This is a genomic window from Streptomyces sp. TRM49041, assembly GCF_008271805.1.
Taxonomy (GTDB): domain Bacteria; phylum Actinomycetota; class Actinomycetes; order Streptomycetales; family Streptomycetaceae; genus Streptomyces.
In genome coordinates, this window is record NZ_VSRY01000138.1 from 1 (window position 1) to 57,420 (window position 57,420).

Sequence of the window (57,420 nt, forward strand, 5' to 3'; positions counted from 1 at the left end):
GGCGGTCGGCGGTGCGGGACGGGCGGCACCGCGGCGGGCGCGGCGCGGCCGGGAGACGTACGGCGCCGAGCGGCGGCCGCAGCGGTACGAAGGCGGTGCGGGCCAGCCGGCAGAACGCCGACTCGCCGCGGGCCAGCCACAGGGCGCAGACCGCCGCCGCGGCGAGGTGCGCCGCGAGCATCCCGCCCGTGGGCAGCGAGGAGGCCATGCCGCCGTGGCCGTGGTGGTGGTCCCGGACGCCCGCGAACGTCATATGCAGGACTGCCTGTACGGCGGCCAGGCCCGTACCCGTGAACAGCGTCCCTCGATGACGGCCCCCGGCGGCCCAGGCCATGGCCCCGGTCACACCGAAGGCGAACACGAGCGAGCCCAACGGCACATGGTGCCCGGACTGGAACGCGTGCCCCGTCGCGGACAGCACCACGCACACCGCGGCGAAGAGCGCGGCGCGCAGGGCGCGGATCGGCGAGCGGGAGTCGGTCATGGCCGAACATGGTGCCATCCCGGTCCGGAGGTTCCGCTTCCGGCTGTTCCTCCGGTAGCGGAAGCGCTGGGCGGTTCGGGACGCGCGCGGCAGAGTCGGGGACATGAGGCTTCTGATCCTGGGTGGTACGGAGTTCGTGGGGCGGGCCGTGGCCGAGGCGGCGCTCGCCCGTGGCGCGGAGGTGACGGTGTTCAACCGGGGGCGGCACGAACCGCCCGCCGATGCGGTGGCGCTGCGCGGCGATCGGACGGCGCCGGACGGCACAGGGCTCGCCGCGCTGCGCGAGGGCACCTGGGACGTGGTCGTCGACACCTGGTCGGGCGCGCCCTGCGCTGTGCGGGACGCGGCCCGGCTGCTCGCCGGGCGGGCGGGGCGGTACGTGTACGTGTCGAGCTGCTCCGTGTACGAGTGGCCGCTGGTGGCCGCGCTGCGCGAGGACAAGCCGGTTGTGGAGGCGTCCCCGGACGACGGGGACGACGTGCCGTACGCGCGGGCCAAGCGGGGCGGCGAGCTGGCGGCGGTAGAGGCGTTCGGGCCGGAGCGGACGCTCATGGCCCGGGCGGGGCTGATCCTCGGCCCGTGGGAGAACGTGGGCCGTCTGCCGTGGTGGCTCAACCGGATCGCGCGTGGCGGCCCGGTCCTGGCGCCCGGTCCCAGGGACCTGCCGCTCCAGTACATCGACGTGCGGGACCTGGCCGGGTGGCTGCTGGACGCGGCGGAGGCCGGGCTTGCGGGACCGTTCGACGTGGTGAGCCGGCCGGGGCACACCACCATGGGTGAACTCCTGGACGCCTGTGTGCGCGTGACGGGCTCGGACGCCGAACTCCGCTGGACCGCGCCCGAGAAAATCCTCGACGCGGGCATCGAGCCGTGGACGGGCCTGCCCGTGTGGATCCCGCCGGGCGAGGCGCACGACGCGCTGCACGGCGCCGACGTGTCCAAGGCGCTCGCCGCGGGCCTGCGCTGCCGGCCGGTCGGGGAGACGGTCGCCGATACCTGGGCGTGGCTGCGCGGCCTCGGCGGGCGGGCCCCGCAGCGGCCGGACCGGACCGCTGTGGGTATCGGCCCGGAGCTGGAGGCGAGGGTCTTGGAGGCTTAGCCGCCCGAGGTGGTGTCAGGCACACCGGCCGGCAGACGCCGGTCCGGGCCCGGTCCGGGGCCCGGCGCCGTGAACTGCGGTGCGCCGCGGACCGGTTCGTCTCCGCGGTACGGCCGTGGCGGCCTGCGGTACGGCGACGGACCCGCCGGTGATCTCCTGTGCGCCCGCCCGCCGACCGCCGGCGGGAGCTGTTTCCCGGCGGGCGTTGAACGCCTCACGCGCCCCATCCGTATGGAACGGAGCTATTCCCCTGCCGGGATTGGAGTTCCATGGGACGCACACGAAAACGCTCGACGCTGGCCAACCGCGCCATCGCCGCATCGGCCGCCCTGATCCTGGGCGGGGGCGGACTGCTCGCCGTGAATGTCTACGCATCCGCGGGCGAAGGCTGGTCCGGCTCCGGTGACCAGCGGGAGCGGCAGGAGCAGCAGCAGGTCAGAAACGCCAGTAGCGGGATGTCCACCATCGACTGCCCCGAGGTCGCCGACGGGCTGCCCGAGGACATGCCCGACCGGGCACGCGGTGAAGTGGACCTGGAGCTGGCGAGGATCGACAACCGGGTCACCGACGCGTATCAGCGGCTCGCCCAGTCGCGGGAACAGATCGCGCAGGACCCGTCCTTCGCCGAGAACGTCATCCTCGGTCCGCTGAAGGACGAGCGCCTGGCGAGTATCCAGCGGATCGCCGTCGCCATCGGCCGCATCGCCGAACGCCCCCAGGGCATGGAGAGCCTGGCGCCCTGCACCCTGCGCGGCGACGAGAACCAGAACCAGGACGGAGACCAGAACCAGGACCAGAACGGAGACCAGAACCAGGACCAGGACCAGAACGGAGACCAGGACCAAGGGCAGGGGCGTGGCCAGGGCCAGGCCGGTAACGGGCCCGTAGCCAACGACTTCGTCGACATCCGCACGGTGCAGCCCAACGTCGACAACCCGCGCAACCAGCGCGGTGCCTCCACCGGCTCCTTCACCAGCGACTGCGGCCGCAACGAGAACAAGAAGTTCAACCCGGACAACGTCATCGTGGCGCCCGGTGTGCGCAACGGCGCCCACCACATGCACGACTACGTCGGCAACCAGGCCACGGACGCCTTCTCCGACAACAGGACCCTGGCCCGGGGCGGCACGAGCTGCCGCAACCAGGGCGACCGGTCCACGTACTACTGGCCGGTGCTGCGCGTGCAGAACGGCCAGAACGACAACGACCTCAACGAGGACGGGGGCGGAAAGGACCAGAACGTAGGAAAGATCCAGACCCCGGCGCAGGTGACCATGGACTTCGTGGGCAGCCCGGTGTCCAAGGTCACCGCGATGCCCAGGTTCCTGCGCATCATCACGGGTGACGCCAAGGCGTTCACCAACGGTGACGCGAACGCCAACGCGTCGTGGAGCTGCACCGGGTTCGAGGACCGGCAGCTGAAGGACAAGTACCCGCTCTGCCCGCCGGGCAGCAAGGTGGTGCGGACCTTCAAGTTCCAGAGCTGCTGGGACGGCCGGAACACGGACAGCGCCAACCACCGGACGCATGTGGACTTCGCCGACGAGGACGGGCGGTGCAAGGACGGTTTCCGTGCGATCCCGCAGCTGGTGCAGCGGATCGTCTACAACGTGTCCCCGCAGGCCAACTTCGCCGTGGACTCCTTCCCGGAGCAGCTCCACAAGCCGATCACCGACCACGGTGACTTCATCAACGTGTTCGACAGGGGCCTGATGGACCAGATGGTGGCCTGCATCAACACCGGCCGCCGCTGCGCCTGACCCCCGCCGGACCGGATTCACCGACCCGACAACCCCCACACACCCCTACCCACCCACCCACCCCTACTCCCCCCACAACACCCCAACAACACCCCTACTCCCCCCACATCCCCCCGTCCCCCCACCCCCCCCACCCGCTGCGCGGTCAGCTCCCGTGGTGCCCCGAGGTCCCTTCCCCGCCCCCCGACTGGTGCGGAGCGGCGGTCTCGACCTCACCACCGAGCCGGCCGCGCAGCGCTGTGATCACCTCGGGTTCGGCGACCGCCACCCACTTCCGGCCGACGAGGTAGCTGCCCCCGTAGTCCTTCGCGCTGTTGATCCACTCACGCTGGCCGCGGTCGGTGGAGAAGGTGGCCAGCACATACCGGCCGTACTTCGTCGAGCAGTTGGCCTGCCGCAGCTCCTCCGCCTCCGTCTGGATGTCCGGGGTGCACTCCGCGCGCTCCGCCAGCTGTTCCAGGGTCCCGCTCGCCGCCGAGGGGACGGCGTGGCCCGGCCGGTCGTCGTGTCCTCCGCCGTCCGCCGTGCACGAGGTCAGGGCGGCGACAGCCACGAGAACCACAGCGGACCCGGTCATACGATTTCGCTCCGTACGCATCTGGCCATGGTGCCGTTTCGCACCCCTGTTCCGGGCTCGAACCGGAGTAATGGCCGATGCCGACAACGAGGTGACGGCCGGGAGGTGACCATCCTCGCCATCGCTCGTTCTGCTGAACGTGAGCACCCAGGAAGCCCAGCACACCCGTACAGCCGCGGAGTCGGGCGTCGCGGCCTCCGCCGTCACACCCATCGATGTGGAGCGGGCCGAGGCGGCGCTCGTCGAGCACTATCCCCGGCTCGTCCGCATCGCCTATCTGGTGTTGCCGCCCGCTCTCGGCCGCAACCGGCGTGTCCTCACCGCGCACTCGCTGGTCCAGCGGTCACTGCCCGGACGCCGGAAGTCGGCGGGCGACGGGTCGGCGATGCCGGTGCAGCGGCGGCGCCCGGAGGACGCCGTGGACCCCGGGTACGGGTATGTGCGCGGGCGGGTGCTGCGGCAGGCCCTGGAGGCCGGCCTGCCGCTGAGGCGCAGGGCGTGGCCGAAGCGGGCGCAGCTGCCGCCGCTGCTGCCACAGGTGTGGGGGCTGCGGCTGTTCCCGCGCTCGGGCGGTGCCGACGAACTGGCGCTGGACCAAAGGCTGTCGGCCCTGTCGGGTCCGGGCCGGGCCGCCTACGTGCTGCGCGGACTGGAGCGGCAGGGGGACGCCGAGGTGCGGCGGTTGCTGGCCGCGGCCGGCGTGGAGGACCCGAAGGCGGCGCTCGCCGAGGCCGACCAGGTGGAGTCGCCGGGCGGGGTGGGCGGCGGCTCGCTGCTGGAGTCCACGGAGTTCGACCCCTGTTCGCTGCAGGCCCGGCCGACGGACCTGATGCGGCGCCGCCAGCACACGAAGGCGGCGCTGGCGGCGGGTGCGGCGGCGGTGGTGTGCGGGGCGCTGCTCGCCCTGCCGGGTGACGGCTGGGGGCCCGACGGGGCCGCGGCGCCGCCGTACGCGCGCAATCCGGCGGCGGAGGCGGCGCTGGACCCGGCGAAGCTGCGGCGGATCGCGCCGGCCGGGTGGCAGCGTTCGTCCCGTACGGACTTCTCGGCGTGGCCCGCGCGCGGTGGTCTGGTCAAGGACGAGGCGCTGCTGCGGCGGGCGCTGGCGGTGTGGGCGCGGCCCGGTTCGAAGGTGCAGGCGTCGGCGACGCCCGGCACGCTTCCGGGGCCGCCGATGGGCCCGCCGCAGCTGCTGTTCGCGGGCGAGGTGGACGGTGCGCGCGTGGTGCTGTTCCACGACGGGCTGCGGGCGGTGCGGTACGCGGAGCCCAGGGACGGCACGGATGTGGCGGCGCTGGACTTCGCCCGTACGGACGGTGCGGACACGGCGTCGTCGGCGGCGCTGGTGGTGGGACGTACGCATGCGAACGTGCGGTATCTGACGGCGCCCTGGGTGCGCGGCGTGGCCGTGCGGGACCTGCTGGTGCCGGGCGGCGAGGCGCGGCCGCTGGCGCGGGACGCGGACGGGGTGACCGCGCCGGTGCAGAGCCCGGCGGCGGCGAGCGACTGCCGGTCGTGGGACGTGCTGGAGGTGCGGGACGGGGTGTCGACCCGGGTGCTGACCGACCTGGGCGAGCTGGCCCCTGCGCGGCTCACCTCGGGGCCGCCGTCGGCGCCGGTGGACGTGGCGGGCGCGGCCGCGCGGACCGAGTGGGCGCGTACGGCGTGTCTGCTGCCGTCGATGCGGGCGCTGGGCGTGCGGTCGGTGAACTCGTGGCGGTTCGCAGAGCAGAAGCTGCCCGGCTCCGGGAGCGGTACGGCGGCATGGCTGTGCACGCGCGCGGAGACCTGGCGGGGGCCGGGCAGCAGGGTTCTGGCGCAGTTCCAGGCGCCCGTCGCGCAGGCCGCGGCGGGGGCGCCGGTCACCCCGGGTTCGGTCGCTGCGAAGGCCGAGGACTCGCCTGCCTGCGGGACGCGCGAGCCGAACGTGCTGGCCGGGGTGTTGTGGAAGGACCCGGGCGACCAGTGGTACGTACTGGCGGCGGGCAGTCCGCAGGTCGCGTCGCTGGCCACGTCGGGCGGTGTGAAGGGCAGTGCGGACGGGCGGCTGCTGGCGGTCGAGGCGGAGAAGGGGGCGCGGGCGGAGCTGTCCGGGAAGCTGAAGGACGGCACCAAGATCGACGCGCTGCGCTGAGCACCGCTGACGGCTCCCCGACGGCGGCTCCCCGACGGCGGGTCCTCGACGGCGGGTCCTCGACGGCGGGTCCTCGACGGGGGGTTCTGGCGGCACTCCCCGGCGGCGGGTCCTGGCGGCCCGTCACGCCGTTGCTGACGTCCACGTAAATAACCGGTGCACGCCTCTGTCGCCCCGGCGTACCCATCAGTACATTGACGCCATGTCTAATACGCAGCCGGCGGAGATGTCGTCGGAGCGCATCGAGCTCAAGGCCCGGAAGGTCTCCTTCGACTGGGAGGAGACCCCGCTCCACTGGGTTCCCGGCGACCCGTTCACCAGCCACACCATCAATGTGCTCCATCTGCTCCTGCCCGCGGGCGAGCGGTGGTTCGTCCACGTCTACCGGCAGGTGCTCCCCTACATCCGGGACGACCGGCTGCGCGAGGACGTCATCGGGTTCATCGGCCAGGAGGCGGTGCACTCCCAGGCCCACGACGACGTGCTCCCGCACCTCAAGAAGCTCGGTCTGGACCCGACGCCGTACACCGCGCAGGTCGACTGGTTCTTCGAGAAGCTCCTGGCCGACCGGACGCTGCCGCCCGGCAGGGCGCGCCGGTGGTGGCTGATGGAGCGGGTCGCGCTGATCGCGGCCATCGAGCACTACACGGCGTTCCTCGGCGACTGGGTGCTCAACGCCGAGGAGCTGGACCGGCGCGGCGCCGATCCGATGATGCTGGACCTGCTGCGCTGGCACGGCGCGGAGGAGGTCGAGCACCGGTCGGTGGCGTTCGAGCTGTTCATGCATGTCGACGGGGGATACCGGCGCCGGGTGCGGACCTGGGCGACGGCGTTCTCCGCGCTCGTCTTCCTGTGGCAGCGCGGGGTGCGGTTCTTCATGGCGAACGACCCGACGCTGCTCGCGGGCAGGCCGAGCGTGTCCCAGCTCGTCCGCAAGGGGCGGGAGGGCGTGCTGCCGTCGACCCCGGACATGCTGCGGTCCGTCCCCCGGTATCTGAGCCGCGCCTACCACCCGTCGCAGGAGGGCAGTACGGCCCAGGCCGCCGCCTATCTGGCCTCGTCCCCCGGCGCACGTGGAGGTGCCTGAGCCATGCCCCGACCCCGAATCCGACCCCGAATCCGGCTCCGTACGGCCGTGCTGGGCGCCGGGGCGGCCGTCCTCGTCCGGCGGGCCGTGCGCCGCCGCATCCAGGCGGCGCCCCTGTGGCCGATGCCGACGCTGGAGGAGCCCGTGTCCGGGCAGGGCCGCCGGGCGTCCACGACACCGCGCCGCGTCCTGGTCACCGAGCGCACCACGCCCGCCGAGGGCGTCGTCCAGCTCCGCCTGGAGGGCACCGGGCTGCCGGCCTGGTCGCCGGGCGCCCACCTCGACCTGGTCCTCCCGTCGGGCCTCGTACGGCAGTACTCGCTCTGCGGCGACCCGGCCGAGACCGACACGTACACCGTCGCCGCGCGGGTCCTGGAGGACGGGCGCGGCGGCTCGCTGGAGGTGCGCGAACAGCTCCATGAGGGCACCGAGTTGGAGATCCGCGGCCCGCGCAACCGGTTCCCGCTCGTCGACGCGCCGGCGTACGCGTTCGTCGCCGGCGGCATCGGGATCACCCCGGTCCTCCCCATGGTCCGCGCGGCCCACGCGGCGGGCGCCGACTGGCGGTTGCTGTACTGCGGGCGGAGCAGGGCGGCGATGCCGTTCCTCGACGAGCTGGAGAAGCTCGGCGCCGACGGCGACCGTGTGACGGTCGTGGCGGAGGACACCGACGGGCTGCCGGGCCTCGGATTCCTGACGGGGCTTCCGGAGGGGACGGAGGTCTACTGCTGCGGCCCCGACGGGCTGATGGCCGCCGTGACCACCGCCCTGGGCGGCGAGCCGCGCCTGGAGCGCTTCACGGCGGCGCCACGCGAGGGCGGCGGCGCCTTCGAGGTCGAGCTGCGCCGCTCCGGCGTCGCTGTGCGGGTCGCGGCGGACCGGTCGGTGCTGGCCGCGGTACGGGAGGAGGTGCCGCATGTGTCGTACTCGTGCGAGCAGGGCTTCTGCGGCACCTGCCGACAGCGCGTCCTGGACGGGGAGATCGACCACCGCGACGAGCTGCTCACGGACGACGAACGGCACGACTCGATGCTGATCTGTGTCTCCCGCTGCCGCGGCGAGCGGCTGGTCCTCGATCTGTAGGCCCCTCCGGCCCCGGGCGGCGCCCGGTGGCCCCTGCGGTGGCCCCTGCGGCGGCCCCTGCGGCCTACGGCCTCTACGGCAGGAGCAGCCAGTCGGCGGCGAGGGCGGCGAGCAGTCCGCCGCCGAGGAGCCAGGTGCCCAGGCGGGTGCGTCCGTGGCGGCTGAGCTCGATGACGACACCGCAGAGGATCATGGCCAGGCCGTACACGCCGACCACGAGGACGGACGTACGGCTGGCCAGGCGGAGTGCCAGGACCACCGCGAGGGTGACCAGGAGAACGGTGGCGACGGCGACCCGGAGTCGCCGAGCCTGCCGGGGAGTGAGCCCGTCGCGGGCCTCTGCCTCGGGGGCTTCCGGGTTGATCGGGGGGGCCGGGGTGTCGTGGTCCTGGTCCGCTGTGGTCATGACCGGGAGCGTAACCGACCGCGCGGCCGCCGCCGTTCGAAGGTCGCCGGTTAGGCTGTTCGCATGACGACCGGGGTGCGCAGACGGATGGGCGTCGAGGAGCGCAAGCAGCAGTTGATCGGGGTCGCGCTGGAGTTGTTCAGCCACCGCTCCCCCGAAGAGGTGTCGATCGACGAGATCGCCGCCGCGGCGGGCATCTCCCGGCCGCTCGTCTACCACTACTTCCCCGGCAAGCAGAGCCTGTACGAGGCCGCCCTGCGGCGCGCTGCGGACGAGCTGGCGACCCGGTTCGTGGAGCCGCGCGAGGGACCGCTGGGCGCGCGGCTGCTGCGCGTGATGGGGCGGTTCTTCGACTTCGTCGAGGAGCACGGGCCCGGTTTCTCGGCGCTGATGCGCGGCGGTCCGGCCGTGGGGTCCTCGACGGCGCACGCGATGATCGACGGCGTACGGCAGGCCGCGTACGAGCAGATCATCGACCACCTCGGGGTGCGGAAGCCGCCGCCCGCCCGGCTGAACCTGGTCGTGCGGTCCTGGGTGGCGCTGGCCGAGTCCACGGCGCTGATCTGGCTGGACGGGCGCCGCATCCCGCGTGGCGAGCTGGAGTCGCAGCTCGTGCACGACTTCGCGGCGCTGGCGGCGGTGAGCGCCGCGTACGACGACGAGATGGCCGGCATCGTGGTCGGCATGCTCGCGGACGAGCCCGCCGACGGGCCGTTCGGCGACCTCGTCGGGCGGATCAGGACGCTGGTGGCGGCGGTGCCCGCCGCCGAGCCGGCTCAGGCCTTGCGGTAGGACGCGTCGAGGTCCCGTACCTCCGCGGAGATGTGCACGGTGAGCCCGTCGACGGGCTTCAGGAAGTCCCGTACGAGCGCTGCCGCCGCCTCACCGAGGCGCCCCTTGGCCTCGTCGGTGCGGCCGGCGAGCAGGGCGATCTCCACATGGACGACGGCGTCCCGGCCCGTACCGGCGCCGACCGTGAAGTCGTCGACCCGGCGGGTGCGGGTCTTGCACGCCTCGGTGGCGGCGGCGACGGTCTCGACGACCACCGGGTGCAGGGCCTTGGCGTAGCCCTGCCGGTCGAAGGCGTTGTCGAGGGTGGCGGAGTAGTCGACGGTGATCTGCGGCATGCCCCTACCTTCGCCCGGCCCGTGGCATCGCACAAGCGGCGACCGGATACCGAAACGGGACGGCACGGCGCCCCGCTCCGGACGGGGAGCGGGGCGCTGTGGTGTGTTCGGTGCGTGGTGCTCGGTGCGTGGTGCTCGGTGCGTGGTGCTCGGTGCGTGGTGCTCGGTGCGTGGTGCTCGGTGCGTGGTGCCTGGGTGCCGGCGCGGGGCGTCAGCGGGTGGTGAAGACCGCCACCGTGCGGGCCGGGACCGTGAAGGTGCCCGAGGCCGCCTCGTACGCGGACGACTTCACCGTGGTGTCCGCCCCTCCCGCCTGGACCGGGTGCAGGGCGTAGCCCTTGCCGGAGAGGGCGGGGACGGTCTGCTCCTGCCGCTCGGGGGTGGCGTTGAAGACCACGACCAGGTCACCGAGGCGCATGGTGATCACACCGGCTGTCTCGTCCTTCCCGGACAGCGGGAAGGAGAGGGCCGACTGGACCTGGTCCGCCGTGGACAGGCTGAAGGACTTCTCCGTCGTACGGATCTTCAGCAGGTCCCGGTACGCGGCGGACGCGCCGTCGATCTGCGGGCAGCCGACCGTCAGCGACGGGTTCGACAACAGCGGCTTTGCGTAGGACCACTTGTCCTGGTTGTCGGCGGCGGGCGGCAGGCCGCGCCCGAAGCCGTTGCCGAGGCGGCAGTCCCAGTGGATCGGGTTGAACCAGTCGCCGCTGTCGTAGGAGTTGCGGTCCAGGGACTTGGAGCGCAGCAGGTCCGAGCCGGCCTGCGACAGGGCGGGGCCCTGCGAGAGCGCGGCGGTCGCCATGGCGAGCACCTGCATCCTGGCCCGGTCGCCGGGGGACGTGCCGGCCGGGAGCTTGAAGGCCAGCGTGTCGTACAGGGTCTCGTTGTCGTGGGCGTCGGCGTAGGCGAGGGCCTCCCCGGGGGCCGCCGCGTACCCGGCGGGCTGGCCGTTGTAGTCGACGTCGGCGCCCTTGACCCGCTTGCCGGACGTGTCCGTGAACGTGAAGCCGGACAGGTTGCCGGAGAGGCCGACCTTGATCAGGTCCTGGTAGTGCAGCAGACGGGCCTTCTGCTCGGCCGGGGTGCCGTTGGCGGCCGAGCCGTTGGGCTCGGTGTACAGGCCGGAGGCGAAGCCCTGGACGCCGGGGTCGGTGTCGAAGGGGCCGCCGCCGCGCACCGCGTCACGGGCCCGGTCGGAGAACGTCGCGATGCCGGTGCCGGCCATGTTCTTCTGCGTGGCCTGGACGAACCGTGCGTCGTCGGCGACCTCGCCGAAGTTCCAGCCCTCCCCGTACAGGATGATCTTCTTGCCGTCGACGCCGTCCTTCTCGAGGGTGAGGGAGTCGAGCGCCTTGCGGACGGCGAGGATGTTGTCCTTGGGGTGGTGGCCCATCAGGTCGAACCGGAAGCCGTCGACCTTGTAGTCCCTGGCCCAGGTGACGATCGAGTCCACGACGAGCTTGCCCATCATGGTGTTCTCGGGCGCGGTGTTGGCGCAGCAGGTGGAGGTGGCCACGGAGCCGTCGTCGAGGAGTCGCTGGTAGTAGCCGGGCACGATCCGGTCGAGTACCGACTTGTCGTCCTGGCCGCCGGCCACGGTGTGGTTGTAGACCACGTCCATGACGGTGCGCAGTCCGGCGCCGTTGAGGGACTGGACCATCTGCCGGAACTCGACCGTGCGGCGGGTGCCTTCGGGGTCGGAGGCGTACGAGCCCTCCGGCACGGTGTAGTGCAGCGGGTCGTAGCCCCAGTTGAAGGCGTCCTTCCCGGCCGCCTCGGCGACGCACTTCTGCTGCGCGTCGGAGTCGGGGGCGTAGGACTTCAGGTCGCAGTCGGGGGCGGTCTGGTCGGACTTCTTCTCGGGGATGGTGCCGATGTCGAAGGCCGGGAGCAGGTGCACATACGAGGTGCCGTTCCGCCCGAGCGACGTGAGGTGCTTCATGCCGTCCGACTCGCGGTCGGTGAAGGCGAGGTAGCCGCCCGGGTGCTTCGAGGTCGGGTCGGCGATCGAGAAGTCGCGGACGTGCAGCTCCTGGATCTGCGCGTCGCGCAGCGGGACGGCGGCCGGCTTCTTCAGTGTGGACCAGCCCTTGGGGGCGAGCTTCGGGTCGGTGAGGTCGACGACGAGGCTGCGGGCCGAGTCGGTGGTGAGGGCGGTGGAGTACGGGTCGGTGACCTTGTTGGTGACGACCTTCCCGACCGTGGGGGCCCAGACCTTCACGATGTAACGGTAGGGCTTGCCGGTCCACTTCTTGCTGCCCTTGACCGACCATACGCCGGTGGCGGCGTCGCGCTTCATACGGACGGGGCGGCCGTCGAGTTCGAGGGCCACGGACTTGGCGGTGGGCGCCCACACGGAGAGGGTGGGGGTGCCCTTGCGGAAGACCGGGCCGAGGGCCTTGGTCCTGGCCTTCTCGCCGTACAGGTCGTCGAGGACGCCCGCGATCTGCACGCCGGTCGCGGTGAGCAGGGCGCCGTTGGCGGCCCGCTGGGTGGCGACGAGCTGGCCGCGCAGGGCGGTGCGGACGCGGTCGCGGTCACGCGGGTCGACCGAGTACGCGGTGTACGCGGCCAGATGCGGGAACTTCCGCTTCTGCGCGTCGGTCAGCGCCGTCTTGTTCAGGCGGAGCCAGTGCGCGCGGTCCTCGCCGGTGAGGGCGCCGCCCTCGACGGCGAGTGACCCGGTGGGCGAGTACACGAGCTGGCTGGACGCGGCGGTGCCGGAGGCGTTCCAGGCGACCGTCGTGCCGTCGATCCAGACGGCGGTGGACTTGGCGAGGTCCAGGGCCGCGCCGCCGCCCTTGGGCTGCGGGAGCAGGTACTTCTCCTGGCCGTTCAGCAGCCACACCTCGTGGCCGAGCGCGGCCAGGTCGAGGGACTGGTCGGCGGGCAGGTCCTTCTCGTCGCCCTTGTGGAGGATGTAGCTGAGGGACGTGGCGCCCTCGGCGAGCGGCACCTCGTAGACCGCGCCGTAGGCGTCGGTACGGACCGGGGTGAGCGGCTTGGACCAGTCCGTGGGCTGTGCGGCGCCCGCCCAGACGTGCAGGCCCCAGCCGTCGTAGTTCCCGTCGGCGCGCTTGTAGTGCAGTACGGCCTTGGTGGTGTCCTGCGGCGGGTAGGCACCGTCGGGCGCCTGGTTCAGGGCCTCTTCCCTGCCCTGTTCGACCCACACCTCACCGGTCTTGGACAGGTCGATGGTGCGGTCGGCGGCGACGTCCTTGTTGCCGTCCTTGTCGATGACGAGGTAGCCGACACTGGAGGCGCCGGGCTTCAGCTTGACGTACGCGAAGGCGCCGTAGGCGTCGCGGCCGGTGAAGGCGTGCCCCTGGGGCCACTCGGTGGCCTCGCCGTCGGCGATGTCGCCCCAGGCGTAGAGACGCCAGTCGCTGTAGTCGCCGTCGGGGCGCTTGTAGTGGACGATCGCGTAGTCCCGCTGGGTCGCGGTCGGGACCTCGGGGGCCGGGGCCCGGCCCGCGGTGGTGGTGGCGAGGTCGCTCGCGGTGCGGCCCCTCGTGTCGACGGCCACGGCCTTGTAGCGGACCGGGGTGCCGGACGGGACGGTGATCTTGTGGTTCACCTTGTACGGGGCGTGGTCGGCCGAGCCGAGGACCTGCCACTTGCCGTTGCCCTGCTGGGCGGCGAAGACGACCCGGTTCAGCTGTCCGCCGTCGACGTCCGCGGTGACCTCGACGGTGCCGGTGGCGCCAGCGGCGGGGGCCTTCAGATCGATGGTGGGCGCGGCGGCGGGGGCGGCGAGCGGCCCGTCGGCCTTGAGCACGACGGAGGACAGCGCGGGGACGGTGACGTCGATCTTCCTGTCGTCGCCGCTGCCGACCGTTCCGCTGCCGCCGTAGATCGTACGGAAGGCGGTGCCGGCCGACTCCGTGGTCAGCTCGACGGTCTTCGCCTCGGTGGCGTTGTTGACGGCGACGACGTACTCGGTCCGCGCGCTCGCGTCGATGCGGGAGAACGCGTACACGCCCGCGCCGTCGGCCGCGTACCGCTCGATCTGGACGCCGTCCGCGAGACCCGGGTGTGCCTTGCGGAGCCCGGCGAGCGCGGCGATCTTCCGGTACAGCGGGTGGGTGGTGTCGTACGCGTCGTCGGCGTGGGTGCGGTCCGTGCCGAGCTGGTCGTCGTCGAGGTAGTCGGGGGTCTGCGACGCGAAGAGGGTCTGGCGCGCGTCCTTGTCGCCCCCGGGGCCGGTGAAGCCCTGCTCGTCGCCGTAGTAGACGACGGGGTTGCCGCGGCTGAGGAACATCAGCTCGTTGGCGAGGCCGTACCGCTTGACGAGTTCGGCGTCGCTCGCCTTGGCGTTGTCCTGCTTGAGGAATGTGCCGAAGCGGCCCATGTCGTGGTTGCCGAGGAAGTTGACCGATTCGTAGGCGTTGGCCTTGTCGGTCGCGTACTTGTAGTCGTCGGCGAAGAGCCCCTTCAGCCTGGCCGCCGAGCCGCCCTGGGAGGCGAAGCCGCGGGCCGCGTCCTGGAAGGGGAAGTCGAGGGTGGCGTCGAGGCGGCCCTCTCGGACGTAGTGGGAGGTGATGGACGTGTCCGCGGAGTAGACCTCGCCGAACATGAAGAAGTCGGGGCGGCCGCGCTTCTTCGCGTAGGCGTCGAGGGCCGTGGCCCACTGGGTCCAGAACTCGGTGTTGACGTGCTTGACGGTGTCGATGCGGAATCCGTCGATGCCGAAGTCGCGCACCCACCGCTGGTAGATCCTCGTCATCCCCTCGACGACCTCGGGACGCTCGGTCCACAGGTCGTCGAGGCCGACGAAGTCGCCGTGCGTGGAGGACTCGCCGGCGAAGGTGGAGTCGCCCCGGTTGTGGTACATCGACGGGTCGTTCAGCCAGGCCGGGACCTTGAGGTCCTTCTTGCCTTCGGGGACGACGGGTGTGCGCGGGAACGAGTCGAGGTCGGTCCTCGGGAAGCGGCGTGTGCCGTCGGCGTAGTCGGCGTCGTCGAAGGGCCTGCCGTCCTTGGTCAGGTAGGGGAAGGCGCCCTTGGAGAGGTAGTCGTAGGACTTCTCCTTGTAGTCGACGACGTCGGCGGTGTGGTTGGTGATGACGTCGAAGAAGACCTTCATACCCTTGGCGTGGGCCCGGTCGATGAGCTTCTTGAGGTCGTCGTTGGTGCCGAAGTGCGGGTCGACCTGGGTGAAGTCGGTGATCCAGTAGCCGTGGTAGCCGGCCGAGGCGTTGTCGCCCTCGCCCTGCACGGGCTGGTTCTTGAAGATCGGTGCGAGCCAGATGGCGGTTGTGCCGAGGCCCTTGATGTAGTCGAGCCGCTCGGTGAGGCCCTTGAGGTCCCCGCCCTGGTAGAAGCCCTTGTCGGTGGGGTCGTAGCCGTGTGCGAGGCGGGTGCCGGTCAGTCCGCCGCGGTCGTTGCCCTTGTCGCCGTTGGCGAACCGGTCGGGCAGGACGAAGTAGAACTGCTCGCGCGTCAGGTCGTGCCGGGCGGGCTCGGCGGCCAGCTGCCGGTCGGACGGGGGCGCGGGCGGCCTGGGCGCGGCGTTCGCCGCGACGACGACGGCCGGGGCGACGAGCGCGGTGGCCGTGGCCGCGGCGAGGGCGGCGGCCGATCTGCGCGTCAGGCGTCGCCGCCGGTGGCGCGGGGCGAGGCGGGGACGTATCAAGGCGGTTTCTCCTCGGTGAGGGTTCTACGAGGGTCTGAGAAGGGTCGTACGGGAAAGTGGCCCCCGCACCCGGTGGCGGGTGCGGGGCCCGGCGGGACGGGGGTCAGTTGCGCCAGGTGTCGTTGAGCGTGACCGTGCCGGAGGACGGGACGGTGGTGACGCGGTTGGCGCCGCTCTCCCAGGTGACGTTTCCGGCCTCGTCCTTGCGGATGTACTTGTATTCGAAGGTCGTGCCCGCAGGGAGTTCCGCGTCCAGCTTCCAGACGGGGTACGCGGCCGGGTCGAGCTTGAGCGCGCTGCCGGTGTTCCAGTTGCCGAGCTCGGACCGGTTGCCGGTGACGTAGATGTTCTCGCCCCAGCGGGTGGTGGCCTCGACGTTGAAGGAGGCGCCGGCGGTGCTGCTGGGCGGCGGCGGGTTGGTGGTGCCGCAGTCCTTGGCACCGACGTGCAGGGCGAGGGCGGTGTCGGCACCGAGGGCGGCGGTGAACCGCCCGGCGGAGTCGACGGTGACGGAGTCGCCGCTCTGCACGTCGCAGTAGGTACCGGCGGCCAGCGAGGTCTGGAAGGACTGGCTGATGGTCCCGCCCTCGTGGTTGATGGCGACGAAGGCCTTGTCACCGCGCCCGAAGGCGATGGCGTTGTTGCCGTTGTCCCACCAGTCCGTGACGCCCTGCCCGCGGGCCACGTTCCGCAGGGCGACCATGGACTTGATCTCGCGCCAGTCGTGCTGGCACTTCCAGCCGTCGGTGTAGCAGGCGTTCACGTGTCCGCCGTTGGGCGGCCCGGCGTCCTTGTCGGACCACTCGTAGCCGGAGTGGACGTCCGGCGACCCGTAGGGCCACGCCAGCATGAACACACTGGCGAGTGTGTACGAGGCCCCGTTCTTGTAGTTGAGGGTGTCGCCGACGCGCTCGGTGTCGTGGTTGTCGACGAAGACACCGGACCGGCCGGAGGACATGAAGCCCCAGCCCTCACCGAAGTTCTGCAGGTGGGCGAGCTTGTCGCCCCCGGCGAAGGCCTGCTTGAGCCCCCGGGCGTACCGGAACTCCTGCACGTCGCCGTTGCCGAGGTACTCGCCCGGGTCGACGGCCTCCCCGGCCCCGTGGATGGCCTCCTGCTTCCAGTAGACGTCGGGGTCGGTCAGCCTGCCCTTGATGGCGGCGAGGTCATCGGCGGGCATGTGCTTGGCCGCGTCGATGCGGAAGCCGTCGACTCCGAGCGACAGCAGGTCGTTCATGTAGGCGGCGATGCGCTGCCGGGGCCAGTCCTCCTGGGTGTCCAGGTCGGCGAGCCCGACGAGCTCGCACTGCTGGACGTTCCAGCGGTCCTGGTAGTTGTTCACCTCGGTGGTGCAGTTGTCGAAGTCGCCGGAGGAGTAGACGCCGGGGTAGTCGTGTTTGGTGTACGACGACCCACCGGTCCCGACACCGTCACCGGCGGCCATGTGGTTGATGACGGTGTCGGCGACGACCTTGACGCCTGCCGCGTGACAGGTGTCGATCATGTTCTTGAAGGCGGTGCGGTCGCCGAGACGTCCGGCGATCCGGTAGCTGACGGGCTGGTACGAGGTCCACCACTGGGAGCCCTGTATGTGCTCCTGGGGCGGCGAGACCTGCACGTAGCCGTACCCGGCGGGCCCGATCGTGTCGGTGCACGCCTTCGCCACCGAGTCGAATTTCCACTCGAACATCACGGCGGTGACGTCCTTGTCGCCGGGCGCGGCGGCCTGGGCCTGACTGGGCGCCGTGACGCCGGCTGCGGCTCCCGCCACAAGGGCGAGCGCGGCGGCCACGGTTCTTCTGGCCATGCTTCCTCCTGGGGAAGGGAGGTGCGGATGCGTGGGGGCAGCCTCGTACGGCAACGCGCCATGCCCGCAAGGCCGGTTGAATCTTCTTGCTGCAAGAAAGCAGCAACAGTTTTCGGACGTGACCGTACGAGCCCGCTCCCGCAAGGTCAACCCCTGCGACACACTCCACTCACTTCCATGTCACACCCCGGAAATCCATGACACTCAGCCAGTGCAAGCTCTTTCGCAAGAGATTGCAGTGATGCTACGTTCAACAAGACTCCGGTCCGGTCGGCCGGGGGTTCCGGCCGGGCGAACCGCCCACCGCCGTGGACTCCACGCGCCCGGACGGCCGGACCGGTCACCGGACGCCGGGCCGGGGCTCGAGGGAGCCCCCGCCGCACCGTCACTCCTCCGCCCGGACGCCCCCGTTCGCGCGCGCGCAAAGATTCCGATTCGACAACCGATGAAACAGTCGGTTGCGAACCCCTCGCCCTCGCGCGCCGCGGAGTCCTAAACTCCGCCCCTCCGGCTCCAGAATCGCCAATGCGCTTGACATATGGCTGGGTCCGGTGTCGCAGAGGAGTGATACATGATCGCGCTGACCGTCCCAGTGATGATCACCTTCGGAGTCTTCTTGATCGCAATGGTCATGATCGGGATCATGGCCCATGGGGAGACGACCACGTTCGAGGAGTTCACGATGGGCGGCCGTCGGCTCACCGCCCCGGTGGCCGCGCTCTCCGCCGGAGCCAGCGACATGTCCGGCTGGCTGTTCCTGGGTCTGCCCGGCGCCGTGTACATGGCCGGGATCGGCGCCACCTGGATCGCCGTCGGCCTGATCATCGGCACTTATCTCAACTGGCGGCTCGTCGCCCCTCGTCTGCGCACCTACACCGAACTGGCCGGCAACTCCGTGACCCTCTCCTCGTACCTGGAGGAACGCTTCGAGGACAGGAGCCGGATGCTCCGGCTCCTGTCGGCCATCGTCACGGTTGTCTTCTTCACCGTCTATGTCGCCAGCGGGCTCATCGCCGGCGGCCTTCTCCTCGACGAGATCTTCGGCGCCGGCTTCAAGTTCGGGCTCACCGTCTTCGCCGTGGTGATCGTTGTCTACACCATCCTCGGCGGCTTCCGGGCCGTGAGCATCACACACTCCATACAGGGCACCCTGATGTTCCTCGCGGCCATCACCCTTTCCGGGATCGCGCTCTGGCAGCTCGGCGGCTTCGGCGCACTGCACGACGCGCTCACCGACAAGACCCCCTCCCTGCTCGACCCGGGAGCCGAGGCGTCCTTCGCCGCCAAGACGTGGACGGCCGGCGAGCCGCTCGGTACCGTCGCGATGATCTCGCTGTTCGCCTGGGGGCTCGGCTACTTCGGCCAGCCCCACATCCTGAGCCGCTTCATGGGTGTCCGCAGCACCCGGGACATACCGGCGGCCCGCCGTCTGGGTGTGGGCTGGGCCGTCGTCGTACTGAGCGGCGCCTCGTTCATCGGACTCGCCGGGATCGCCCTGCTCGACGAGCCGCTCACGAACCCGGAGACGGTCTTCATCGCACTGTCCACACAGCTGGTCAGCCCCTGGGTCGCCGCGGTCCTGCTGCTGGCGGTGCTGGCCGCGATCAAGTCCACGGTGGACAGCCAGCTGCTGGTCTCTGCCACATCCCTCACCGAGGACCTCTACGCGGCGTTCGTCGACCGGAGGGGCTCCGACTCGTCGCTGCTGCTGGTCGGACGTCTGAGTGTGGTGGCCGTGGCACTGGTCGCCTATGTGATCGCGCTGAGCGGCGGCGCCGTTCTCGACATCGCCGCGCACGCCTGGGCGGGATTCGGCGCGGCCTTCGGCCCGGTGATCCTCCTGTCGCTGTACTGGCCGAGGATGACAGCGGCCGGGGCGAAGGCCGGCATGGTGGCCGGTGCGCTCACCGTGTTCCTGTGGGACGAGATCGACCCGCTCCTCGGGCCGCTCCAGACGGGCGTCTACGAGATGGTGCCCGGCGTACTCGTCGCCACCGCGGCGGCACTGCTCTTCGGCAGGTACGTCGGAAGTCCCCCGGAGCGCGCCTGGGTCGGCACGATGGAACACGCCACGGAGGCGTACCACCCGACGGAGCACGGAACGACGGACTACGGCCCGACTGTGGCGGGGCGGTGATCGCCGCGTCGGCGCTACGGAGGCGGGGCCGACGTCGAGCCGCGGACCACCAGCTCCGGCTGGAAGACGAACTCGGTGCGCTGTACCGGGTTTCCGTCGATCTCCTCGAGGAGCGCGTCCACCGCCGCTGTCGCCATCGCCCGGACCGGCTGGCGGACCGTGGTCAGGGGTGGGTCCGTGAAGGGGATGAGGGGAGAGTCGTCGAAGCCCACCACCGAGATGTCGGTCGGGACGTCCAGACCTCTCGCGCGGACCGCGCGGACAGCTCCGAGTGCCATCAGGTCGCTTCCGCACACGATGCCCGTGCAGCCCTGGTCCAGCAGGACGCTCGCCGCCGCGTGGCCGCCCTCCACGCCGAACAGGGTGGGCCGGACGTACTGCTGGGCCTCTTCGCGCGGCAGCCCCAGGAGTCGGTGCAGCGCCGACGCGAAGCCCTCGGCCTTGCGGCGGGCCGGCACGTACCGGGTGGGGCCGATGGCGAGGCCGACGCGCTCGTGACCCAGCTCGACCAGGTGACCGACCGCCATGCGCGCGGCCGCGCGGTCGTCGGGTGAGACGAAGTGCGCGTCGATCCGCTCGTTGAAGCCGTTGATGAGGACGAACGGGACACCGCGGGCGGCCAGTCGCTCGTAGCGGGAGGGGTCGGCGCTCGTGTCCGCGTGCAGGCCCGACAGGAACACGATGCCCGTCACGCCGCGCTCCTCCAGCTGCTCGACCAGCTCGTCCTCGGTGGCGCCGCCCGGCATCTGGGTGCACAGCACCGGCGTGTAGCCGTGGCCGGCCAGGGTCTGCTCGATGACCTGGGCGAACGCCGGGAAGATGGGGTTGGTCAGCTCCGGGATCACCAGCCCCACCAGTCCTGCGCTGCGCTGCTTCAGGCGTACGGGGCGCTCGTAGCCCAGCACGTCGAGCGCGGCCAGCACCCGATGGCGGGTCGGTCCCGCGACACCCGCCTTGCCGTTGAGCACCCGGCTGACCGTGGCCTCGCTGACGCCCGCCTGGGCCGCGATGTCCGCGAGCCGCGGAGCGGCGCCGGCGGTCAGGTCGCCGGCGCCGCCCCGCGGCGGGGGGATGGTCACACCGCCCACCAGACGGTGGTGTCGGCGGGCAGTTCCGCCGTGCCGTCCACGCTCGTCCGGACCTGCTCGTTGGCCAGCAGCATCCGGCCCGGCACCTCTATACGGACCGGCTCCCCGGTGGTGTTGGCCGTGCAGACGAAGCCTTCGCGGCGGAACATCAGCACTCCCTCCGGAGCCTCCAGCCACTCCACCGCCTCACCCGCGCCCAGCCCCGGCTCCTCGCGGCGGACGCGCAGAGCGGCGCGGTACAGCTCCAGGGTGGAGCCGGCCACTCCGGTCTGGGCCTCGACACTCAGGGCGCCCCATGTGGTGGGCTGGGGCAGCCAGCTGCCGCCGGCGCCGAAGCCGTACGACGGGCCCTCCACCGCCCAGGGGATCGGCACGCGGCAGCCGTCCCGGAAGCCGTCCTGGCCGGTGGCGCGGAAGAACGACGGGTCCTGGCGCACCTCGTCCGGCAGGTCGGTGACGTCCGGCAGGCCGAGCTCCTCGCCCTGGTAGACGTACGCGGAGCCGGGCAGGGCCAGCATCAGCAGGGTCGCGGCGCGGGCGCGGCGCAGGCCGAGTTCGCGGTCGCCGGCCTCGCGCAGCTGGGTGCCGAGCCCGGCGGGGTTGGCGAACCGGGTCGCGTGACGGGTCACGTCGTGGTTGGACAGCACCCATGTCGTCGGCGCGCCGACCGGGCGCATCGCCTCCAGCGACGCGTCGATGACCTTGCGCAGCTCCGCCGCGTCCCAGTGCGTGCCCAGGTACTGGAAGTTGAACGCCTGGTGCATCTCGTCGGGGCGGACGTAGTTCGCGGTGCGGTCGACCGTCGGGGTCCACGCCTCGGCGACGAGGACGCGCTCGCCGTCGTACTCCTCCAGGACCTGGCGCCAGCTGCGGTAGATCTCGTGGACGCCGTCCTGGTCGAAGAACGGCATCACGTCGTTGCCGAGGAGCTTCAGCTGCTCGTGGGAGCCGATGTCGGGCAGCCCGGGCGCCTTGACGAGGCCGTGGGCGACATCGACGCGGAAGCCGTCGACGCCCATGTCGAGCCAGAAGCGCAGGATGGAGCGGAACTCGTCGCGTACGGCGGGGTGTTCCCAGTTGAAGTCGGGCTGCTCGGGGGCGAACAGGTGGAGGTACCACTCACCGTCCTCGACACGTGTCCAGGCCGGGCCGCCGAAGATGGACTCCCAGTCGTTCGGAGGGAGTGCGCCGTCCGGGCCCTTGCCGGGGCGGAAGTGATAGCGCTCGCGCAGCGGCGACCCGGGGCCCTCGCGCAGGGCGCGCTGGAACCACTCGTGCTGGTCGGAGGAGTGGTTGGGGACCAGGTCGACGATGATGCGCAGGCCGAGCTCATGGGCCTCGCGGACGAGCGCGTCGGCGTCCAGCAGGTTGCCGAACATGGGGTCGATGGCCCGGTAGTCGGCGACGTCGTAGCCGGCGTCGGCCTGCGGGGAGGCGTAGAAGGGGCTGAGCCAGACGGCGTCGACGCCGAGGTCCCTGAGGTACGGGAGGCGGCTGCGGATGCCCTCGAGGTCGCCCATGCCGTCGCCGTTGCCGTCGGCGAAGCTGCGCGGATAGACCTGGTAGATCACCGCCTCTCTCCACCAGCCGGAGTCCGTGCCGGTGGTCGGGGCGGCGGGGGCGGCGAGGTGCTGGGTCATGTCTTCCCTGGGTGGAGGAGTGGAATGGGGGCGGCGCCGGGTCCGCGCCCGAACGCTGTCGGACCGGACCGGCGCCGCCGTCTTGAGCGCGTGACGCGCGGCGTGCGGGACGGGGCGGGGCGGGAGCTCAGCCCTTGGTGCCGCCCGCGGTGAGGCCGGCGACCAGGTTGCGCTGGACCAGGAGGAACACCAGGCCCGCCGGAACCGTGATGATCACCGCACAGGCGGTCAGATAGCCCCACTCGGCCTTGTGCTGGCCGATGAAGCTCTGCAGGCCGACGGAGAGGGTGAGCATCGAGTCGCTGGACAGGAAGGCGCGGGCGAAGGCGACCTCGCTCCACGCGGTGAGGAAGGAGTAGAACGCCGTGACCGCGAGGCCGGGCTTGGCCAGCGGCAGGATCAGCCGGTAGAAGGTGCCGAACGGGGTGAGCCCGTCGACCCGGCCGGCCTCGTCGATCTCGTGCGGGATGGTGTCGAAGTAGCCCTTCATCATCCACGCGCAGAACGGCACGGACACGGAGCAGTACGTGAGGATCAGGCCCATGTACGAGTCGAGCAGGCCCATGCCGCCGAGGATGTTGTAGAGGGCGACGATCAGCACCGCCACCGGGAACATCTGCGTGACGAGCAGCACCCACATCAGCGACCTGTGGCCGGGGAAGCGCATCCGGGAGATGGCGTAGCCGGTGGAGGCCGCGACGAACACCCCGATGAGCGTGGTGCCGCCCGCGACGACCACCGAGTTGGCGAACCAGCGCGGGAACTCGGTCTCCGCCAGGACGTACGTGTAGTTGCTGATCTCCAGGCCGCCCTCGGCGCTGGTCGGCTTCGTCCAGCCGTCCCGGCCGCGCAGCGAGATGAACATCATGTACACGATGGGGAAGACCGCCACCAGACTGGCGGCGACCAGTGCCGCGTGGAGTCCGGCGGAGGCGAGCGGGGAGCGCTCGTCACGGCCGCGGACCTTGCGCCGCCGGGTACCACGGGTACCACGGGCGCCGGCGGTCGCGGCGGAGTCGCCGGCGCGCGCCGGCACGGAGTTCTTCCGCGGTTCGGTCACCGTGCTCATCGGACGGTCTCCTGACGGTTGAGCAGCCGCCGGTAGAAGACGGCGAAGACGAGGAGCATGGAGAGGATGAGGATGCCGTACGTGGCGGCGCCCGCGTAGTCGCGGACGGAGCCGAACGCCAGCCGGTAGGCGTAGGTCACGAGGATCTCGCTGTGCAGGGCGTTGGCCTCACCGAGCATCAGATAGATGATCGGGAACATGTTGAACGTCCAGATGGTGCCGAGCAGGATCACCGTGGCGCTGACGGGGCGCAGCCCCGGCAGGGTGACGTGGCGGAACCGCTGCCAGGCGTTCGCGCCGTCCATCTCGGCGGCTTCGTACTGCTCGCCGGCGATGGACTGGAGGCCGCCGAGCACGGCGACCATCATGAACGGCACACCGAGCCAGACGTTGACGCCGATGACGGCGACCTTCTGCATGAAGGTGTCGCCGAGCCAGTCGACCGGGCCGAGGCCCAACTGTCCCAGGATGGCGTTGAAGACACCGGACTCGGAGTTGTACATCATGCGCCAGATGTAGGTGGCGACGAAGGCCGGTACCGCCCACGGCAGGATGAGCAGGACGCGGTACAGGGAGCGGCCCCTGACCTTGCGGTTGAGCAGCAGGGCCAGGCCGAGGCCGATCGTGTAGTGGAAGAACACGCAGGACGCGGTCCACACCACGGTCCACGCCAGCTTGGGGTAGAACTCGCCGTCGGCGCCGGACAGCACCCGCCAGTAGTTGTCGAGGCCGACGAACTGGTAGGTGGCGGGGATCTCGGTGGCGCCGAGCTGCTTGGAGACGTTGAGCTCGTTGGCGTCGGTGAACGACAGGTAGATGCCACGGCCCAGGGGGTAGGCGACGAGGACGCCGATGACCAGCACCACCGGCAGCACCATGGCCCAGGCGTACCAGTTCCGGTCGTAGGAGCGCTTCATACGGGTGAGCAGCCCGGCCCGGGCAGGCCGCGCGGCCGTGGCGGGATCTGCGCTGGCTGTCTTCATGGAAGTTCTTTTCCCTCAGTGCGTACGGGTCCGGCCCGGTCCGGCAGCCCTGTCAGGGGGGCTGCCGGACCGGGCCGCGGGGGCTCAGTCGACCGAGTACTCCTTGAGGGAGTTGATGTTGGTCTTCCACTTGTCGGCGGTGGTGTCGAGGCCCTTCTCGACGGTGGTGTTGCCCTTGAGGATCTCGATGTACTGCTTGGTCCACTCGGCGAACATGTCGCTGACGCCGGCGACGGCGGGACGCGCGGTGGAGTCGGCCAGCACGTTCTTGAAGGAGGCGCGGATCGGGTCGGCGACGACCTTGACGGTGTACGCGTCGTCACGGGTCGGCAGGACGCCGGTCTCGGTGGCGGCGAACTCCTGCGACTTGGCGGAGGTCATGAACGCCACGAACTTCTGGGCGGCTTCCTTGTGGGGGGCGTCCGAGCCGTTGTAGACGACCAGGTTGTGGCCGCCGGTGGGCGTGCCGGCCTTGCCACCGGAGCCGGCCGGGACCGGGGCGACACCGAGGTTGTCCTTGTTCTTGAACGCCTTGCCGCTCAGGTCGTCGGCCGTGGACCACGGGCCGTTGATGACCATGGCGACCCTGCCGTCCTTGAAGGCGGCCTGCATGTTGTTGTAGCCGTCGGTGTAGTCCGGCTTGACCGCGACGCCGTCCTTGATCATGTCGACGACGGTCTGGACGGCCTTCTTGCCGGCCTCGTCGTTGACGGTGATCTTCTTGGTCTCGGTGTCGACCATCAGGCCGCCCTCGCCGTACAGGAACGGCAGGGCGAAGTAGCTGTCCGGGTTGAGGTAGATGCCGTCGACGCCGGTCTTGGTCTTGATGCTCTTGGCGGCCGTGGAGAGCTCGGCCCAGGTCGTCGGCGGCTGGACGCCGGCCTTCGCGAAGATCTCCTTGTTGTAGAGGAGCGCGAGGGCGTCGGTGACCTGCGGGACGCCGTACAGCTTGCCGTCGACCTTGGCGCCGTCGACGAGGCCCTGGTTGAAGGAGTCGATCTCCTTGGTGGCGGGCGTGCCGTCGAGCGGGGCGAGGTACTGGTTCTCGGCGAGGCCGGCGGTCCAGCCGACGTCGGCACGGAGGACGTCGGGGGCGTTGCCGGCCTGGGCGGCCGTCTTGTACTTCTGCTCGGCCTCGGCGAACGGGACGTTCTGGTACTTGACCTTGATGTCCTTGTTGGCCGCTTCGAACTGCTCGATCAGCTTCTTGTAGGCCGGGGCCTCGTTCGTGGCATCCGAGGTGTCCCACCAGGTGATGGTCACCGGACCGCCGGTCGCCTTGTCCCCACTGTCGCCGCCGCAGGCCGTCGCCGCGAGGGCCAGGCTCGCGACCAGCGCGGTGGCCGCTATGCCACGCCGCATGTGAACTCCTTCGAACGATCCCGGTTGATGCAGACCGCTCTTTCGCGGGGCGCCGGGGTTGCCAGGAACGTAACAGGGATGAAAACGCGCCGAAAGAGCTTGCGGCAAATTTCTGCAAGGCCGGGGGATCGTTACATCCACGTGTCCCTACAGTTGCCGCCGCATCGCTTGACACACCAGGCACAAGGCGCCCTCGCACCCACCCGTGCGCCCCTCTGCCGGGCCTTGCGGGGCACCTGAAGGCTCTGCAAGCCTTTTCACAACGCCTTGCAGGAGGTGTTGAATCCGGACCGAGAGGCACCCGCGCACATGGCCCACGAGCTGACCTCGCCCGTACCGGCGCCGCAGGGACGACGCCCCGCCCCACCAGCCCGTCCCGGGTGGTGGCGGGACGCCGTCATCTATCAGGTGTACATCCGTTCCTTCGCCGACAGCGACGGTGACGGCATCGGCGATCTGCGCGGGGCCCGGGAACGGCTGTCGCATCTGACGCGGCTGGGCGCGGACGCGGTGTGGCTGACCCCGTTCTATGCCTCGCCGCAGGCCGACGGCGGCTACGACGTCGCCGACTACCGCGCGGTCGACCCGGTCTTCGGGGACCTGCCGGACGCGGACGACCTCGTCCGCACCGCGCACGAACTGGGCCTGCGGGTGATCATCGACATCGTCCCCAACCACACCTCCGACCGGCACCCCTGGTTCCAGGAGGCGCTCGCGGGCACCGGCCGTGACCGGTACCACTTCCGCCCCGGCAGGGGCCCGGACGGCGCGCTGCCGCCCAACGACTGGGAGTCCGTCTTCGGCGGCCCCGCCTGGACGAGGGTCGCCGACGGCCAGTGGTACCTGCACCTTTTCGCGCCCGAGCAGCCCGACCTCAACTGGGAGAACGACGCGGTGCGGGCCGAGTTCGAGTCCGTGCTGCGGTTCTGGCTGGACCTGGGCGTCGACGGGTTCCGGATCGATGTGGCGCACGGCATGGTCAAGGCCGCCGGGCTGCCCGACATCGGCCGTCCCGAGCAGGTCCGGCTGATCGGCTCCCAGCAGCTGCCGTTCTTCGACCAGGACGGCGTCCACGAGATCCACCGCGGCTGGCGGCGGCTCCTCGACACGTACTCCCCCAGGCTCTCCGAGCAGGGGGCACTCCCAAGTCAGCGCATCGCGGTCGCCGAGGCGTGGGCGCCGTCCCCGGAGCGGCTCGCCCTCTATGTACGCCCCGACGAACTGCACCAGGCGTTCAACTTCCAGTACCTCCAGTGCCCCTGGGAGGCCCGGGCACTGCACAGGGTGATCGACGAGTCGCTCAGGGCGACCACATCGGTGGGCGCGCCCACCACCTGGGTGCTCTCCAACCACGACGTCGTCCGGCACACCACGCGCTACGGCAGCCTGCGCAGGGCCAGGGCGGCGGCGCTGCTCATGCTGGCGCTGCCGGGCTCCGCCTATCTGTACCAGGGCGAGGAGCTGGGGCTGCCCGAGGTGACGGAACTCCCCGACGAGGTGCGCCAGGACCCGGCGTTCCACCGCGGCGAGGGCCAGGACGGGCTGAGGGACGGCTGCCGGGTGCCGATCCCGTGGGCCGAGGAGGGCCCCTCGTACGGGTTCGGCCCAGGCGACAGCTGGCTGCCGCAGCCCGCGGGGTGGGGCCGGCTGTCCGTCGAGGCCCAGACCGGCGACCCTGCGTCGACCCTGGAGCTCTACCGCACGGCCCTGGACCTGCGCCGTGCGCACCCGGCGCTCGGCGCGGGCGGCCTCGTCGACTGGCTGCCCGCACCGGAGGGCGTGCTGGCCTTCCGCCGCCGCGGGGAGGACGGCGCCGGCCTGGTGTGCGTCACCAACACCACGGACCGCCCGGTCGAGATCCACCGCCCCGGCGGCCGGGACGGCCGGGTGCTGCTGTCCAGCGTGGCGGGGGCGGCGGTCGGGCAGGGTGGGCCCGACAACCCGGGAGCGGCCGCCTCCGACGCTTCCGGTGGCGGCGGGGACAGCCGTCCGGGCGGCGCCCGGGAGGGCACGGCGAGCGCACCCGCGCTCGCGGTGCTCCCCGCCGACTCCTGCACGTGGTGGGCAATCTGACGTGCGCCCGGTAAGGTCGCACCACATGACCGCGCGGCTTGCCGACATCGCAGCCCAGGCGGGGGTCAGCGAAGCCACAGTCAGCCGCGTGCTCAACGGCAAGCCCGGCGTGGCCGCGGCCACCCGTCAGTCCGTCCTTGCCGCGCTGGACGTGCTCGGTTACGAGCGTCCCGTACGGCTGCGGCAGCGCAGCGCCGGTCTCGTCGGGCTCATCACCCCCGAGCTGGACAACCCCATCTTCCCGGCGCTGGCCCAGGTCATCGGCCAGGGCCTGACGCGCCAGGGCTACACGCCCGTCCTCGCCACCCAGACCCCGGGCGGATCCACCGAGGACGAGCTGACCGAGATGCTCGTCGAACGCGGCGTCTCCGGAATCATCTTCGTGTCCGGTCTGCACGCCGACACCACCGCCGACACCCAGCGCTACGACCAGCTGCGCGGCAAGGGTGTCCCGTTCGTCCTGATCAACGGCTTCTCGCCGCACATCCAGGCGCCGTTCGTCTCCCCCGACGACCGGGCCGCGATGAGGCTCGCCGTCACCCACCTCGCATCCCTCGGGCACACCCGTATCGGTCTCGCCGTCGGCCCGAAGCGGTTCGTTCCCGTCCTGCGCAAGATAGAGGGCTTCCGGATCGGTATGCGGGAGCGGCTCGGGCTCTCCCCCGAGGAGGCCGAGAAGCTGATCCAGCACTCCCTGTACACGCTCGAAGGCGGACAGGCAGCGGCGGCCGCCCTCATCCAGCGCGGCTGTACGGCGATCGTCTGCGCCAGCGACATGATGGCGCTCGGCGCCATCCGCGCGGCCCGCCAGCAGGGGCTGCACGTACCCCGGGACATCTCCGTCGTCGGCTTCGACGACTCCCCGCTCATAGCCTTCACGGACCCGCCGCTGACCACCATCCGTCAGCCTGTGCAGGCGATGGGGCAGGCGGCGGTGCGGGCACTGCTCGAGGAGATCGGCGGTACGCCCGCCCCCCACAGCGAGTTCGTCTTCATGCCGGAACTGGTCGTTCGCGGTTCAACAGCCTCGGGGCCCCAGGGGCAGAGGTCCTCCGAAAGGTGGACCGATGGCGGAGAGAATCCGTTTGAAGGATGATCGACCTGAAGGACCTTTCTGGCAGACTCATCGCTCATGGGTGACAGGACTTTGACCACGTTGGAAGGCCGTTCGGCGGCCCGGCCGACACCGCCGCCGACGCCTGCACCTCTCGTCGAAGGACGGCCGGACCGCCCGGCGGAACACCGGACCGCGTGGCAGCGGCTGCGTGCTCCCCGGCACCCCCGTATCTGGTTCGAGATCCTGCTCATCGCGGCCAGCTACGGCGTCTATTCGCTCATCCGTAACGCCGTTCCGGAACAGAAGGCTCAGGCGCTGCGCAACGCGGACTGGATCTGGCGCGCGGAGGAGAGCCTGGGTCTCGCCTTCGAGAAGACGGTCAACCACGCGGTGGACTCGGTCAGCTGGCTCATCGTGACGATGAACTACTACTACGCGACGCTGCACTTCGTGGTCACCATCGGTGTGCTGGTCTGGCTCTACCGCTGGCATCCGGGCCGTTACGCGGCGATCCGCATGGTGCTGTTCTCGACCACGGCCGTCGCCCTGCTCGGCTACTATCTGTATCCGCTCGCGCCGCCCCGGCTCATGGAGAGCCAGAACTTCATCGACACGGTGCTGGTCCACCAGACATGGGGCTCCATGGCCTCGGGCGACCTGAAGCACATGTCGAACCAGTACGCAGCGATGCCGTCCATGCACATCGGGTGGTCGCTCTGGTGCGGGCTCGCCGTCTTCGCCCTCGCCAAGGCTCCATGGGCCAGGATCCTGGGGCTGCTGTACCCGGTGGCCACGCTCGTCGTCATCGTCGCCACAGCCAACCACTTCTGGATGGACGCCCTCGGCGGCATCCTCTGCCTGGCCTTCGGCATCGGCCTGGTGTGCGCGTGGTACGGCAGCCCGCCGCACCGGCTGCCCCGGTACGTCACGGCGGCACCGCCGGCCGAGGCGGAGCGCCCGCCGCCCGAGGCGGAGCGACCGGTGGCCGCCGCGGAGCGACCGGTGGCCGCGGCGCCCGCCGCCGGAGCCGTTCAGGCGCCGTAGAACAGCTCGTCCACCACGGCCCGGGCGCGGCGCGTCGTACGGCGGTAGTCCTCGACCATCTCGCCGACGTGCCCCGGGCCGTACCCCAGGTAACGGGCCACGGCGGCCAGTTCGCGCCCGTCCGAGGGGAACGTGTCGCCGGCCCGGCCCCGCACCAGCATCACGCCGTTGCGCACCCGGGTCGCCAGCACCCACGCCTCGTCCAGGGTCCGCGCGTACCGCTCGCTGACCAGGCCCGCGTCGCGGGCCGCGGCGAGTGCCTCGCGGGTGCTGGTGGTGCGCAGGCCCGGCACCTCGTGGGCGTGCCGCATCTGCACGAGCTGGACCGTCCACTCGACGTCCGACAGGCCGCCCCGGCCGAGCTTCGTGTGGAGCGTCGGGTCCGCGCCGCGCGGCAGGCGCTCCGTCTCCATCCGGGCCTTCAGGCGCCGGATCTCCCGCGCCGCGGCGTCGTCGAGGCCCTTCACCGGGTGGCGGAGCGGGTTGACCAGTTCGATGAAGCGGCGGCCCAGGTCCGGGTCGCCCGCCATCGGCTCGGCGCGCAGCAGCGCCTGGCTCTCCCACCCCAGCGACCAGCGCCGGTAGTACGCCTCGTACGACTTGAGCGTACGGACCAGGGGGCCGCTGCGGCCCTCCGGGCGCAGATCCGCGTCGACCAGCAAGGGCGGGTCGGCGGTCGGAAGTTGCAGGAGCCGGCGCATCTCGGCGACGACCCGGTTCGCGGCGCGGGCGGCCTCCTGCTCGTCCACGCCGTCGCGCGGCTCGTGCACGAACAGCACGTCCGCGTCGGAGCCGTAGCCCAGCTCGTGGCCGCCGAAGCGGCCCATGCCGATGACGGCGAAGCGGGTGGGGAGCGTCTCGCCCCACTCCGCGCGTACGGCGGCGCGCAGGGCGCCCGCGATCGTGGCGGCGTTCAGGTCGGTGACGGCCCGGCCGACCCGGTCGACGAGCGCGCCCGCGTCCGCGTGCGCGGGGACCTCCTCGGTGCCGTACGACGCGATGATGTCGGCCGCGGCCGTACGGAACAGCTCTCTGCGGCGTACGCCACGGGCCGCCGCCACCGCCTGCTCGGCGTTGTCGGCCCGGCCCGCAGCCGCGAGGATCTCCGGCTCCAGGTGGTTGCGGCCGCGCGGTTCGAGGCCCTCCGGCGCGCCGAGGATCGCCACCGCCTCGGGGGCCCGCAGCAGCAGGTCCGGGGCGAGGCGGCCGGCCGACAGGACACGGGCCAGGTTCTCGGCCGCGGCGCCCTCGTCGCGGAGGAGCCGCAGGTACCAGGGGGTCTTGCCGAGCGCGTCCGACACCTTGCGGAAGCCGAGCAGGCCCGCGTCGGGGTCGGCCGAGTCGGCGAACCAGCCGAGGAGGACCGGGAGCAGCGTGCGCTGGATCGCCGCCTTGCGGGTCACCCCGGCGGACAGTGCCTCCAGGTGTCGCAGCGCGGCGGCGGGATCGGCGTACCCGAGCGCTTCGAGCCGTTCGCCGGCCGCCTCGGCGCTGAGGCGGGTCTCGCCGGGGGCGAGCTGGGCGACGGCGTCGAGCAGAGGCCGGTAGAACAGCTTCTCGTGGAGGCGGCGGACCACCGAGGCGTGCCGCCGCCACTCCCGGTTGAGCTCCGCGACCGGGTCCGTGCGCAGGCCGAGCGAGCGGCCCAGGCGGCGCAGGTCGGCCTCGCCTTCCGGGACGAGGTGCGTGCGGCGGAGCCGGTACAGCTGGATACGGTGCTCCATGGCGCGCAGGAACCGGTACGCGTCGTCGAGCTGCGCGGCATCGGCCCGGCCCACGTAGCCGCCGGCCGCGAGCGCCGCCAGGGCGTCCAGCGTCTTGCCGCTGCGGAGCGTGGCGTCGCTGCGGCCGTGCACGAGCTGGAGGAGCTGCACCGCGAACTCGACGTCCCGGAGGCCGCCGGGCCCGAGCTTCAGCTCGCGCTCGAGGTGCGCGGCCGGGATGTTGTCGACGACCCGGCGCCGCATCTTCTGCACGTCGGTGACGAAGTTCTCGCGCTCGGCCGCCTCCCAGACGAGCGGCGCCAGCGCCTCGATGTACTCGGTGCCCAGCTCTATGTCACCGGCCACCGGGCGGGCCTTGAGCAGCGCCTGGAACTCCCAGGTCTTCGCCCAGCGCTGGTAGTAGGCGAGGTGGGAGGAGAGCGTACGGACCAGCGGCCCGTTGCGGCCCTCGGGACGGAGGTTCGCGTCGACGGGCCAGATCGTGCCCTCGACGGTCGTCTCCGAGCAGATCCGCATGAGGTGCGAGGCGAGGCGGGTCGCCGCCTGGAGCGCCGCACGCTCGTCGGCGCCCTCGACGGCCTCCCCCACGAAGATCACGTCCACGTCGGAGACGTAGTTCAGCTCATGGCCGCCGCACTTGCCCATCGCGATGACCGCCAGGCGGCACAGCGCGGCGTCCGCGGGCGCGGCCGAGCGGGCGATCGCCAGCGCCGCGCGGAGCGTCGCCGTCGCGAGGTCGGCCAGCTCGGCGGCGGCCTCCGACACGTCCGTGGTGCCGCACACGTCGCGGGCCGCTATGGCCAGGAGGCTGCGGCGGTAGGCGACACGGAGGGAGACCGGGTCCGTGGCGGCGGCCAGGTCCTGCTCGAACTCGGCGACGCCCGGGTGCAGGTCGGTCGGCTCGTATGTGACGAGCGCCTGCCAGTCGAGGGGGTGCCGTGCCAGGTGGTCCCCGAGCGCCTCCGACGCGCCCAGCACGCCGAGCAGCCGGTCGCGGAGCGGCTTGGCGCTGACCAGCGTCGCCGTCAGCGCCTGCGGCCCCTCCCCGGGCTGCGCCTCGGCCAGCCGCACGAGGCCGCGCAGCGCGAGATCCGGATCGGCGGTGGCACCGAGCGCGTCCAGGAGAACGGGATCGGCCCGGACGGCGGCCAGCGCGGGGCTGTCCAGCAGGCGCTCGGCGGCGGCCGCGTCGATGAAGCCGTGCCGCAGCAGCCGAGTGAAGGTGCTGCTCCTACGCCCCGGCGCCGTCGTCATCCAGCCACTCCCTCCACGAACACCCGCTCCCCCGAGCCTATCGGTCCGCGTCGCACCCGGTACGCCTGGTGGACGGCCGTCGGCCGACCGCCCAGACTCGGGCCCATGAGCATGAACATGAACTGGACACTGGAAGTGGTCCCCGTCCCGGTGACGGATCTCGACCGGGCCAAGGAGTTCTACGGCGACAAGTGCGGCTTCAAGGTGGACCTCGACTCCGAGGTGGCCCCGGGGGTGCGCATCATCCAGCTCACCCCGCCCGGCTCGCGCTGCTCGATCGCCCTGGAGAACGGCCTTCCGACGGCACCCGGACAGAAGCAGATGGCCCCGGGCACCCTGCACGGGCTCCAGGTGTGCGTGCTGGACATCGCGGCTGCCCGTGACGAACTGGTGTCGCGGGGCGTGGAGGTGAGCGCCGTCCACCATGTGGGTCCCCGGGGGTGGACCGAGGGCAGGGGTGAGACCTGGAACTCGTTCATGTTCTTCCAGGACCCGGACGGCAACGGCTGGACCGTTCAGGAGGCCCCTTCGGAGCTGTCCGAGCGCTAGGTCGTGTCCGGCGGATCATGCCTGGGCCGCGGGGCCCGGCACCGAAAGGGCGCCCGGCCCCGATGCCGCCGTGCCCCGCCGGACACTCCCTGCTCAGCGCACGACGGTGTAGCGCAGATGGGTGACGGCGGGGGCGTCGACCACCCGGTCCACCTCCAGCGTGAGGTCCGGGTCGACGCCGTCGAACAGCCGGATGCCGTCCCCCAGCAGCAGCGGCGCCAGGTGGATCTCCAGCTCGTCGAGGAGCCCCGCGTTGAGGTACTGCCGTACGGTGTGCGCCCCGCCGGAGATCTGCACGTCCTTGTCCCCGGCAACGGCACGGGCCTCTTCGAGTGCGGCCTCGATGCCGTCGGTGACGTATGTGAAGACGGTGCCCTGCCGGACCCACGCGTCGCGGGCGCTGGTCGTCAGGACGAACACCGGCGCCTGGAAGGGCGGCGGATCGGGCCAGGCGCGCTCGCCCTCGTCGAACATGCGGCGCCCCATGACGTACGCCCCCGCCCGGTCGAAGTTCTCGGCGACCACCAGCCCGGAACGGCTCGTCTCCCCGCCGGTCATCCCATGCCGCTCCCGCCACGCCTCCACGCCGTACATCCACTGGTGGATGCGCGCCCCGCCGTCCCCGAGCGGATTCCCGGGGCCGGCGTGTGGTCCGGCGATGAAGCCGTCGAGGGACATGCCGAGGCTCGCGAAGACCTTGTCCATGCTCCTCATGCTGACCCGCACGCCCGCGCGGCGCACCGCGGAAGCGGTACGCCGGGGCGCGCCCGGGCGTCCGGCCCGTTACAGAACCGGGAGGTTCTTCTTCAGCTCGAAGGCCGTGACCTCGGAGCGGTACTCCTCCCACTCCTGCTTCTTGTTGCGGAGGAAGAAGTCGAAGACGTGCTCGCCGAGGGTCTCGGCGACCAGTTCGCTGCGCTCCATGAGGGAGATGGCCTCGCCCAGGTTCTGCGGGAGCGGCTCGATGCCCATGGCGCGGCGTTCCGCGTCGGAGAGGGCCCACACGTCGTCGTCGGCGCCGGCCGGGAGTTCGTAGCCCTCCTCGATGCCCTTCAGGCCGGCGGCCAGGAGGACGGCGTACGTCAGGTAGGGGTTGGCGCCAGAGTCGATGGAGCGGACCTCGACGCGGGACGAGCCGGTCTTGCCGGGCTTGTACATGGGGACGCGGATCAGCGCGGAGCGGTTGTTGTGGCCCCAGCAGATGTACGAGGGGGCCTCGCCGCCCGAGCCGGCCGTGCGGGTGGAGCCGCCCCAGATGCGCTTGTAGGAGTTGACCCACTGGTTGGTGACCGCGGAGATCTCGGCGGCGTGCTTCAGGAGGCCCGCGATGAAGGAGCGGCCCACCTTGGAGAGCTGGTACTCCGCGCCCGACTCGTAGAAGGCGTTGCGGTCGCCCTCGAAGAGGGACAGGTGGGTGTGCATGCCCGAGCCGGGGTACTCCGAGAACGGCTTGGGCATGAACGTCGCCTGTACGCCCTGCTCCAGGGCGACCTGCTTCATGACCAGGCGGAACGTCATGATGTTGTCGGCCGTCGACAGCGCGTCGGCGTAGCGGAGGTCGATCTCCTGCTGGCCCGGCGCGCCCTCGTGGTGGGAGAACTCCACCGAGATGCCCATCGACTCCAGCATCGTGATCGCCTGGCGGCGGAAGTCCATGCCGACGTTCTGCGGGGTGTGGTCGAAGTAGCCGGAGCTGTCGGCGGGGGTCGGGCGGGTGCCGTCGACCGGCTTGTCCTTCAGCAGGAAGAACTCGATCTCGGGGTGGGTGTAGAAGGTGAACCCGAGGTCGGAGGTCTTCGCCAGGATGCGCTTCAGGACGTAACGGGGGTCCGCGAAGGACGGGGAGCCGTCGGGCATGAGGATGTCGCAGAACATCCGGGCCGTGCCCGGGGCCTCGGCCCGCCACGGCAGGATCTGGAACGTCGCCGGATCCGGCTTGGCGATCATGTCGGACTCGTACACACGCGCGAAACCCTCGATCGCGGAGCCGTCGAAGCCGATGCCCTCGTCGAAGGCCTGCTCCAGTTCGGCGGGGGCCACGGCGACCGACTTGAGGAAGCCGAGCACGTCGGTGAACCACAGGCGCACGAAGCGGATGTCGCGCTCCTCCAGGGTTCGGAGCACAAATTCCTGCTGCTTGTCCATTTCCACACCCATCCTCGCTGATCAGGGCCAGCATGCCACCACACGGTTTCGTGCACGTTGCGATCCCATAGTGCCTGGCAAGGTGTGGTGCGGGTAACGCGAGGTGCGTGGCGGGCGGCGGCCGGAGGGTTCGCGCAGACTGGGGAAATGGACCGTGCCGCACGGAACCTGCCGGGCGTCCGGCCGCAGGGACGGCTGCGCATGCTGCCCTGGTTGCTGCTGCTGGCGGTGCTCGTCGCCCAGCTGGCCATGCCCGAGACCGTGCAGCTGGGCTTCGCGTTCGCCGTGGTGGCCCCGCTGACGTCCCTGGTGTACGGGGTGCTGGGGACCTCCATGGTGGCCGCCGTCATGACGGGAGTGCTGCTGGTGCCGGAGGTGCGGGCCGAGCATGTGAGCAGCGGCGACATCCTGGCCTTCGCTCTCATCGGGGCGGTCAGCGCGTTCCTCGCGTGGGTACGGTCCCGGCGGGACGACCAGCTGGTGTCGGTGCGCACGGTCGCGGAGGCCGCGCAGCTCGCCGTGCTGCCGCCACTGCCCGCGCGGGTGGATCGGGTGCGGTGCGGGGCCCTGTACCGGGCGGCGGAGCGGGCCGCGCTCGTGGGCGGGGATCTGTACGACGTACAGCAGGGGCCGTACGGGGTACGGGCGGTGGTCGCCGATGTGCAGGGGCACGGGCTGTCGGCGGTGGCGACGGTGGCGGCGCTGCTGGGAACCTTCCGGGAGGCGGTGCTGGACGAGCCGGAGCTGGAGGGGGTCGCGACGCGGCTGGACCGGCGGCTGGTGGTGGACTCGGCGCGGCAGGAGGACGCGGAGCTGTTCGCGACGGCCGTACTGGTGGAGTTCCCCGGGGCGGGAGGGGAGGGTGACGGCGGCCAGGCGGTGGTACGAGTGCTGAGCTGCGGGCATCCGCCGCCCGTGCTGGTGACGCGGGGCGGTGCGCGGGAGGTCATGCTGGAGCCGGGGCTGCCGCTGGGGCTCGATCTGGGCGACGGCTTCCGGGCGCCCGCACCCGTCTCCGTACCGCTGGGGCCGTCTGACGTGCTGCTCGCGTACACCGACGGGGTGACGGAGGCGCGGGACTCGGAGGGCGCCTTCTATCCACTGGTGGCGCGGATCCGGCCCGACCGGGACCCGGCGGCTCTGGTGCGGTCGGTGTGGCGCGATCTGTCCTCGTACGCGGGTGAGGTCCCCGACGATGTGGCACTGCTCGCGCTCCGGCTGTCTCCCGGCGACTGAGGGTTTCCGTCCTCCGGGTCTCGGTCCTCCGGTCTGCCCGTCTGCCCGTCTGCCGGTCCGCCCGTCTGCCCGTCCGCCCGTCTGCCGGTCCGCCCGTCTGCCGGTCTTCCGGTCCCTCTGGCGTACGGAGGGGGGTCGCCCATTACCATCACGCCCATGGAGGGCCTGCGGCTCATACGCATCGCGCGCCGCGCGCGAGTCACGCGTCCCATGGCCCTGTTGGGTGCCGTGGCGACGCTCCTCGCCGCGCTCTTCATCTGTTTCGGCCCGGCGCGGCACGCCGACCGCGTGGACGCGGACCGGCGCGTGGCCGCTGTCCGTGCGGTGGCCGACCCCACGTCGCCGTTCGGCGCGGTGGTGTCGCCGAGCCACGCCAGCTGTCCGTACGACGACCGCGAGTGCGGGCTGTTCCCCTCCCTCACCCCGGCCGTCCTCACCGTGCCGCCGCTGGACCCGCCGCTGTACGCGGACGGGCTCGCCCCGTTCGGGCCGGCGCCCGACGTGGCCCGGCCGGACGGTGTGCAGGCCCTGCCGCGAGCTCCCGACCTGCATGTCCTTCAGGTGCTCCGGACCTGATCGGGCCGTGTGACGCGGGCCTTCGGGGCCCTGTTCATCCCGCCCCGTCCGCGTCGCGTGCAGTCCAGTCGCAGGATTCCCCCCTCGCTCTCTCGAGTGAGCTTTCGCAGAAGGACACCGAATCATCATGGCCGCCAACCGTTCCTCGTCCGCCGACCGCCGGGCCCGAATAGAGCAGATGCGCAAGGCCGAGCGGAGCCGTGAGCGCCGCAACCGCATCATCACGCTGACCGTGAGCGGCGCCGTGGTCGCCGGGCTCGTCGGCTTCGGCGCGTACGTACTGAACGAGGAGTCGAAGGAGAAGCAGCGGCAGGAGGCCGCCGCCAAGGCCCCCATCAAGGACGAGAAGTCCTGGGACGCGGCGAAGCTGGGCCGCAACCACGTCAAGACAGCCGTCTCGTATCCGATGAAGCCGCCGGTCGGCGGTGACCACCACCAGGTGTGGATGGACTGTGACGGCACCGTCTACAAGGAGCCGATCCCCGAGGTGAACGCCGTCCACTCGCTGGAGCACGGCGCGGTGTGGGTGACGTACAACGACAAGGCACCGGCGGACGCGGTGAAGACGCTGGAGGAGAAGGTCGCCAAGACGCCGTACACGATGATCAGCCCGGTCAAGGACCAGGCCGGCGCGATCATGCTGTCGGCGTGGGGCAAGCAGGTCACCATCGACAGCGCCGACGACCCGCGCGTGAACCAGTTCTTCGCCAAGTACGTGCAGGGCCCGCAGACGCCCGAGCCGGGCGCTGCGTGCACGGGCGGCCAGACCGGGATGGTCAAGCAGTGACCCGCACGGGCCTGAGCCGTACCACCTGGCTGGCGGCCGGGGCGGTGCTGCTGGCGCTGGTCTTCGCGGGCTGGGCCACGGTCACCGCGCTGGGCCGCGACACCGGGCCGACGGCCGCCGCCGTGCCGGGCGACGACTCGGCGGACGCCGGGTTCGCGCGGGACATGTCGGTGCACCACCAGCAGGCGGTGGAGATGTCGTTCATCGTGCGGGACCGCACGCAGGACGAGGAGGTGCGCCGGCTGGCGTACGACATCGCCAACACCCAGGCCAACCAGCGCGGCATGATGCTGGGCTGGCTGGACATGTGGGGGCTGACGAAGTCGGCGCCGGACCGGGAGCCGATGTCCTGGATGGCCGGGGGGCACGGTGGTGCCCACGGCTCCGGCCACGGCTCCGGCCAGGGTGGCTCCGCCCAGCAGGCCCGTGCCGGTGCCCTCATGCCGGGCATGGCCACCAAGGCGGAGCTGGAGCAGCTGCGCACGGCGAGCGGCGAGCAGGCCGAGGTGCTGTACCTCCAGCTGATGATCGACCACCACAAGGGCGGCGTCGACATGGCCCAGGGCTGTGTCGACCAGTGCCGGGTCGGCCTGGAGAAGCGGCTCGCACAGGGCATGGTCGACGGGCAGGAGTCCGAGATCGCGCTGATGACGGATCTCCTGGCGAAGCGCGGCGCCGAGCCGCGCGTCTGAGGTCCAGGTCGGCGTCCTGACCGCTGCGGCTCGCCGTTCGGCGGCCGCAGCGGTCGCGAGGGGCGGTGGGGGCGTCCAGAATGGAGGGGCTCGGGGACGACGACGTATGGCCTTCTACGGAGGTACGCACCCTCATGACCACCGCCCGAGACATCATGCACCGGGGGGCCAATTGGATCCCCGCGACCGAGACCCTGGACCGTGCCGCGCAGCAGATGCGTGAGCTCAATGTGGGCGCACTGCCCATCGCCGATACGAACGAGCGGCTCTGCGGCATCGTCACCGACCGCGACATCGTGGTGAAGTGCGTGGCGGCGGGCCATGACCCGTCGCGTGTGACCTGCGGCGACATCGCCGAGGGCACACCCCGCTGGATCGATGCGAACGCGGATGTGAGCGAGGTCCTGCGGGAGATGGAGGGCCACCAGATCAAGCGGTTGCCGGTGATCGAGAACAAGCGGCTCGTCGGGATCATCAGTGAGGCGGACCTGGCGCGGAACCTCACCGACGAGCAGGTCGCCGAGTTCGCCGCGAAGGTGTACGCGAGGGCCTGACGCGCCTGACGGCACCCACTCGGGGCGGGGCCCCGGGCCCGGGTGCCGCCCCACGCTCGTACGCGGGGGCCCGGTCCGTGGGCCGGGCCCCCTCGCCCTCGGCGTTGCCCGACTGCGGGCCAGGGCCTCACGGGTGGAGGACCGCCCCCGCGATCGTGTCCGGGCGGTCCAGCATCATGAGGTGGCCTGTGGCCGGGACCGGGGTGAAGTGGGCGTTCAGGGTGGTGGCGAGGGCGCGTTGGCGGGTGGACCAGGGGGGCTCGGGGGTGGCCAGGACTCTTACCGGGAGGTGCGGGGGGAGGGGGTGCCGGGGGCGGAGGCTCAGGAGCTCGGCGGCGACCGACATGTAGTGCGCGTTCTCCAGGAGTGCGCCGTCCAGGACCCGGCGGGTCCGGTAGCAGCGGCGTACGAGGGCCGTGGGCGCCGGGTCCGGCGCGTGGCCCGCGCGGGAGAGCCGGACCATCATGCGGCGGGCGAGGGGGCCCAGCGCGGCGGGGGCGCCCACGGCGGCCAGGGCGGTGCCCAGCGAGCGGGCCGTGGCGGTGTGCAGGGCGGGCAACAGGGGTGGGCGCGCCCGCTCCTCGACCGACGAGTCGACCAGGACCAGGCCCGCCGTACGCGCCGGGTACAGCCGCGCGAACGCCTCCGCGTGGAATCCGGCGAGGGAGTGGCCGACCGCCGTGACCCGCTCGGTGCCCATGCCGAGCGCGTCCAGGACGGCCGCGATCCGGTGTGCCTCGCCCGCCGCGGTGGGGGCGGCCGTCGCCGGACCGCTCAGGCCGTGCCCCGGACGGTCGAAGCGGACGACCGTGCGATGCGGGGCGAGCAGCGGGACGACCGGCTCCCAGTCGAACCAGCACATCGCGAGGCCGGCGCTCAGTACGCAGACGGGCCCGGCGCCCTCGACGGTCACGTGGTGGGGGACGCCCCCGATCCGTACGAACCCGGTCACCGGCGCCGCCCCTCGGCGCCGCGCGCCAGCGACCGGGCCAGTACCAGCAGCCACACCGCGACCAGCAGGAGCTGCGCGCGCTGGGCAGCGCCCAGCGCCCAGTGGCCGCGCTCCGCCTCGAACGCGGCGACGGCCACCAGTGTCCAGGCCGTGGCGGCCAGCTCCAGCGCGACGAGGACGGGCCCCGTGCGGGCCAGGGGCGGCCACCAGCCGTAACGACGGGCGGCGACCGTGAGCGCGACGACCGCCGTGACGGCACCGGCCATGGCCAGGCTGGAGCTGACGGCGTGCGCGACATGCGTACCCGGGACCAGCCCGGCGTCCTCGCGGGCCACACACTCGGCGTCGGCCGTCGGCGCGCAGCTGAGCGGCAGCCGCGAGTCCACGGCGGTGGCGGCGCCGAACACCGCCAGGGCCACCCAGCCGGTCACCGCCCAGAAACGGCGCTCCAGCGTGCCGAGCGCGATCAGCGCGGCGGCCAGTACCAGGGCACCGGCGACCAGGTCGGTCGTGCGGAAGAAGCCGCTCAGGCGCTGGTCGGTGGCGGCGAGCTCGCTGACGTACGACTGCACCGGGTCGAGGCCGGTGTCGAGGGGCAGTTCGAGGAGCCAGGCGCTGTAGGCGAGCGTCCCGAGGACGAGAAGGACACAGAGGACACGGAGGACAAGGAGGGCTGGGAGAAGGGGGAGGGCGGGGAGAACGGGGAGAACGGGGAAGGCGGCGACGGACCGGCGCCGGGGAGACCGGCGGGAGTGCGTCCGATGCGTGGGCCCGTGATCGGCGCGCGCCGCGCCTGCCTCAGGCCCGGTACCCCGAGGGGGTAGGCTGCGCACCATGGGCGCCAGGGTGAGACGGCGGTGCGCGACGCGCGGCGCGTCGTGGTGCGGGCGGCTGCTGCTGCTCGCGGCGCTTCTGCTCGGCATCATCACGATGCACACGTGGGGCCATCCTTCGGAGCATGCGGACGCGCAGTCGGCGGCGGCGCCCGCTCACGGCTCGGCGTACTCGGAGCACCTGGCCGCACACGGCGCCCCGGCGCATGACGCCCCTGAAGACGCGCCGCGGGGCGGTATGGATGCAGCCGCGGCCTGTTTCGCCCTGATCGGCTCCGCCGGTGCGGGTCTGGCCGGGTTCGCCGCACTCCGTCTGCTGCGGCGGGTACCTCGCACAGAGGCCCTCCGGTCCGGCCTGACCGGTCCCCGGAGGCCGCTGCGCCCGCAGTGGCCCCAGCCGCCGCCCCGGCGCGTGGCCCTCGCGGAACTCTCGGTGTTGCGGATCTAGGAACGGGCGCGCTCGGCCGCGCGCGGCCGGCGTTCCCCCGTTCTCCGTTCTCACCGAAATACACCCATACGAGGTGACTTGACCATGCGTTCTTTCCGTACGTCCCCCTCGCGCCGCGCCGTCCTCGGCGCCGGCCTCGCCGTCGCCGGCACGGCGGCGCTCTCCGCCTGCACGGGCTCCGGGTCCGGGTCCGGGTCCGGGCACTCCGGGCACGGCTCGTCCGCCGGCCCCGCCTCGGCGGGCTTCGTCGCACCGGACGGCCCCGAGGTCGCCGCCGCCGAGGCCGCGCGCGGCTCCGGCCCCGTCCGCACCGTCCGCCTCACCGCCACGGCCACCACGCTCGACCTGGGCGCCGGCCGCACCGTGAAGTCCTGGGCGTACGGCGACGAGCTGCCCGGCAAGGAGGTGCGGGTCACGGCGGGCGACACCCTGGCGCTCACCCTCGCCAACAACCTGCCGCAGGCCACGTCCCTGCACTGGCACGGACTCGCCCTGCGCAACGACATGGACGGCGTGCCCGGCCTGACGCAGCAGGACATCAAGCCCAGCGGCGAGTTCGCCTACCGCTTCGCGGTGCCGCACCCGGGCACGTACTGGTTCCACCCGCACTCGGGCCCCCAGCTCGACCGGGGCCTGTACGCACCGCTGATCGTCGAGGACCCGAAGGAGCCGCTGGCCTACGACAAGGAGTGGGTCGTCGTCCTGGACGACTGGGTCGACGGCGTGGACGGCTCGACGCCCGACGCGGTGCTGGCCGAGCTGCGCCGGGGCATGGGGGACATGGACCACGGTTCGACCGGCGGCGGGGGCCACGAGGGCCACGGGGCGGTCGCGGGCGAGGCAGATGCACAGGCCGCCGCACAGGCCGAGGCCCGGGCCTCCGAAGGGACCACGTCACCGAGCCCGGGCGCGTCCGGCCCGTCCCGGATGATGATGGGCGCGAACAGCGACCTGCTCGGCGGTGACGCGGGCGATGTGGCCTACCCGTACTACCTGGTCAACGGGCGGACGGCGGAGGCTCCTTCGGAGTTCCGCGCCAAGCCGGGTGACCGGGTCCGGCTGCGGATCATCAACGCGGGCGGCGACACCGCGTTCCGCGTCGCGCTCGGCGGCCACCGGCTGACCGTGACGCACACGGACGGCTTCCCGGTACGGCACGCCGAGACGGACGCGCTGCTGATCGGCATGGGCGAGCGGTACGACGTACTGGTCACGGCGGGCGACGGCGTCTTCCCGCTGGTCGCCGCGGCCGAGGGCAAGAAGGCGGCCGCGCTCGCCGTGCTGCGGACCGGCGCGGGCGCGGCGCCCGCCGCCACCGTACGGCCGAAGGAGCTGACGAGCGGGCGGGTCATGACCGCCGACCGGCTGAAGGCGGCCGAGTCCGTGGCGCTGCCCGCCCGCACCCCGGACCGGACGATCAAGATCCGGCTGACCGGCGGGATGGCGAAGTACGACTGGGCGTTCGACGGCAAGCCGTACACCGCCGACCAGCGGCACGCCGTGAAGGCGGGCGAGCGGGTCCGGCTGGTCTTCCGCAACGAGACCACCATGTGGCACCCGCTGCATCTGCACGGCCACACCTTCGCCCTGGCGAACGTGGCGGGCGGTTCGCGGAAGGACACTGCGGTGATCCTGCCGAACGGGGCGCTCACGGTGGACTTCGACGCGGACAACCCGGGCCTGTGGATGCTCCACTGCCACAACGTCTACCACGCGGAGGCGGGGATGATGACGGTGCTCGGCTACCGCCGCTGACCGCCTGCCCGGGGCGGCCCCTGCCCGGGCCCGGCGGCTGCCGGACCCGGGCAGGACGTGGGCCGCCCCACACCTGCCCTCCAGGACATCGCGTCGGTCTGACGATTACACTGGGCGGCGTGCCTCAACTACGCCTCGCCCTGAATCAGATCGACTCGACCGTCGGCGACCTCTCCGGAAACGCCGAGGCGATCGTGCACTGGACCCGGCACGCCGCCGAACAGGGGGCGCATCTCGTCGCGTTCCCCGAGATGGCGCTGACCGGCTACCCCGTCGAGGACCTGGCCCTGCGGTCGTCCTTCGTGGATGCCTCGCGCGCCACGCTGCGCGGACTCGCCGCGCGGCTCGCCGCCGAGGGCCTCGGGGAGCTGCCGGTGATCGTCGGCTATCTGGACCGCTCGGAGCGGGCCCAGCCGAAGTACGGGCAGCCCGCCGGTGCGCCGCAGAACGCGGCCGCCGTGCTGCACCGCGGGGAGGTGGCACTCACGTTCGCCAAGCACCACCTGCCGAACTACGGCGTCTTCGACGAGTTCCGCTACTTCGTCCCGGGCGACACGCTCCCGGTGATCCGGGTGCACGGCGTGGACGTGGCGCTGGCGATCTGCGAGGACCTGTGGCAGGACGGCGGGCGCGTCCCGGCCACCCGGGCCGCGGGCGCCGGACTGCTGGTGTCGGTCAACGCCTCGCCGTACGAGCGGAACAAGGACGACGTCCGCCTGGAGCTGGTGCGCAAGCGCGCCCAGGAGGCCGGGTGCACCACCGCGTACCTGGCGATGATCGGCGGCCAGGACGAGCTGGTCTTCGACGGCGACTCGATCGTCGTGGACGCGAACGGCGAGGTCGTCGCCCGGGCGCCGCAGTTCGCCGAGGGCAGCGTGGTCCTGGACCTCGATCTGCCGGCCGCGGCGGCCGAACCGGTGACCGGCCTCCTGGACGACGGGCTCCGCGTCGAGCGGGTCGTGCTGTCCGAGGAGCCGCTGCCCGCGTACGAGCCCGAGCTGACCGGCGGCTACGCGGACCGTCTCGACGACGACGAGGAGGTGTACACCGCACTGGTCGTGGGGCTGCGCGCGTACGCCGCGAAGAACGGTTTCCGGTCCGTGCTGATCGGCCTGTCGGGCGGCATCGACTCGGCACTGGTCGCCGCCATCGCCTGCGACGCGCTGGGCGCGCAGAACGTGTACGGCGTGTCGATGCCGTCGAAGTACTCGTCGGAGCACTCCAAGGGCGACGCGGCCGAGCTGGCCCGTCGTACCGGGCTGAACTTCCGCACCGTACCCATCGAGCCGATGTTCGACGCGTACATGGGGTCGCTGGGCCTGACCGGCCTTGCCGAGGAGAACCTCCAGTCGCGGCTGCGCGGCACGCTGCTGATGGCGATCTCCAACCAGGAGGGCCACATCGTCCTCGCGCCGGGCAACAAGTCCGAGCTGGCGGTGGGCTACTCGACGCTGTACGGCGACTCGGTCGGCGCGTACGGGCCGATCAAGGACGTGTACAAGACGACGGTCTTCCGGCTGGCGAAGTGGCGCAACCGGGCGGCGGAGGAGCGCGGCCAGACCCCGCCGATCCCCGAGAGCTCCATCACCAAGCCGCCGAGCGCCGAGCTCCGCCCCGGCCAGGTCGACACCGACTCGCTGCCGGACTACGACGTCCTCGACCGGATCCTCGAACTGTACGTCGACCGCGACCAGGGCAAGGACGCGATCGTCGCGGCGGGCTTCGACGTGGAACTGGTCGCGAAGACACTGCGGCTGGTGGACACGGCGGAGTACAAGCGGCGCCAGTACCCGCCGGGCACGAAGATCTCCGCGAAGGGCTTCGGCAAGGACCGGCGCCTGCCGATCACGAACCGCTGGCGGGAGACCCCCCTCAGCGGCTGAACCGCCGCCGCGCCGGCGACGCTCAGAGCTTCACCGACGCGGCGATCGGCAGATGGTCGCTGTCGGTGCGGGGCAGGGACCAGGAGGCGACCGGTTCGACGCCCTTCACCAGGACCTGGTCGATACGGGCCATCGGGAACGCGGCCGGCCAGCTGAAGCCCATGCCGTCGCCGGCCGCGCCCTGGGTGGAGCGCATCTGGGAGGTGACGGCGTTCAGCGAGCGGTCGTTCATGGTGCCGTTGAGGTCGCCGAGGAGGATCACCTTGTTGTTGGGCTCGTCGGCGATGGCCTCGCCGAGCTGGTCGGCGCTGCGGTCTCGCTGGTTGGCGGTGAAGCCGGCCTTCAGCTTGACCCGTACGGACGGGAGATGGGCCACATAGACGGCGACGGCGCCTTCGGGCGCGGTCACGGTGGCGCGCATCGCACGGGTCCAGCCGAGGCGGATGTCGACCGGGCGGCTGTCGGTGAGCGGGTACTTGCTCCACAGGCCGACCGTGCCGCGTACGGAGTGGTACGCGTACGTGTCTGCCAGCGCCTCCTCGTACCTGGGCACGGCCGCGGCCTTGAGCTCCACCAGCGCCACGACGTCCGCCTCGGTTTCGGCGATCGTGCGGGCGGTGCCCTCGGGGTCGGGGTTGTCGGCGTTGACGTTGTGCGAGACGACCACGAGGTCGCCGCCGGTGCCGGTCCGGTCGAAGGCGAGGCCGCCGAAGAGGTTCGCCCAGACGATCGCCGGGGCGAGCACGGCGATCAGGGCGGTCGCCGAGCGGCGCAGCACGGCGAGGCCCACGAGCACCGGGACGAAGAGGCCGAACCAGGGGAGGAACGTCTCGACGAGACTGCCCAGATTGCCGATGTCGTTGGGGATGTGACGGTGCAGCACCATCAGGAGGGCGAGCAGGACCGCGCACACGGCGAGCACGGTGCCGCGGCGCCAGATGCCGGGATCGTTCCGCCAGCGGTCCGTCACGTCGTCCACCTGCACCATTCCGTCGTCCTCACGTGCTGCTCGGTTTCCTTGCTCCGTACCGGATCACGACCCTAGGCGATCACGGAACGGCCCTACTGCCTGGATGACGGCCCCCCTGGTGGCGGGGGTTCCTGGGGTTGTGGGCAGGGCGCCGACTGTGACAGAACGCGCACACTTCTGGCCAGAGGTTGCTACGCGGGGTGAGGTGGCGGGGGCGTCGCCGCCGCACCGGCCAGGACGGTGTCCACGATCCGCGCCGGGAGGTCCTCGTCGAGGTCGGCGTCCGGGGTGATGACGGTGCGCAGCAGGACGGGGCCGCTGAACAGGTCGCCGAGAAGGTCGAGGTCGACGTCGGGGCGGATCTCACCGGTCGCGACGCCGCGCCGCAGCACGTCGAGGGTGGCGCGGCGGTGCGGCCGGATCACGGCGCGGTGGTAGGCGTCCCGGAGCGCGGGGTAGCCGCGGAGCTGGGCGAAGAGGGTGTGGAGGACGGCGGAGGAGCGCTTGGCGACGCCGCGCCGGCGCAGGATCTCCAGGAGCGCGACCAGGTCGTCGCGCACGGAGGTGCCGGGCAGCTCGGGCTCCGGGGGCTCGATGGACCGCATGACCTCGACGAGCAGCTCCTCCTTGCCGGGCCAGCGGCGGTAGATGGTGGCCTTGCCGACGCCGGCGGTGCGGGCGATCCGCTCGATGGACACCTCGGGCAGGGGGACGCCGTCCTCCAGGAGCCGGACGACCGCGTCGAGGATCGCCCGCTCCACCACTTCGCTGCGCGGCCTGCCCCGGCGCGCGGCGGGCGGCGGGCCGTCGGCGGGCGGCGGGCCGTCAGCGGGCGGCGGGCCGTCAGCGGGCGGCGGGCCGTCGGCGGGCTGGGCCGAGGACGGGGCCGAGGACGTGGCGGGGCGACCGACGTCCATGGGGTCGCGGTCGTGGGGTTCCGGTCGGGCCACCGGGTCCGCCTCTCGTCGCGTACGGGTTCAGCGCGGCAGCGATTCTCGCCGGTCGTCCTCTCCCGTAGGGAACCGGTCGCCCTGCTCCGGACCGCGGCCCGGGAGGAAGGCGGCCATCACCACCGCGCCCAGGGCCGCGACGGTGGCCGAGCAGAGGGCGGTGACGTGCATGGCGTTCAGGAAGGCGGTGTGGGCGGGGCCGACAAGGGCCTCGCCCGCCGGGCCCAGCCGCTGGGCGGCGGCCAGGGTGCCCTCCACCGACTCGCCCGCCGCGTCCCGGACGCCCGGCGGGACCGGGCCGAGGTGCTGTTCGATCCCGCGCCGATAGGCGGCGGACAGCAGCGAGCCGAGGACGGCCACGCCGAGGGCCCCGCCGATCTGCCGGAACGTGTTGTTGATCGCGGAGGCCGAGCCGGCCTTCTCCCGGGGCAGCGACTGCATGACCGCGACCGTCACGGGCGGCATGACGTGCGCCATTCCCGTGCCCTGGGCGAAGAGGACCAGCTCGATGGCCCATACGGGTGTGGCCGCGTCGAACGCGGCGAACGCGGCCATGCACGCGGCGACCAGGAGCAGCCCCGCCGTGCAGACCGTACGCGCGCCGAACCGCCGCACCACCAGCCGGGACCGCGCCGCGAACAGCAGCTGCGGGGCCGCGAGCGGCAGGAGCAGCAGACCCGCCTGGAGCGCACTGAAGCCGCGGACGGTCTGCAGATAGAACACCGAGACGAAGGTCACACCCATCAGGGCGAAGAAGACCAGCGCGATCCCGCCGACGGCCGCCGAGAACGCCGGCTTGCGGAAGTACGCCATGTCGATGGCCGGATGGGCGGTGCGCCTCTCGTGGGCGACGAACCCGACGAGGACGAGCAGCCCGGCCACGACGGGCAGCAGGACCGACCAGTGCGTCGCGTCGGACAGCTCGCCGCCCCGGATGATCCCGGACACCAGCAGGACGAGCCCGACGATCGACAGCGCGGCCCCGCCCGGGTCGAGCCGCCCGGGCGCCGGGTCCCTGGACTCGGGTACCAGCGCCAGCACCGCGATCAGCGAGACGATCACGACGGGCACGTTGACCAGGAAGATGGAGCCCCACCAGAAATGCTCCAGGAGCAGCCCGCCGGTGACCGGGCCCACGGCGATGGCCACCCCCACGGCGGTCACCCACATGCCGATCGCGCGCGGCTGTTCCTCGCGCTCGAAGACGTTCATCAGGATCGCGAGGGTCGCCGGGAGCACGAACGCCGCCCCGAGCCCCATCACCGCGCGCTGGACGACCAGCTCGACGGCCGAGTCGGCGAGCGCGGCCAGCGCGGAGGCGATCCCGAAGACGACGGTGCCGAACAGCAGCGTCCTGCGCCGTCCGAGCCGGTCGCCGAGCAGACCCGCGGTGAACAGCAGGCCCGCGAAGACCAGGGCGTACGCGTTGATCGCCCACTCCAGCTGGCTCTGTGTCGCGCCGATGCCGATGGGCGGCGGGCTTGCGATGGTCTTGACCGCCACGTTCAGGATCGAGTTGTCCAGGACCACGATGAGCAGGCTGAGCATCAGCACGGCGAGGATCACCCAGCGCCGGCGGTGGACCTCCTCCGGGATGTCGCGGACGGGCCGGCGGGCGTGTGGCGTGCGTGGGGGCTGGGCCATGGGCCCACCGTAAGGCGAATTCCGATACGGCGCCGTTTCGTATTACTCCGCTCTCCGGCCACTCCGCCTCTCCGCCTCTCCGACTCCTCCGCCTCCTCAACCTCTCCTGCCACTCCCCTCCCCGCCTCACTCCCCCTCCCCGCATCACTCCGCTTCCCGGCTCACTCCGCTCCTTCCCGCCTTCTCCCCCGCTCGGTGTTCCGCCCCACTTCCCCCCGCGCGGCACGAAGTGCCACCATGGACGTGGTCCGGGGACGCCGTCAGGGCGCCTCGAGATGACGAAGGAGTCGTTTCACATGACGCTTCAGCCTGCCCCGAAACAGTCCGGCGACAGCAGCGGGGAGCCCGCGAACAAGCACCCCAAGGCGCTGTACGGCGGAAAGGGCACGCGCCGTATCACCGTCCACGACATCGCCGCCGCCAAGGAGCGCGGCGAGAAGTGGCCCATGCTCACCGCCTACGACGCGATGACCGCGTCCGTCTTCGACGAGGCCGGCATCCCGGTTCTGCTCGTCGGCGACTCCATGGGCAACTGCCACCTCGGCTACGACACCACCGTGCCCGTCACGCTGGACGAGATGGCCATCCTGTCCGCCGCCGTCGTACGGGGCACCAAGCGCGCCCTCGTCGTCGGCGACCTGCCGTTCGGCTCGTACCAGGAGGGCCCGGTCCACGCCCTGCGGTCGGCGACGCGGCTGGTCAAGGAGGCAGGCGTCGGCGCGGTCAAGCTGGAGGGCGGCGAGCGCTCGCTGCCCCAGACGGAGATGCTGGTGCAGTCCGGCATCCCCGTGATGTCCCACCTCGGTCTGACCCCGCAGTCCGTGAACACCATGGGCTACCGGGTGCAGGGTCGCGCCGACGAGGACGCGCACCGGATGCTGCGGGACGCGAAGGCGGCGCAGGACGCGGGGGCGTTCGCGGTCGTCCTGGAGCTCGTACCGGCCGATCTCGCCGCCGAGGTCACCCGGTCCCTGCACATCCCGACCATCGGCATCGGCGCGGGCCCCGACACGGACGCCCAGGTCCTGGTGTGGACGGACATGGCGGGGCTGACCGGCGGCAAGGTTCCGCGGTTCACCAAGCAGTACGCGGACCTCCGCCGGACGCTGGGCGACGCGGCCCAGGCGTTCGCGGACGACGTCGCCGGCGGGGCGTTCCCCACCGAGGAGCACACCTTCCACTAGCCACTGCGGCACGGACGACAGCCCGCCGACTTCCCCCATCGGCGGGCTGTCGGATGTCCGCGGCCGATCCACAGGTGATCTGTCGGCGGTCTGTCGGCGGGCTGTCGGCGGGCTGTCGGCGGGCACTGGTCCCATGGGGGACATGACACGATCCGACACCAACGCCGTCGAGGTACGGGGCCTCGTGAAGCACTACGGCGAGACGAAGGCGCTGGACGGAGTGGACCTCGACGTACGCGAGGGCACCGTCCTCGGCGTACTCGGGCCGAACGGCGCCGGCAAGACCACCCTCGTCCGCTGCCTGTCCACCCTGATCGTCCCGGACGCCGGGACCGCCACCGTCGCCGGGTACGACGTACTGCGCCAGCCCCGGCAACTGCGCCGCGCCATCGGGCTGACCGGTCAGTACGCCTCCGTGGACGAGAAGCTCTCCGGCTGGGAGAACCTCTACATGATCGGTCGGCTGCTCGACCTGTCCCGCCGGGACGCCCGGTCCCGCGCGGACGCGCTGCTGGAGCGGTTCTCGCTCACCGAGGCCGCCAAGCGGCCCGTCCTGCAGTACTCGGGCGGCATGCGGCGCCGCCTCGACCTGGCCGCCTCCATGATCGGCCGGCCTGCCGTGCTGTACCTGGACGAACCCACCACCGGCCTTGACCCGCGCACCCGCAACGAGGTCTGGGACGAGGTGAAGCGCATGGTCGCGGACGGTACGACCGTGCTGCTCACCACGCAGTACATGGAGGAGGCCGAGCAGTTGGCGAGCGAGCTGACCGTCGTCGACCGGGGCAGGGTCATCGCCCGGGGCGGGGTCGACGAGCTGAAGGCGAAGGTCGGCGGCCGCACCCTCCAGGTCCGCCCCGTCGACCGGGCCGAACTGCCCGCGATGGCACGGGCGCTGACCGAGTCCGGGCTGGCCGGCCTCGCGGGCGCCACGGTCGTCCCGGACGAGGGCGTGCTGTACGTACCCATCCTCAGCGACGAGCAACTGACCGCCGTCGTGGGCCTGCTGGGCGCCCGCGGGCACGCCATCTCCCACATCGGCACGAATCTGCCGAGCCTGGACGAGGTGTTCCTGGCCATCACCGGTGAGCGACTGCCGGTGTCCGACGAGAGCCCGAAGGAGGAGGCCGCGTGAGCACCGTGACCACCGAGTCGGCCGCCGGTCCCACACTCGTCCGGGAGGGCGGCGACGGCGCCCCGCGGCCGCACGGCCCGGTGGCGCCCGTCGAGGGGCGGATCACCCCGCGCGCCCATCTGCGCCACATCGGCGCGCTGACCCGCCGTAACGCCCTCCAGATCAAGCAGAACCCGGAGGCGATGGTCGACGCGCTGCTGATGCCGGTCGTCTTCACACTGCTGTTCGTGTACGTCTTCGGCGGCGCGATCTCCGGGCATGGCAACCAGCAGGACTACGTCAACTATCTGGTCCCGGGCCTCATGGCGATGATGGGCCTCAACATCGCCATGGCCGTCGGCACCGGGGTCAACGACGATGTGAAGAAGGGCGTCATGGACCGGTTCCGGTCCCTTCCGATCGCCCGGTCGTCGATCCTCATAGCGAAGATCGTCGTCGAGATCGGCCGGATGATGGTGGCCACCACCATCCTGCTCACCATGGGGTTCCTGCTGGGCCTCGAGGTCAGGACGTCGGTGCTCCATCTGGCGGGGGCCGTCGCGCTGTCGCTGGCCTTCGGCGCCTCACTGATGTGGATCTTCGTGCTGCTGGGCCTGAGCCTCAACACGGCGCAGGCGGTGCAGGGGGTGGCCATGCTGGTGCTGATGCCGCTGCAGTTCGGGTCGTCGATCTTCGCGCCGCCGGAGTCGATGCCGGCCTGGCTGCGGACGTTCACCGAGTACAACCCGCTGTCGAATCTGGCGGACGCGGCGCGGAACCTGCTCAACGGCGGGCCGGTCGCCGAGGCGGTGTGGATGACGCTCGGCTGGGCGGCGGTCATCACGCTGGTGACGGCGCCGCTGGCGGTGGCGAGGTTCCGCAAGCGGACCTGACGTCAGGGGTGTTCGAGCAGGGCGGCGGCCTCCTCCATGGTGAGGCCGCCGCCCTCGGCGTACGCCACGTCGAAGGCGGTGTCGCCGAGCGCGGCGCGCGCCGCCGCCACCGCCGCCGTGAGGTTCTCCCGCTCCACCGGGGACCGGACATGGCCCTCCGGCAGTTGCTTCTCCTGGGCGCCGAGCAGGACCGCGGCCGTGCGGGCGCGGCCGCCGAGGCCGGTCATCGCCCGTGCGGCGGTGACGAGATGGAGCGCGGTCAGCTGCGGCGCGAGCATCATGGACAGCGGGTCCCGGGACCGGTGCAGCGCCTGGGCTGAGAGGCGGAGGGCGCTGTCGTGGTGGCCGTCGAGGTTGTCGAGCCACGCCAGGCAGCCGAGGGTGAAGCCGTCGAAGAGGGAGAGCGTCTCGGAGCGGAAGTCGTCGCGGAGCCGGCGGAGCAGGTCACGGGCCTCGGCGGTGCGGCCGGTGCGGCCCAGTTGGAGGGAGAGGTGGAGCCGGGCCAGCGGGTGCGCCTCGTGTCCGGCGCCGCAGCCCTCGGCCAGGACGGCGCGGAGGATGGCCTCCGCCTCGTCGGCGCGGCCCAGTTCGGGGAGCACGGCGGCGTACCGGGTGCGGAGCAGGGACACCTGGGCCTGGGCGTCGAGGCGTTCGGCGTGTGCGACGGCGGCCTGGTAGTCGGCGGCGGCGCCCGCGTACTCGCCGCGGTTCTCGCGGGCCTCGCCGCGGGCGGAGAGGGCTTCGGCGGCGCCCCAGGAGTCGCCGAGGCGACTGAAGATGTCCAGGCTCTCGTCGGCGTCCCGGCAGGCCGCGGCGGCCTGGCTGCTGCGGTTGGCGAGGATGTTGGCGCGCCACAGGAGAGCGTGGGCGAGGTCCCAGTCGTAGCCGAGCGCGCGGCCCGTGTCGACGGTGGTGTCGAGGAGGGTGTGCAGCTGGTCGCCGTCCCCGGAGAGGAGTACAGCGAGGATCCAGAGGATGCCGGGCATGCGGCAGGTCTGCGGGAGTCCCGGCCGGTACGCCTGGGAGAAGCGGTCCAGGAGGACACGGCCCTCGGTGGTCCAGTCGGCCATCTCGTGGTCCATGTTGACCGTCCGGACGAGCCGGATCTCGCGCCTGGCCTCCCACAGCAGGTCGTCGCGCATCGGGGGCGGCGCGTCGGTGCACCGCTCGGTCAGCGGCGGCGCGGGGGTGACGGGCGGGGCGAACGGGTCGGGGCCCAGCGCGGCGGCGGCGTCGGACCAGTGCCGGGCGTCGGTGCGCAGGTCGCGCATCTGCCAGTACCAGGTCAGCGACAGGACGAGGCAGAGCGCCTCGTGCTCGTCGCGGGCGGCGACGGCGCGGCGCAGGGCGGCGCGCAGGTTCTCGTACTCGCGCTGGAGCAGCCCGAGCGCGGCGCGCTGCCGGGCGCCGCGGAGCAGGGGGTCGGAGGTGCGGGCGAGTTCGCGGTAGTGGACGAGGTGGCGGCCCTCGGTGGCACGGCGCTCACCGGCCTGGTCGAGCCGCTCGCCCGCGTACTCGCCGACGGTCTCCAGGAGCCGGAAGCGCATGGCCCCTTCGTCGCCCGGTGAGGCGACGACCAGCGACTTGTCGACCAGGGAACCGAGTACGTCGAACGTGTCGGCGCCGACGTCGCAGACGGCTTCGGCGGCATCCAGGTCACACCCCCCGGAGAACACGGAGAGCCGCCGCAGCACAGCACGCTCCTGGTCGTCGAGCAGGTCCCAGGACCAGTCGACGACGGCGCGCAGGGTCTGCTGGCGGGGCAGGACGGTGCGGCTGCCGCTGGTGAGAAGGCGGAAGCGGTCGTCGAGCCGGTCGGCGATCTGGCGCGGGGTGAGGGCACGGAGGCGGGCCGCGGCGAGCTCGATGGCCAGGGGCAGGCCGTCGAGCCGACGGCAGATCTCGGCACAGGCGTCGGGGTCGTCGTGGACGACGAACCCGGCCCGGGCGGCAGCGCCACGCTCGCCGAGCAGTCTCAGCGCCATGGGATCGGGCAGCGGCTCGACGGGCCGCACCACCTCGCCGCCGACGGCGAGGGGTTCGCGGCTGGTGGCCAGGACGGTGAGGCCGGGGCAGTGCTCCAGGAGGTGCTCGGCGAGGCGGGCGGCGGCGGTGACGACGTGCTCGCAGTTGTCCAGCAGCAGGAGCATGCGGCGGGCCGCGCAGTGTTCGGTGAGCCGGACGAGGGGGTCGTTGCCGCGCGGTTCGGCGGCGCGCAGCTCCTCCGCCCCGGCGCCCCGCAGCACGGTCTCGCGCGCCCCGAGCGCGGTGAGCACGGCCTCGGTTACGGCGTCGGGGTCGGCCACCGGCGCGAGTTCCGCCACCCACACCCCGTCGGGCCACCGCGCGGCCCCCCGCTCGGCCACCTCCTGCGACAACCGCGTCTTCCCGGCCCCACCGGCCCCGAGCAACGTCACAAGCCGCGCCTGCCCGAGGTCCCCGAGGATGACCCCGATGTCCTCCCCCCGGCCGACGAAACTGGTCAGCCGGGCACGGAGGTTCCCCTGGCGGGGGGCGGGTGAGGCGGGGGCGGAGCCCCAGGGTGCGGGCCCCGCGGGGACAGGCGCGCCGGGCACGGCAGCACCGGAACCGGGCGTCGCGGAGACCGGTCCGGCGGGCTCGGGAGCCGCGGAGACGGGGCCCACGGGGCCGGATTCGCCGGACGGAGCAGCATCGGGGCCAGGAGGCGTGGTGGCCGGCGCCGCAGGTGTCGCGGGCCCGGCGGCGGGAAACGCAGGACCGGCCGCCCCGGGCACGGCGGCAGGCGTCACCGGCGCGGCGGCGTCAGGGCCCGGCGGCGCCCAGACCGGCGACGCCCCCGGTGCGGGAGCCCCGGAGGCACGGGGCGCAGGGGCGGGGGCCTCGGGTGCGGCGGTCGCGGGGGCGGTCGGCGTCCGGGGCGGTGTGCCGGGTGCGATCGCGGGGGGCGTGGCCGGCGCGGACGGTGGTGGGGGCGGGGGCGGGGGCGGGGTGGTGGGCGAGGGGGGCCCGGGCGTCGGGGCGAGGAGTTCCGTGTGGAGGGCGCGGAGTTGCGGGCCCGGGTCGGTGCCCAGTCGGGCGGCCAGGTGGCGGCGGACCGCCTCGTACGCGGCGAGGGCCTCGGCGGGGCGGCCCGCCGCGCGGAGGGCTTTGATGCGCAGGGCGTGGAGGGGTTCGTCGAGGGGGGCGGTGTCGCACAGGGCGGCCAGTTCGGGGAGGGCGTCCTCGGGGCGGCCGAGGGCCAGTACGGCCGTGAGGCGGGAGCGGAGGGCGCCGTGCCGACGGGTCTCCCAGCGGGCCGCCTCCGCCGTCCGGTCGGGCAGGTCGGCCAGCACCGGGTCACGCCAGAGCGCCAGCGCCTCGTCCAGCAGGCGCAGGGCCTTGGCCGGTTCGCCCGCCTCCAGGGACCGTACGCCCTCCCCCGCGAGCCGCTCGAACCGGTGCGCGTCCACATCGTCCGGGGCGGCGTCCAGCCGGTATCCGCCGGGCGCCGACACGACCGCCCCGGGGCCGAGAGCGCGGCGCAGCCGCCCGACCAGCGCCTGGAGGGCGGCGACCGCGTCGGCGGGCGGCGCGTCGCCGTTCCACACCTCGTCGACGAGGAGCCCGACCGGGACGGTGCGCCCGGGGCGCAGCGCGAGTGCGGTGAGCAGCGCGCGCAGCCGCGCGCCGCCCACCGGGACGGGGGTGCCGTCCGGGCGGTGGACCTGCGTCGGGCCGAGTACGGATATCTGCACGTGCCCATTCTCCGTGACGCGGCGGTACGGTCGTTGTCCCGACCGAGGAGGGCCCCGATGCCGACCGCCGCCGCCGACCGCCGCCGTGGTGGCGACCGCCGGATCAGCCCCGTCTTCCTGGGCATCGCCGCCGTCACGGCCGCGGCGGGGTGGGCGGTGTGGGCGGGCGCCGCCTCCGGCGTGGGGCGTGGCCTGGCCCTCTTCCTCTTCGTCACGTCCGCGTGGGTCGTCTCTCTGTGTCTGCACGAGTACGCGCACGCCCGCACCGCGCTGCACAGCGGCGACCTGTCCGTGGCCGCGAAGGGCTATCTGACGCTCAATCCGCTGAAGTACACGCACGCCGTGCTCAGCATCCTGCTGCCGCTGCTGTTCCTCGTCATGGGCGGGATCGGGCTGCCGGGCGGTGCCGTGTTCATCGAACGGCACCGTATCCGGGGGCGGCTGCGGCACAGCCTGATCTCGGCGGCGGGCCCGCTCACCAACGTCCTGTTCGCCGCCGTCTGCACGGCGCCGTTCTGGCTGGACGCCCTGGACGGCGTCCCCGTGGCGTTCCGCTTCGCGCTGGGCTTCGTGGCCCTGCTCCAGGTGACGGCGGCCATCCTGAACTTCCTGCCGGTGCCGGGCCTGGACGGCTACGGGGTGCTGGAGCCGTGGCTGTCCGAGCGGGTCAGGCGGCAGATCGAGCCGTTCGCGCCGTACGGGCTGCTCGCGGTGTTCGCGCTGCTGTTCGCGCCGGAGGTGAACCAGGCGTTCTTCGGCCTGGTCGACGGGGTGCTGGGGACGCTCGGCGTCACCGAGGTGGAGTCGTACTGCGGGCGGGACCTCTACCGCTTCTGGCAGGAGACCAACCCGAACTGCGAGTTCCTGCTGGACGTCACTCGGTGACGTGCGACGCCGCGCCGGCGGCGGCCTGGTGGCGGCCACGGCGCCAGTAGTACCACGTCATGTTGGACGAGACGCCGGCCAGCAGCACCCACACGATGCCGAGCCAGGTGCCCTGGACGAACGAGACCACCGCCGCGACGGCTGAGAGGACGCAGACGGCGAGGGTGTAGAGCGCGAGGCGGGGCATGGGGGTCGGCTCCTGTCCGATGGTGGTGACGTGCCCGTCCAGTGTCCCCCATCCGTCCCCGTGCCCTCCTCGCGGCTCTCCCACGGCGCCCGGCTCAGCTCGCGGACGTGTCCTGGACGTCCGTGACGCGCAGGCCCGCGTGGGCCTTGTAGCGGCGGTTGACCGAGATCAGATTGGCCACCAGCGACTCGACCTGGTGGGCGTTGCGGAGGCGGCCCGCGAAGACGCCGCGCATGCCGGGGATGCGGGCGGCGAGCGCCTGGACGACGTCGGTGTCGGCGCGCTTCTCGCCGAGGACCATCACGTCCGTGTCGATCTCGTCGATCGTCTCGTCCTGGAGCAGCACCGCCGACAGGTGGTGGAACGCGGCGGTCACCCGCGAGTCCGGCAGCAGGGCCGCGGCCTGCTGGGCGGCGCTGCCCTCCTCGGGCTTGAGCGCGTAGGCGCCCTGCTTGTCGAAGCCGAGGGGGTTCACGCAGTCGACGACGAGCTTGCCGCGGAGCTCCTCGCGGAGGGCCTGAAGCGTCGCGGCATGGCCGTCCCACGGCACGGCGACGATCACGATGTCGCTGCGGCGGGCGCACTCGGCGTTGTCGGCGCCCTCGACGCCGAGGCCCAGCTCGGCGGCGGCCGCGCGGGCGCGTTCGGCGGCGCGCGAGCCGATGATCACCTTCTGGCCGGCGCGGGCCAGCCGGTAGGCGAGGCCGCGGCCCTGGTCGCCGGTGCCGCCGAGGACGCCGACGACGAGTCCGGACACGTCGGGCAGGTCCCACGGATCGCGGGTCTTCTTGGTCTCCGTCTCAGTCATGGTGGTGACACTACGTGCCACGCTCC

At 72.2% G+C, this 57,420-nt stretch carries 45 protein-coding genes; 23 read left to right on the forward strand and 22 right to left on the reverse strand.

The features are described from left to right. A partial coding sequence (locus FVS66_RS16915; protein ID WP_149182010.1) for a hypothetical protein occupies positions 1–484 on the reverse strand: 484 nt, incomplete at its 3' end. 103 nt (positions 485–587) lie between these two features. Here FVS66_RS16915 and FVS66_RS16920 point away from each other — a divergent pair. Beyond that, the gene (locus tag FVS66_RS16920; RefSeq protein ID WP_187645556.1) at positions 588–1,583 is read left to right on the forward strand and encodes an NAD-dependent epimerase/dehydratase family protein; all 996 of its coding nucleotides are present in this window, start codon (positions 588–590) and stop codon (positions 1,581–1,583) included. 269 nt (positions 1,584–1,852) lie between these two features. Beyond that, on the forward strand, positions 1,853–3,343 hold the full coding sequence (locus FVS66_RS16925; RefSeq protein ID WP_149182011.1) for a DUF1996 domain-containing protein: 1,491 nt from the start codon (positions 1,853–1,855) through the stop codon (positions 3,341–3,343). A gap of 145 nt (positions 3,344–3,488) precedes the next feature. Here FVS66_RS16925 and FVS66_RS16930 read toward each other — a convergent pair whose 3' ends face one another. Next, entirely contained in the window at positions 3,489–3,941 is a 453-nt protein-coding gene (locus FVS66_RS16930; protein WP_149182012.1) for a hypothetical protein, read from the reverse strand. 109 nt (positions 3,942–4,050) lie between these two features. On the opposite strand from FVS66_RS16930, the gene FVS66_RS16935 reads away from it, so the two are divergent. From FVS66_RS16935 to FVS66_RS16945, 3 genes are all read left to right on the forward strand, one after another. Continuing rightward, the gene (locus FVS66_RS16935; RefSeq protein ID WP_399225743.1) at positions 4,051–6,054 is read left to right on the forward strand and encodes a hypothetical protein; all 2,004 of its coding nucleotides are present in this window, start codon (positions 4,051–4,053) and stop codon (positions 6,052–6,054) included. Positions 6,055–6,256: 202 nt separating this feature from the next. Next, a complete protein-coding gene (locus FVS66_RS16940) occupies positions 6,257–7,141 on the forward strand; it encodes a metal-dependent hydrolase (protein ID WP_149182014.1) in 885 nt (294 codons plus the stop codon). Positions 7,142–7,144: 3 nt separating this feature from the next. Further along, complete coding sequence (locus FVS66_RS16945; RefSeq protein ID WP_149182015.1) at positions 7,145–8,224, forward strand: PDR/VanB family oxidoreductase; 1,080 nt, start codon at positions 7,145–7,147, stop codon at positions 8,222–8,224. A 73-nt stretch (positions 8,225–8,297) separates the two neighbouring features. Here the strand turns inward: FVS66_RS16945 and FVS66_RS16950 are convergent, their stop codons facing one another. After that, positions 8,298–8,630, reverse strand: a complete 333-nt coding sequence (locus FVS66_RS16950) for a hypothetical protein (protein ID WP_149182016.1) — start codon at positions 8,628–8,630, stop codon at positions 8,298–8,300. A 63-nt stretch (positions 8,631–8,693) separates the two neighbouring features. On the opposite strand from FVS66_RS16950, the gene FVS66_RS16955 reads away from it, so the two are divergent. After that, positions 8,694–9,422, forward strand: a complete 729-nt coding sequence (locus FVS66_RS16955) for a TetR/AcrR family transcriptional regulator (protein WP_149182017.1) — start codon at positions 8,694–8,696, stop codon at positions 9,420–9,422. Here the strand turns inward: FVS66_RS16955 and FVS66_RS16960 are convergent. The 3 genes from FVS66_RS16960 to FVS66_RS16970 form a co-directional block, all read right to left on the reverse strand. Then, positions 9,407–9,757 (reverse strand): 5-carboxymethyl-2-hydroxymuconate Delta-isomerase, encoded by a 351-nt coding sequence (locus FVS66_RS16960; RefSeq protein WP_149182018.1) that lies wholly within the window; start codon positions 9,755–9,757, stop codon positions 9,407–9,409. The genes FVS66_RS16955 and FVS66_RS16960 overlap by 16 nt on opposite strands. Positions 9,758–9,968: 211 nt before the next feature. Then, the gene (pulA, locus tag FVS66_RS16965) at positions 9,969–15,392 is read right to left on the reverse strand and encodes a pullulanase-type alpha-1,6-glucosidase (protein WP_399225745.1); all 5,424 of its coding nucleotides are present in this window, start codon (positions 15,390–15,392) and stop codon (positions 9,969–9,971) included. A gap of 106 nt (positions 15,393–15,498) precedes the next feature. Beyond that, positions 15,499–17,202, reverse strand: coding sequence for a carbohydrate-binding module family 20 domain-containing protein (locus tag FVS66_RS16970; protein ID WP_149182019.1), 1,704 nt, complete (start codon positions 17,200–17,202; stop codon positions 15,499–15,501). Positions 17,203–17,773: 571 nt separating this feature from the next. Here FVS66_RS16970 and putP point away from each other — a divergent pair. Next, a complete protein-coding gene (gene putP, locus FVS66_RS16975) occupies positions 17,774–19,339 on the forward strand; it encodes a sodium/proline symporter PutP (RefSeq protein WP_149182020.1) in 1,566 nt (521 codons plus the stop codon). Between the two features lie 14 nt (positions 19,340–19,353). Here the strand turns inward: putP and FVS66_RS16980 are convergent, their stop codons facing one another. The 5 genes from FVS66_RS16980 to FVS66_RS17000 all read right to left on the reverse strand — a co-directional run bounded on the left by FVS66_RS16980 (position 19,354) and on the right by FVS66_RS17000 (position 25,481). Continuing rightward, entirely contained in the window at positions 19,354–20,427 is a 1,074-nt protein-coding gene (locus FVS66_RS16980) for a LacI family DNA-binding transcriptional regulator (RefSeq protein WP_399225714.1), read from the reverse strand. After that, entirely contained in the window at positions 20,415–22,067 is a 1,653-nt protein-coding gene (locus FVS66_RS16985) for an alpha-amylase family glycosyl hydrolase (RefSeq protein WP_149182021.1), read from the reverse strand. Before FVS66_RS16985 ends, FVS66_RS16980 begins: the two co-directional genes overlap by 13 nt. A 127-nt stretch (positions 22,068–22,194) precedes the next feature. Further along, entirely contained in the window at positions 22,195–23,136 is a 942-nt protein-coding gene (locus FVS66_RS16990) for a carbohydrate ABC transporter permease (protein WP_149182022.1), read from the reverse strand. After that, complete coding sequence (locus FVS66_RS16995) at positions 23,133–24,119, reverse strand: carbohydrate ABC transporter permease (protein ID WP_149182023.1); 987 nt, start codon at positions 24,117–24,119, stop codon at positions 23,133–23,135. The genes FVS66_RS16990 and FVS66_RS16995 overlap by 4 nt, the downstream gene beginning before the upstream one ends. A gap of 84 nt (positions 24,120–24,203) precedes the next feature. After that, positions 24,204–25,481 (reverse strand): extracellular solute-binding protein, encoded by a 1,278-nt coding sequence (locus FVS66_RS17000; protein ID WP_149182024.1) that lies wholly within the window; start codon positions 25,479–25,481, stop codon positions 24,204–24,206. Between the two features lie 309 nt (positions 25,482–25,790). Here FVS66_RS17000 and FVS66_RS17005 point away from each other — a divergent pair, with 309 nt between their 5' ends. The 3 genes from FVS66_RS17005 to FVS66_RS17015 are packed head-to-tail and all read left to right on the forward strand — an operon-like array spanning position 25,791 to position 29,655. Beyond that, a complete protein-coding gene (locus FVS66_RS17005) occupies positions 25,791–27,554 on the forward strand; it encodes a glycoside hydrolase family 13 protein (RefSeq protein WP_149182025.1) in 1,764 nt (587 codons plus the stop codon). 25 nt (positions 27,555–27,579) lie between these two features. Continuing rightward, complete coding sequence (locus FVS66_RS17010; protein WP_149182026.1) at positions 27,580–28,650, forward strand: LacI family DNA-binding transcriptional regulator; 1,071 nt, start codon at positions 27,580–27,582, stop codon at positions 28,648–28,650. Positions 28,651–28,686: 36 nt separating this feature from the next. After that, the gene (locus tag FVS66_RS17015; RefSeq protein WP_187645557.1) at positions 28,687–29,655 is read left to right on the forward strand and encodes a phosphatase PAP2 family protein; all 969 of its coding nucleotides are present in this window, start codon (positions 28,687–28,689) and stop codon (positions 29,653–29,655) included. Here FVS66_RS17015 and FVS66_RS17020 read toward each other — a convergent pair. Further along, positions 29,643–32,633: a bifunctional [glutamine synthetase] adenylyltransferase/[glutamine synthetase]-adenylyl-L-tyrosine phosphorylase gene (locus FVS66_RS17020; RefSeq protein WP_149182028.1), complete on the reverse strand. Its 2,991-nt coding sequence runs from the start codon at positions 32,631–32,633 to the stop codon at positions 29,643–29,645. The two genes, FVS66_RS17015 and FVS66_RS17020, sit on opposite strands and share 13 nt — an antisense overlap. A gap of 117 nt (positions 32,634–32,750) precedes the next feature. Here FVS66_RS17020 and FVS66_RS17025 point away from each other — a divergent pair, with 117 nt between their 5' ends. Then, entirely contained in the window at positions 32,751–33,182 is a 432-nt protein-coding gene (locus FVS66_RS17025) for a VOC family protein (protein WP_149182098.1), read from the forward strand. Positions 33,183–33,275: 93 nt separating this feature from the next. Here the strand turns inward: FVS66_RS17025 and FVS66_RS17030 are convergent, their stop codons facing one another. Both FVS66_RS17030 and FVS66_RS17035 read right to left on the reverse strand, forming a co-directional pair. Then, positions 33,276–33,887 carry a dihydrofolate reductase family protein gene (locus FVS66_RS17030; RefSeq protein WP_149182029.1) on the reverse strand — a complete coding sequence of 204 codons (612 nt, stop codon included), beginning with the start codon at positions 33,885–33,887 and terminating at the stop codon, positions 33,276–33,278. A 78-nt stretch (positions 33,888–33,965) separates the two neighbouring features. Further along, on the reverse strand, positions 33,966–35,327 hold the full coding sequence (locus FVS66_RS17035) for a glutamine synthetase family protein (protein WP_149182030.1): 1,362 nt from the start codon (positions 35,325–35,327) through the stop codon (positions 33,966–33,968). Between the two features lie 147 nt (positions 35,328–35,474). On the opposite strand from FVS66_RS17035, the gene FVS66_RS17040 reads away from it, so the two are divergent. From FVS66_RS17040 to FVS66_RS17060, 5 genes are all read left to right on the forward strand, one after another. Continuing rightward, complete coding sequence (locus FVS66_RS17040) at positions 35,475–36,563, forward strand: PP2C family protein-serine/threonine phosphatase (RefSeq protein WP_262387044.1); 1,089 nt, start codon at positions 35,475–35,477, stop codon at positions 36,561–36,563. A gap of 156 nt (positions 36,564–36,719) precedes the next feature. Next, entirely contained in the window at positions 36,720–37,139 is a 420-nt protein-coding gene (locus FVS66_RS17045) for a hypothetical protein (protein ID WP_149182031.1), read from the forward strand. A 127-nt stretch (positions 37,140–37,266) separates the two neighbouring features. Next, positions 37,267–37,926, forward strand: a complete 660-nt coding sequence (locus tag FVS66_RS17050) for a DUF3105 domain-containing protein (protein WP_149182032.1) — start codon at positions 37,267–37,269, stop codon at positions 37,924–37,926. Continuing rightward, positions 37,923–38,618: a DUF305 domain-containing protein gene (locus FVS66_RS17055; RefSeq protein ID WP_149182033.1), complete on the forward strand. Its 696-nt coding sequence runs from the start codon at positions 37,923–37,925 to the stop codon at positions 38,616–38,618. Before FVS66_RS17050 ends, FVS66_RS17055 begins: the two co-directional genes overlap by 4 nt. Positions 38,619–38,752: 134 nt before the next feature. Then, positions 38,753–39,172: a CBS domain-containing protein gene (locus FVS66_RS17060; RefSeq protein WP_149182034.1), complete on the forward strand. Its 420-nt coding sequence runs from the start codon at positions 38,753–38,755 to the stop codon at positions 39,170–39,172. Between the two features lie 127 nt (positions 39,173–39,299). Here FVS66_RS17060 and FVS66_RS17065 read toward each other — a convergent pair whose 3' ends face one another. Both FVS66_RS17065 and FVS66_RS17070 read right to left on the reverse strand, forming a co-directional pair. Beyond that, positions 39,300–40,124, reverse strand: coding sequence for an alpha/beta fold hydrolase (locus tag FVS66_RS17065; protein ID WP_149182035.1), 825 nt, complete (start codon positions 40,122–40,124; stop codon positions 39,300–39,302). Further along, the gene (locus FVS66_RS17070) at positions 40,121–40,960 is read right to left on the reverse strand and encodes a DUF998 domain-containing protein (protein WP_149182036.1); all 840 of its coding nucleotides are present in this window, start codon (positions 40,958–40,960) and stop codon (positions 40,121–40,123) included. The genes FVS66_RS17065 and FVS66_RS17070 overlap by 4 nt, the downstream gene beginning before the upstream one ends. Here FVS66_RS17070 and FVS66_RS17075 point away from each other — a divergent pair. From FVS66_RS17075 to FVS66_RS17085, 3 genes are all read left to right on the forward strand, one after another. Further along, positions 40,959–41,405 carry a DUF6153 family protein gene (locus tag FVS66_RS17075; protein ID WP_149182037.1) on the forward strand — a complete coding sequence of 149 codons (447 nt, stop codon included), beginning with the start codon at positions 40,959–40,961 and terminating at the stop codon, positions 41,403–41,405. The genes FVS66_RS17070 and FVS66_RS17075 overlap by 2 nt on opposite strands. Before the next feature lie 84 nt (positions 41,406–41,489). Next, entirely contained in the window at positions 41,490–43,160 is a 1,671-nt protein-coding gene (locus FVS66_RS17080; protein WP_149182038.1) for a multicopper oxidase family protein, read from the forward strand. A 119-nt stretch (positions 43,161–43,279) separates the two neighbouring features. Beyond that, the gene (locus FVS66_RS17085; RefSeq protein ID WP_149182039.1) at positions 43,280–45,043 is read left to right on the forward strand and encodes an NAD+ synthase; all 1,764 of its coding nucleotides are present in this window, start codon (positions 43,280–43,282) and stop codon (positions 45,041–45,043) included. A gap of 22 nt (positions 45,044–45,065) precedes the next feature. Here the strand turns inward: FVS66_RS17085 and FVS66_RS17090 are convergent, their stop codons facing one another. The 3 genes from FVS66_RS17090 to FVS66_RS17100 all read right to left on the reverse strand — a co-directional run bounded on the left by FVS66_RS17090 (position 45,066) and on the right by FVS66_RS17100 (position 48,607). Continuing rightward, a complete protein-coding gene (locus tag FVS66_RS17090; RefSeq protein WP_149182040.1) occupies positions 45,066–46,031 on the reverse strand; it encodes an endonuclease/exonuclease/phosphatase family protein in 966 nt (321 codons plus the stop codon). A gap of 173 nt (positions 46,032–46,204) precedes the next feature. Then, positions 46,205–46,930: a TetR/AcrR family transcriptional regulator gene (locus tag FVS66_RS17095; RefSeq protein ID WP_149182041.1), complete on the reverse strand. Its 726-nt coding sequence runs from the start codon at positions 46,928–46,930 to the stop codon at positions 46,205–46,207. Between the two features lie 60 nt (positions 46,931–46,990). Further along, positions 46,991–48,607, reverse strand: coding sequence for a DHA2 family efflux MFS transporter permease subunit (locus tag FVS66_RS17100; protein ID WP_149182042.1), 1,617 nt, complete (start codon positions 48,605–48,607; stop codon positions 46,991–46,993). A gap of 296 nt (positions 48,608–48,903) precedes the next feature. Here FVS66_RS17100 and panB point away from each other — a divergent pair, with 296 nt between their 5' ends. The 3 genes from panB to FVS66_RS17115 all read left to right on the forward strand — a co-directional run bounded on the left by panB (position 48,904) and on the right by FVS66_RS17115 (position 51,798). Beyond that, complete coding sequence (gene panB, locus FVS66_RS17105) at positions 48,904–49,791, forward strand: 3-methyl-2-oxobutanoate hydroxymethyltransferase (RefSeq protein WP_149182043.1); 888 nt, start codon at positions 48,904–48,906, stop codon at positions 49,789–49,791. A 133-nt stretch (positions 49,792–49,924) separates the two neighbouring features. Next, on the forward strand, positions 49,925–50,926 hold the full coding sequence (locus tag FVS66_RS17110) for an ATP-binding cassette domain-containing protein (protein ID WP_187645558.1): 1,002 nt from the start codon (positions 49,925–49,927) through the stop codon (positions 50,924–50,926). Further along, the gene (locus FVS66_RS17115) at positions 50,923–51,798 is read left to right on the forward strand and encodes an ABC transporter permease (protein ID WP_399225723.1); all 876 of its coding nucleotides are present in this window, start codon (positions 50,923–50,925) and stop codon (positions 51,796–51,798) included. Before FVS66_RS17110 ends, FVS66_RS17115 begins: the two co-directional genes overlap by 4 nt. A 2-nt stretch (positions 51,799–51,800) precedes the next feature. Here FVS66_RS17115 and FVS66_RS17120 read toward each other — a convergent pair whose 3' ends face one another. Beyond that, positions 51,801–55,514 (reverse strand): BTAD domain-containing putative transcriptional regulator, encoded by a 3,714-nt coding sequence (locus FVS66_RS17120; RefSeq protein ID WP_149182045.1) that lies wholly within the window; start codon positions 55,512–55,514, stop codon positions 51,801–51,803. A 57-nt stretch (positions 55,515–55,571) separates the two neighbouring features. Between FVS66_RS17120 and FVS66_RS17125 the strand changes: the two genes are divergently transcribed. Next, on the forward strand, positions 55,572–56,399 hold the full coding sequence (locus FVS66_RS17125) for a site-2 protease family protein (protein ID WP_149182046.1): 828 nt from the start codon (positions 55,572–55,574) through the stop codon (positions 56,397–56,399). Here FVS66_RS17125 and FVS66_RS17130 read toward each other — a convergent pair. After that, entirely contained in the window at positions 56,389–56,586 is a 198-nt protein-coding gene (locus FVS66_RS17130) for a hypothetical protein (RefSeq protein ID WP_149182047.1), read from the reverse strand. The two genes, FVS66_RS17125 and FVS66_RS17130, sit on opposite strands and share 11 nt — an antisense overlap. A gap of 94 nt (positions 56,587–56,680) precedes the next feature. Next, positions 56,681–57,394 carry an NADPH-dependent F420 reductase gene (gene npdG / locus FVS66_RS17135; RefSeq protein ID WP_149182048.1) on the reverse strand — a complete coding sequence of 238 codons (714 nt, stop codon included), beginning with the start codon at positions 57,392–57,394 and terminating at the stop codon, positions 56,681–56,683. Positions 57,395–57,420: the final 26 nt, after the last annotated feature.

Bases quoted from the DNA above. Each gene is read 5' to 3' on its own strand.
- FVS66_RS16920 (WP_187645556.1), top strand. From the start codon at position 588: ATGAGGCTTCTGATCCTGGGTGGTACGGAGTTCGTGGGGCGGGCCGTG.
- FVS66_RS16925 (WP_149182011.1), top strand. From the start codon at position 1,853: ATGGGACGCACACGAAAACGCTCGACGCTGGCCAACCGCGCCATCGCC.
- FVS66_RS16930 (WP_149182012.1), bottom strand. From the start codon at position 3,941: ATGCGTACGGAGCGAAATCGTATGACCGGGTCCGCTGTGGTTCTCGTG.
- FVS66_RS16940 (WP_149182014.1), top strand. From the start codon at position 6,257: ATGTCTAATACGCAGCCGGCGGAGATGTCGTCGGAGCGCATCGAGCTC.
- FVS66_RS16945 (WP_149182015.1), top strand. From the start codon at position 7,145: ATGCCCCGACCCCGAATCCGACCCCGAATCCGGCTCCGTACGGCCGTG.
- FVS66_RS16950 (WP_149182016.1), bottom strand. From the start codon at position 8,630: ATGACCACAGCGGACCAGGACCACGACACCCCGGCCCCCCCGATCAAC.
- FVS66_RS16955 (WP_149182017.1), top strand. From the start codon at position 8,694: ATGACGACCGGGGTGCGCAGACGGATGGGCGTCGAGGAGCGCAAGCAG.
- FVS66_RS16960 (WP_149182018.1), bottom strand. From the start codon at position 9,757: ATGCCGCAGATCACCGTCGACTACTCCGCCACCCTCGACAACGCCTTC.
- FVS66_RS16970 (WP_149182019.1), bottom strand. From the start codon at position 17,202: ATGGCCAGAAGAACCGTGGCCGCCGCGCTCGCCCTTGTGGCGGGAGCC.
- putP (WP_149182020.1), top strand. From the start codon at position 17,774: ATGATCGCGCTGACCGTCCCAGTGATGATCACCTTCGGAGTCTTCTTG.
- FVS66_RS16985 (WP_149182021.1), bottom strand. From the start codon at position 22,067: ATGACCCAGCACCTCGCCGCCCCCGCCGCCCCGACCACCGGCACGGAC.
- FVS66_RS16990 (WP_149182022.1), bottom strand. From the start codon at position 23,136: ATGAGCACGGTGACCGAACCGCGGAAGAACTCCGTGCCGGCGCGCGCC.
- FVS66_RS16995 (WP_149182023.1), bottom strand. From the start codon at position 24,119: ATGAAGACAGCCAGCGCAGATCCCGCCACGGCCGCGCGGCCTGCCCGG.
- FVS66_RS17000 (WP_149182024.1), bottom strand. From the start codon at position 25,481: ATGCGGCGTGGCATAGCGGCCACCGCGCTGGTCGCGAGCCTGGCCCTC.
- FVS66_RS17005 (WP_149182025.1), top strand. From the start codon at position 25,791: ATGGCCCACGAGCTGACCTCGCCCGTACCGGCGCCGCAGGGACGACGC.
- FVS66_RS17010 (WP_149182026.1), top strand. From the start codon at position 27,580: ATGACCGCGCGGCTTGCCGACATCGCAGCCCAGGCGGGGGTCAGCGAA.
- FVS66_RS17015 (WP_187645557.1), top strand. From the start codon at position 28,687: ATGGGTGACAGGACTTTGACCACGTTGGAAGGCCGTTCGGCGGCCCGG.
- FVS66_RS17020 (WP_149182028.1), bottom strand. From the start codon at position 32,633: ATGACGACGGCGCCGGGGCGTAGGAGCAGCACCTTCACTCGGCTGCTG.
- FVS66_RS17025 (WP_149182098.1), top strand. From the start codon at position 32,751: ATGAACTGGACACTGGAAGTGGTCCCCGTCCCGGTGACGGATCTCGAC.
- FVS66_RS17030 (WP_149182029.1), bottom strand. From the start codon at position 33,887: ATGGACAAGGTCTTCGCGAGCCTCGGCATGTCCCTCGACGGCTTCATC.
- FVS66_RS17035 (WP_149182030.1), bottom strand. From the start codon at position 35,327: ATGGACAAGCAGCAGGAATTTGTGCTCCGAACCCTGGAGGAGCGCGAC.
- FVS66_RS17040 (WP_262387044.1), top strand. From the start codon at position 35,475: ATGGACCGTGCCGCACGGAACCTGCCGGGCGTCCGGCCGCAGGGACGG.
- FVS66_RS17045 (WP_149182031.1), top strand. From the start codon at position 36,720: ATGGAGGGCCTGCGGCTCATACGCATCGCGCGCCGCGCGCGAGTCACG.
- FVS66_RS17050 (WP_149182032.1), top strand. From the start codon at position 37,267: ATGGCCGCCAACCGTTCCTCGTCCGCCGACCGCCGGGCCCGAATAGAG.
- FVS66_RS17060 (WP_149182034.1), top strand. From the start codon at position 38,753: ATGACCACCGCCCGAGACATCATGCACCGGGGGGCCAATTGGATCCCC.
- FVS66_RS17075 (WP_149182037.1), top strand. From the start codon at position 40,959: ATGGGCGCCAGGGTGAGACGGCGGTGCGCGACGCGCGGCGCGTCGTGG.
- FVS66_RS17070 (WP_149182036.1), bottom strand. From the start codon at position 40,960: ATGGTGCGCAGCCTACCCCCTCGGGGTACCGGGCCTGAGGCAGGCGCG.
- FVS66_RS17080 (WP_149182038.1), top strand. From the start codon at position 41,490: ATGCGTTCTTTCCGTACGTCCCCCTCGCGCCGCGCCGTCCTCGGCGCC.
- FVS66_RS17090 (WP_149182040.1), bottom strand. From the start codon at position 46,031: ATGGTGCAGGTGGACGACGTGACGGACCGCTGGCGGAACGATCCCGGC.
- FVS66_RS17095 (WP_149182041.1), bottom strand. From the start codon at position 46,930: ATGGACGTCGGTCGCCCCGCCACGTCCTCGGCCCCGTCCTCGGCCCAG.
- FVS66_RS17100 (WP_149182042.1), bottom strand. From the start codon at position 48,607: ATGGCCCAGCCCCCACGCACGCCACACGCCCGCCGGCCCGTCCGCGAC.
- panB (WP_149182043.1), top strand. From the start codon at position 48,904: ATGACGCTTCAGCCTGCCCCGAAACAGTCCGGCGACAGCAGCGGGGAG.
- FVS66_RS17110 (WP_187645558.1), top strand. From the start codon at position 49,925: ATGGGGGACATGACACGATCCGACACCAACGCCGTCGAGGTACGGGGC.
- FVS66_RS17125 (WP_149182046.1), top strand. From the start codon at position 55,572: ATGCCGACCGCCGCCGCCGACCGCCGCCGTGGTGGCGACCGCCGGATC.
- FVS66_RS17130 (WP_149182047.1), bottom strand. From the start codon at position 56,586: ATGCCCCGCCTCGCGCTCTACACCCTCGCCGTCTGCGTCCTCTCAGCC.
- npdG (WP_149182048.1), bottom strand. From the start codon at position 57,394: ATGACTGAGACGGAGACCAAGAAGACCCGCGATCCGTGGGACCTGCCC.